53 protein-coding genes are annotated in these 55,932 nt (G+C 71.6%); 21 read left to right on the plus strand and 32 right to left on the minus strand.

Annotation, left to right across the window (positions count from 1 at the left end):
* Positions 1-358: 358 nt before the first annotated feature.
* On the minus strand, positions 359-2,752 hold the full coding sequence (locus tag Cco03nite_RS19035) for an ATP-binding protein (protein WP_203693482.1): 2,394 nt from the start codon (positions 2,750-2,752) through the stop codon (positions 359-361).
* Positions 2,749-3,768 (minus strand): cytochrome P450, encoded by a 1,020-nt coding sequence (locus Cco03nite_RS19040; protein ID WP_203693483.1) that lies wholly within the window; start codon positions 3,766-3,768, stop codon positions 2,749-2,751. Before Cco03nite_RS19040 ends, Cco03nite_RS19035 begins: the two co-directional genes overlap by 4 nt.
* Before the next feature lie 19 nt (positions 3,769-3,787).
* Between Cco03nite_RS19040 and Cco03nite_RS19045 the strand changes: the two genes are divergently transcribed.
* From Cco03nite_RS19045 to Cco03nite_RS19085, 9 genes are all read left to right on the plus strand, one after another.
* Positions 3,788-3,976, plus strand: coding sequence for a hypothetical protein (locus tag Cco03nite_RS19045; protein ID WP_203693484.1), 189 nt, complete (start codon positions 3,788-3,790; stop codon positions 3,974-3,976).
* 167 nt (positions 3,977-4,143) lie between these two features.
* A complete protein-coding gene (locus tag Cco03nite_RS19050; protein WP_203693485.1) occupies positions 4,144-4,473 on the plus strand; it encodes an acyl carrier protein in 330 nt (109 codons plus the stop codon).
* Between the two features lie 11 nt (positions 4,474-4,484).
* Complete coding sequence (locus Cco03nite_RS19055; protein ID WP_203693486.1) at positions 4,485-4,766, plus strand: acyl carrier protein; 282 nt, start codon at positions 4,485-4,487, stop codon at positions 4,764-4,766.
* Positions 4,763-6,016 (plus strand): hydroxymethylglutaryl-CoA synthase family protein, encoded by a 1,254-nt coding sequence (locus Cco03nite_RS19060; RefSeq protein ID WP_203693487.1) that lies wholly within the window; start codon positions 4,763-4,765, stop codon positions 6,014-6,016. Before Cco03nite_RS19055 ends, Cco03nite_RS19060 begins: the two co-directional genes overlap by 4 nt.
* On the plus strand, positions 5,992-6,750 hold the full coding sequence (locus Cco03nite_RS19065) for an enoyl-CoA hydratase/isomerase family protein (RefSeq protein ID WP_203693488.1): 759 nt from the start codon (positions 5,992-5,994) through the stop codon (positions 6,748-6,750). The genes Cco03nite_RS19060 and Cco03nite_RS19065 overlap by 25 nt, the downstream gene beginning before the upstream one ends.
* The gene (locus Cco03nite_RS19070; protein WP_203693489.1) at positions 6,747-7,676 is read left to right on the plus strand and encodes a polyketide synthase; all 930 of its coding nucleotides are present in this window, start codon (positions 6,747-6,749) and stop codon (positions 7,674-7,676) included. The genes Cco03nite_RS19065 and Cco03nite_RS19070 overlap by 4 nt, the downstream gene beginning before the upstream one ends.
* A 23-nt stretch (positions 7,677-7,699) precedes the next feature.
* Entirely contained in the window at positions 7,700-9,424 is a 1,725-nt protein-coding gene (locus Cco03nite_RS19075; RefSeq protein ID WP_203693490.1) for a polyketide synthase, read from the plus strand.
* 13 nt (positions 9,425-9,437) lie between these two features.
* Positions 9,438-10,685, plus strand: a complete 1,248-nt coding sequence (locus tag Cco03nite_RS19080; protein ID WP_203693491.1) for a beta-ketoacyl synthase N-terminal-like domain-containing protein — start codon at positions 9,438-9,440, stop codon at positions 10,683-10,685.
* 17 nt (positions 10,686-10,702) lie between these two features.
* Positions 10,703-11,566 carry an ACP S-malonyltransferase gene (locus tag Cco03nite_RS19085; protein ID WP_203693492.1) on the plus strand — a complete coding sequence of 288 codons (864 nt, stop codon included), beginning with the start codon at positions 10,703-10,705 and terminating at the stop codon, positions 11,564-11,566.
* Positions 11,567-11,637: 71 nt separating this feature from the next.
* On the opposite strand, the gene Cco03nite_RS19090 is transcribed toward Cco03nite_RS19085, so the two are convergent.
* A complete protein-coding gene (locus Cco03nite_RS19090; RefSeq protein WP_203693493.1) occupies positions 11,638-12,444 on the minus strand; it encodes an AfsR/SARP family transcriptional regulator in 807 nt (268 codons plus the stop codon).
* A 963-nt stretch (positions 12,445-13,407) separates the two neighbouring features.
* Positions 13,408-14,040, minus strand: coding sequence for a class I SAM-dependent methyltransferase (locus tag Cco03nite_RS19095; RefSeq protein ID WP_203693494.1), 633 nt, complete (start codon positions 14,038-14,040; stop codon positions 13,408-13,410).
* Positions 14,041-14,360: 320 nt separating this feature from the next.
* Between Cco03nite_RS19095 and Cco03nite_RS19100 the strand changes: the two genes are divergently transcribed.
* From Cco03nite_RS19100 to Cco03nite_RS19110, 3 genes are all read left to right on the plus strand, one after another.
* Positions 14,361-15,149, plus strand: coding sequence for an alpha/beta fold hydrolase (locus Cco03nite_RS19100; protein ID WP_203693495.1), 789 nt, complete (start codon positions 14,361-14,363; stop codon positions 15,147-15,149).
* Positions 15,150-15,295: 146 nt separating this feature from the next.
* Positions 15,296-16,918 (plus strand): FAD-dependent oxidoreductase, encoded by a 1,623-nt coding sequence (locus Cco03nite_RS19105; RefSeq protein WP_203693496.1) that lies wholly within the window; start codon positions 15,296-15,298, stop codon positions 16,916-16,918.
* A gap of 96 nt (positions 16,919-17,014) precedes the next feature.
* The gene (locus Cco03nite_RS19110; protein ID WP_203693497.1) at positions 17,015-17,929 is read left to right on the plus strand and encodes a bile acid:sodium symporter family protein; all 915 of its coding nucleotides are present in this window, start codon (positions 17,015-17,017) and stop codon (positions 17,927-17,929) included.
* On the opposite strand, the gene Cco03nite_RS19115 is transcribed toward Cco03nite_RS19110, so the two are convergent.
* Positions 17,888-21,127, minus strand: a complete 3,240-nt coding sequence (locus Cco03nite_RS19115) for an ATP-binding protein (protein ID WP_203693498.1) — start codon at positions 21,125-21,127, stop codon at positions 17,888-17,890. The two genes, Cco03nite_RS19110 and Cco03nite_RS19115, sit on opposite strands and share 42 nt — an antisense overlap.
* Before the next feature lie 269 nt (positions 21,128-21,396).
* On the opposite strand from Cco03nite_RS19115, the gene Cco03nite_RS19120 reads away from it, so the two are divergent.
* Together Cco03nite_RS19120 and Cco03nite_RS19125 are read left to right on the plus strand one after the other, a co-directional pair.
* Complete coding sequence (locus tag Cco03nite_RS19120) at positions 21,397-21,612, plus strand: 2TM domain-containing protein (RefSeq protein WP_203693499.1); 216 nt, start codon at positions 21,397-21,399, stop codon at positions 21,610-21,612.
* Positions 21,613-21,640: 28 nt separating this feature from the next.
* A complete protein-coding gene (locus tag Cco03nite_RS19125) occupies positions 21,641-22,150 on the plus strand; it encodes a monooxygenase family protein (protein WP_203693500.1) in 510 nt (169 codons plus the stop codon).
* A 143-nt stretch (positions 22,151-22,293) separates the two neighbouring features.
* Here Cco03nite_RS19125 and Cco03nite_RS19130 read toward each other — a convergent pair whose 3' ends face one another.
* The 6 genes from Cco03nite_RS19130 to Cco03nite_RS19155 all read right to left on the minus strand — a co-directional run bounded on the left by Cco03nite_RS19130 (position 22,294) and on the right by Cco03nite_RS19155 (position 32,131).
* Positions 22,294-25,887, minus strand: coding sequence for a fibronectin type III domain-containing protein (locus tag Cco03nite_RS19130; protein WP_203693501.1), 3,594 nt, complete (start codon positions 25,885-25,887; stop codon positions 22,294-22,296).
* Positions 25,888-25,912: 25 nt separating this feature from the next.
* Entirely contained in the window at positions 25,913-27,748 is a 1,836-nt protein-coding gene (locus tag Cco03nite_RS19135) for a spherulation-specific family 4 protein (RefSeq protein WP_203693502.1), read from the minus strand.
* 28 nt (positions 27,749-27,776) lie between these two features.
* On the minus strand, positions 27,777-28,604 hold the full coding sequence (locus Cco03nite_RS19140; protein ID WP_203693503.1) for a carbohydrate ABC transporter permease: 828 nt from the start codon (positions 28,602-28,604) through the stop codon (positions 27,777-27,779).
* The gene (locus Cco03nite_RS19145; RefSeq protein WP_203693504.1) at positions 28,597-29,574 is read right to left on the minus strand and encodes a carbohydrate ABC transporter permease; all 978 of its coding nucleotides are present in this window, start codon (positions 29,572-29,574) and stop codon (positions 28,597-28,599) included. Before Cco03nite_RS19145 ends, Cco03nite_RS19140 begins: the two co-directional genes overlap by 8 nt.
* Positions 29,575-29,580: 6 nt before the next feature.
* Entirely contained in the window at positions 29,581-30,843 is a 1,263-nt protein-coding gene (locus Cco03nite_RS19150) for an ABC transporter substrate-binding protein (protein WP_203693505.1), read from the minus strand.
* Between the two features lie 121 nt (positions 30,844-30,964).
* On the minus strand, positions 30,965-32,131 hold the full coding sequence (locus Cco03nite_RS19155) for an ROK family protein (RefSeq protein WP_203693506.1): 1,167 nt from the start codon (positions 32,129-32,131) through the stop codon (positions 30,965-30,967).
* Positions 32,132-32,214: 83 nt separating this feature from the next.
* Between Cco03nite_RS19155 and Cco03nite_RS19160 the strand changes: the two genes are divergently transcribed.
* A complete protein-coding gene (locus Cco03nite_RS19160; protein WP_203693507.1) occupies positions 32,215-33,486 on the plus strand; it encodes a Gfo/Idh/MocA family protein in 1,272 nt (423 codons plus the stop codon).
* Between the two features lie 39 nt (positions 33,487-33,525).
* On the opposite strand, the gene Cco03nite_RS19165 is transcribed toward Cco03nite_RS19160, so the two are convergent.
* Genes Cco03nite_RS19165 through Cco03nite_RS19175 form a run of 3 tightly spaced genes read right to left on the minus strand, consistent with a single transcriptional unit; the run spans position 33,526 to position 36,435 of the window.
* Complete coding sequence (locus Cco03nite_RS19165; RefSeq protein WP_203693508.1) at positions 33,526-34,419, minus strand: carbohydrate ABC transporter permease; 894 nt, start codon at positions 34,417-34,419, stop codon at positions 33,526-33,528.
* Positions 34,416-35,384 (minus strand): carbohydrate ABC transporter permease, encoded by a 969-nt coding sequence (locus Cco03nite_RS19170; RefSeq protein ID WP_239167488.1) that lies wholly within the window; start codon positions 35,382-35,384, stop codon positions 34,416-34,418. Before Cco03nite_RS19170 ends, Cco03nite_RS19165 begins: the two co-directional genes overlap by 4 nt.
* A 10-nt stretch (positions 35,385-35,394) precedes the next feature.
* Entirely contained in the window at positions 35,395-36,435 is a 1,041-nt protein-coding gene (locus Cco03nite_RS19175; RefSeq protein ID WP_203693509.1) for a substrate-binding domain-containing protein, read from the minus strand.
* A gap of 265 nt (positions 36,436-36,700) precedes the next feature.
* Here Cco03nite_RS19175 and Cco03nite_RS19180 point away from each other — a divergent pair, with 265 nt between their 5' ends.
* Positions 36,701-37,195, plus strand: a complete 495-nt coding sequence (locus Cco03nite_RS19180) for a hypothetical protein (RefSeq protein ID WP_203693510.1) — start codon at positions 36,701-36,703, stop codon at positions 37,193-37,195.
* Between the two features lie 12 nt (positions 37,196-37,207).
* Here Cco03nite_RS19180 and Cco03nite_RS19185 read toward each other — a convergent pair whose 3' ends face one another.
* Positions 37,208-37,702 (minus strand): NUDIX domain-containing protein, encoded by a 495-nt coding sequence (locus Cco03nite_RS19185; RefSeq protein WP_203693511.1) that lies wholly within the window; start codon positions 37,700-37,702, stop codon positions 37,208-37,210.
* A gap of 103 nt (positions 37,703-37,805) precedes the next feature.
* Here Cco03nite_RS19185 and Cco03nite_RS19190 point away from each other — a divergent pair, with 103 nt between their 5' ends.
* On the plus strand, positions 37,806-38,039 hold the full coding sequence (locus Cco03nite_RS19190) for a hypothetical protein (RefSeq protein WP_203693512.1): 234 nt from the start codon (positions 37,806-37,808) through the stop codon (positions 38,037-38,039).
* A complete protein-coding gene (locus tag Cco03nite_RS19195) occupies positions 38,036-38,446 on the plus strand; it encodes a hypothetical protein (RefSeq protein ID WP_203693513.1) in 411 nt (136 codons plus the stop codon). The genes Cco03nite_RS19190 and Cco03nite_RS19195 overlap by 4 nt, the downstream gene beginning before the upstream one ends.
* 50 nt (positions 38,447-38,496) lie before the next feature.
* On the opposite strand, the gene Cco03nite_RS19200 is transcribed toward Cco03nite_RS19195, so the two are convergent.
* Positions 38,497-40,962 carry a DUF7824 domain-containing protein gene (locus tag Cco03nite_RS19200; protein ID WP_203693514.1) on the minus strand — a complete coding sequence of 822 codons (2,466 nt, stop codon included), beginning with the start codon at positions 40,960-40,962 and terminating at the stop codon, positions 38,497-38,499.
* A gap of 205 nt (positions 40,963-41,167) precedes the next feature.
* On the opposite strand from Cco03nite_RS19200, the gene Cco03nite_RS19205 reads away from it, so the two are divergent.
* Positions 41,168-41,563: a hypothetical protein gene (locus Cco03nite_RS19205; RefSeq protein ID WP_203693515.1), complete on the plus strand. Its 396-nt coding sequence runs from the start codon at positions 41,168-41,170 to the stop codon at positions 41,561-41,563.
* A 110-nt stretch (positions 41,564-41,673) separates the two neighbouring features.
* Here Cco03nite_RS19205 and Cco03nite_RS19210 read toward each other — a convergent pair whose 3' ends face one another.
* The 12 genes from Cco03nite_RS19210 to Cco03nite_RS19265 form a co-directional block, all read right to left on the minus strand.
* Positions 41,674-42,294, minus strand: a complete 621-nt coding sequence (locus Cco03nite_RS19210; RefSeq protein WP_203693516.1) for an SRPBCC domain-containing protein — start codon at positions 42,292-42,294, stop codon at positions 41,674-41,676.
* A complete protein-coding gene (locus Cco03nite_RS19215) occupies positions 42,269-42,649 on the minus strand; it encodes an ArsR/SmtB family transcription factor (RefSeq protein ID WP_203693517.1) in 381 nt (126 codons plus the stop codon). The genes Cco03nite_RS19210 and Cco03nite_RS19215 overlap by 26 nt, the downstream gene beginning before the upstream one ends.
* Positions 42,650-42,680: 31 nt before the next feature.
* Positions 42,681-43,697: a serine hydrolase domain-containing protein gene (locus tag Cco03nite_RS19220; RefSeq protein ID WP_203693518.1), complete on the minus strand. Its 1,017-nt coding sequence runs from the start codon at positions 43,695-43,697 to the stop codon at positions 42,681-42,683.
* Complete coding sequence (locus Cco03nite_RS19225; RefSeq protein ID WP_203693519.1) at positions 43,697-44,038, minus strand: hypothetical protein; 342 nt, start codon at positions 44,036-44,038, stop codon at positions 43,697-43,699. Before Cco03nite_RS19225 ends, Cco03nite_RS19220 begins: the two co-directional genes overlap by 1 nt.
* An 81-nt stretch (positions 44,039-44,119) precedes the next feature.
* Entirely contained in the window at positions 44,120-44,521 is a 402-nt protein-coding gene (locus tag Cco03nite_RS19230) for a helix-turn-helix domain-containing protein (RefSeq protein ID WP_203693520.1), read from the minus strand.
* A 79-nt stretch (positions 44,522-44,600) separates the two neighbouring features.
* Positions 44,601-45,224 (minus strand): DivIVA domain-containing protein, encoded by a 624-nt coding sequence (locus Cco03nite_RS19235; protein ID WP_203693521.1) that lies wholly within the window; start codon positions 45,222-45,224, stop codon positions 44,601-44,603.
* Positions 45,225-45,238: 14 nt separating this feature from the next.
* Positions 45,239-46,399: a globin domain-containing protein gene (locus tag Cco03nite_RS19240; protein ID WP_203693522.1), complete on the minus strand. Its 1,161-nt coding sequence runs from the start codon at positions 46,397-46,399 to the stop codon at positions 45,239-45,241.
* 2 nt (positions 46,400-46,401) lie between these two features.
* Positions 46,402-46,800: a group I truncated hemoglobin gene (locus Cco03nite_RS19245; RefSeq protein WP_203693523.1), complete on the minus strand. Its 399-nt coding sequence runs from the start codon at positions 46,798-46,800 to the stop codon at positions 46,402-46,404.
* A 238-nt stretch (positions 46,801-47,038) separates the two neighbouring features.
* Positions 47,039-48,640 (minus strand): hypothetical protein, encoded by a 1,602-nt coding sequence (locus tag Cco03nite_RS19250; protein WP_203693524.1) that lies wholly within the window; start codon positions 48,638-48,640, stop codon positions 47,039-47,041.
* A 132-nt stretch (positions 48,641-48,772) separates the two neighbouring features.
* On the minus strand, positions 48,773-49,156 hold the full coding sequence (locus Cco03nite_RS19255; protein ID WP_203693525.1) for a VOC family protein: 384 nt from the start codon (positions 49,154-49,156) through the stop codon (positions 48,773-48,775).
* A 49-nt stretch (positions 49,157-49,205) separates the two neighbouring features.
* Positions 49,206-50,192 carry a serine/threonine-protein kinase gene (locus Cco03nite_RS19260; protein WP_203693526.1) on the minus strand — a complete coding sequence of 329 codons (987 nt, stop codon included), beginning with the start codon at positions 50,190-50,192 and terminating at the stop codon, positions 49,206-49,208.
* Between the two features lie 20 nt (positions 50,193-50,212).
* Complete coding sequence (locus tag Cco03nite_RS19265) at positions 50,213-52,060, minus strand: ABC transporter ATP-binding protein (RefSeq protein WP_373314275.1); 1,848 nt, start codon at positions 52,058-52,060, stop codon at positions 50,213-50,215.
* Positions 52,061-52,308: 248 nt separating this feature from the next.
* Between Cco03nite_RS19265 and Cco03nite_RS19270 the strand changes: the two genes are divergently transcribed.
* On the plus strand, positions 52,309-52,611 hold the full coding sequence (locus tag Cco03nite_RS19270) for an alpha/beta fold hydrolase (RefSeq protein WP_203693564.1): 303 nt from the start codon (positions 52,309-52,311) through the stop codon (positions 52,609-52,611).
* A 21-nt stretch (positions 52,612-52,632) separates the two neighbouring features.
* On the opposite strand, the gene Cco03nite_RS19275 is transcribed toward Cco03nite_RS19270, so the two are convergent.
* From Cco03nite_RS19275 to Cco03nite_RS19285, 3 genes are all read right to left on the minus strand, one after another.
* Complete coding sequence (locus tag Cco03nite_RS19275; RefSeq protein ID WP_203693527.1) at positions 52,633-53,091, minus strand: GNAT family N-acetyltransferase; 459 nt, start codon at positions 53,089-53,091, stop codon at positions 52,633-52,635.
* Positions 53,092-53,101: 10 nt separating this feature from the next.
* Entirely contained in the window at positions 53,102-53,635 is a 534-nt protein-coding gene (locus Cco03nite_RS19280) for a GNAT family N-acetyltransferase (RefSeq protein WP_203693528.1), read from the minus strand.
* Between the two features lie 87 nt (positions 53,636-53,722).
* On the minus strand, positions 53,723-54,439 hold the full coding sequence (locus tag Cco03nite_RS19285; RefSeq protein ID WP_203693529.1) for a GNAT family N-acetyltransferase: 717 nt from the start codon (positions 54,437-54,439) through the stop codon (positions 53,723-53,725).
* 110 nt (positions 54,440-54,549) lie between these two features.
* Here Cco03nite_RS19285 and Cco03nite_RS19290 point away from each other — a divergent pair, with 110 nt between their 5' ends.
* Positions 54,550-55,524 (plus strand): sigma-70 family RNA polymerase sigma factor, encoded by a 975-nt coding sequence (locus Cco03nite_RS19290; RefSeq protein WP_203693560.1) that lies wholly within the window; start codon positions 54,550-54,552, stop codon positions 55,522-55,524.
* Here Cco03nite_RS19290 and Cco03nite_RS19295 read toward each other — a convergent pair.
* The gene (locus tag Cco03nite_RS19295) at positions 55,411-55,836 is read right to left on the minus strand and encodes an STAS domain-containing protein (protein WP_203693530.1); all 426 of its coding nucleotides are present in this window, start codon (positions 55,834-55,836) and stop codon (positions 55,411-55,413) included. The genes Cco03nite_RS19290 and Cco03nite_RS19295 overlap by 114 nt on opposite strands.
* Between the last annotated feature and the right edge of the window lie 96 nt (positions 55,837-55,932).

The following is a 55,932-nucleotide window of genomic DNA, read 5'->3' on the forward strand; positions in this document are numbered from 1 at the left end:
GTATGCCTGCTGTCGGGGGCCGGCGTCCAGCTCGGCCTCACCGCGCCACAGCCGCAACGCTCCCAGGATCTGCAGACGCGGGGAGTGATGGCCCGGGAGGAAGGTGACAGGACCTTCACCTGTATGCGTCGCGCGGCGGCGTCCGTGCTCGGGGTGGATCCGGTCGACCGGGTCCGTCGTGGTCGGGGCTGTTCGGCTGGTCATGGGCACGCGTGCGCCGCACCGATCGGGAGCGTCCCGATCCGGCCCGACGCGGGGCCGCGGTGGAGGGGTGTCCTGGCGGCGTTCGGTGACGTGATCATGCCACCATGCAAACAAGCGGGCCCGGGCCGGACAACGAAGGAGAATACGCAGAACTTCAGGCAGGATCGGTGTCGTCCAGAACTGCCCGGGTCGCCTGGGCCTCGGTCTCGAGCCTGCTGTCGAGGCTGTCGGCGAGCAGCTCCAGGGCACGGGCCAGCTCAGCCTGGGCCTCTGCCGAACCTGTACCGTCCAGCGTGGGCAGCATCACCCGGGCCTCGTCCTCGAGGCGACTGGGCAGGCTGTCGGCGAGCATCTCCAGGGCACGGGTCAGGTCCGCCCGGGCCTCGGCGGGCCGGCCGAGCGCGGCCCGGGCCTTGCCCCGCAGCACGAGCGCGAAGGCCACCATGTCCTCGTCACGGTTCTCGATCAGCACCGGCAGCGCCCGTTCGACCGCGTGCAGCGACTCCTCGGCGCGCCCGGCGCGCTCGAAGCATGACGCCACGCCGTACAACGCGCCGGACCGGGTGGTGAGGGCCGGGCGGCCGGCCACCGGACGACGGTCGAGTTCGGTCAGGGCGCGCTGGAACTCGCCGACCGCCTCGTCGTAGCGGCCCAAGCCTTCCAGCGCATAGCCGCTGCCTGTCAGAAGATCCACGTACAGGGCGTGGTCGCCGGCCCGGTCGGCGAGCTCGGATGCGGTGCGGTGGGCCCACAGCGCATCGTCGTGCCGGCGGAGGCTCACCCGGGCGGCACCGGCCGAGCCGAGAGCACGGGCCTGCTCCTGGAGGTCGCCGATCGACTGCGCGAGCCGGTACGCCTCCATCGCCGCCTCCTCGGCCTCCTCGTACAGGGCCATCAGATACACCGCCGTCCAGGCATAGAGGCTGGTGTGGAAGGCCTGCTGCCGCCGGTCGGGCAGCGCGTTCGCGGCGGCGCGGGCCAGCCGGCGCACCTCCCACCAGACGCGCCACCGCAGCGTCTCCTCGGAGTACCAGCGGGTCGCCACGGCGACGTCGGCGACGAGTTGGTGCCGGCCTCGGGCGGCGGCGGTGCGCAACGCCGGCAACCAGTTGTCGGCCTCCGCCCGCAGCCAGGCGTCAGCCTCCTCCGCGGTGGCCAGGGGCACCAGACCGGCCCAGCCGTCGGGCAACCCGCCGTACTCGGGCTCGTACCACCGGCCGGCGACGACGACGGTGTCCAGCAGCCACGTGTTCATCCGTTCGGCGGTCTCCGCCCGGGTGTCGGGTGGTTCCTCGGCGTGCAGCCGCTCGTCGGCATAGAGCCGGATCAGGTCGTGGAAGCGATACCGGTCGACACCCTCCGCTTGCAGCAGCCCGACCTCCACCAGATCATCCAGGCGGTCCTGGGCGTCCGGCAGCTCGGCCTCGATGAGCGCCGCCGCGAGCGGTGCCGCGAAATCGGCCGCCGGCACGTGGGCGAGGCGGCGGAACAGCTGGGCGGTGGGAGCGGGCAGTTGCGCGTACGACAACGCGAACGCCGGCGCCACTCCGGTGTCGCCCGCGGACAGCGCGGCCAGCCGGTGACCGGCATCGGTGAGCCGGTCGACCAGCTGCCCGACCGTCCATTGCGGCCGGACGGCGAGACGGGTCCCGGCGATCCGCAGGGCCAGCGGCAGGTGCCCGCACAGGTCGGCGACCCTGTCGACGTGCTGCGCCATCTGCGGGTCGGCGGCCTGCACGGCGATGGAGCGGAGCAGGCCGGCGGATTCCTCCGGCGCGAGGGGCGACAGCGCGATCCGCAGCACCCCTTCGAGGCCACCGAGCGCGCGCCGGCTGGTCGCGATGACGAGGCACCTGCCGCCCGCGGGTAGCAGCGGCCGGACCTGCGCCTCCGAACCGGCGTTGTCGAGGACCAACACGCATCGCCGATCACGCAGAATCCCCCGTAGCTGGGCGCAGCGCTCATCGTCGCTGTCGGCGACCTGGTGAGGTCTGATGCCGAGCGCACGCAGCAGACGCAGCAGGGCGTCTCCGGCGGGAAGCGGCACGGCGTCGACCCCGCGCAGGTCGACGTACAGGCAGCCGTCGGGAAAGTCGTCGCGCAGCTCGTTCGCGGCCCAGAGCGCCAACGCGGTCTTGCCCAGTCCCGGCTGGCCGTGCACGACGAGCACCGGCGGCAGGTCGTCGCCCTCGACGGCGCGTATCGCGGCCTGCCGGACGATCTCGAACTCGGCCTGCCGCCCGACGAAGTCCGTGACGCCCCTTGGCGGCTCGCACAGCCGGGGACGGCCGGCTGCGCTCGGGGAGCGGGCCTCCTTCGCCGCGGCCGTGAGGCCGGCCCTGGCGTCACTGTCGAGGCCCAACCCGTCGGCGAGAGCGGCGAGGGTGCGAGCCTGCGGTGCGCGGCTGTGCCCGCGTTCCATGTCGGAGATGGCCCGGGTGCTGATGCCGGACCTCTCCGCCAACTGCTCGAGGGTCAGGCCGGCGGCACGCCGCAATGTCCGTAGGAGGTTGCCGAACGTGGATGCCTGGACCGGTGCCGTCGTCAACGCCCGGCGCCGGTCAGCGAGGCGATCCTGGTGGGGACGTGTGCGTAGCCCCACAAGGAATGCGAGTGTGTGCCGGTCGGCCGGCCCGCGGATGCGACCTCTCCTACGTGGCGGGCGAGGAAGCGGAGCAGGGCTGCGATCTCGATTCGGGCAAGCGCGGCCCCGAGGCAGTAGTGCGGGCCGTAGCCGAGGGTAACGTTCGCGCGCGACGGGCGCGCGATGTCGAAGGTGTCCGGTCGCTCGAACACGGCTGGATCACGGTTTCCCGCCGGCAACCAGGCGGTGACGACGTCTCCTGCGGCGATGGGCATGCCTGCCAGCACCGTGTCGCTCTCCGCGGTGCGGCAGTCGTTCAGCACCGGTGACGTCCAGCGCAGCACCTCCTCGACCGCCGGGCCGGTCAGGCTCGGCGATCGGCGCAGCAGTTCCAGTTGCTCAGGCTGCTCCGCCAGCGCGACCATCGCGCCGGACATCGCCAGCCGGGTCGTCTCGTTCGCGGCGACGAGCATGCTGAGCAGGTTGAGAAGAAGATCCTGATAGGGAAGCCGTCCCGCGTCATGCCGGCTCACCAGGCGTGCGGTGACGTTGTCTCCACGACGTACGGCGGGCGAGGCGGCGAGCTCGTCGAAGTAGCTCAGGATCTGAATGCGCGCCCCGCTGGCCCGGCTATTGTCCGCGATCGGGTCGCCGGTGGACTCCTGCATCGTCAGCACGCCGTTCGCGAGGTCGCGCAGCATGGGCGAGTCGCCCACCGGAACTCCCATGATGGCGCAGGTCACCATCAGCGGTGCGCGCCAGGCGATCTCGTCCGCGAAGTCGAACGCGTCCCCGTCGAGGTGGGGGGTCATGTGCTCCTCGAACAGTTCATCGAGTTCGGTGTCGAACCGGGCGATGTTCCTGGCTCCGAAGATCGAGCGTACCTCGTCGCGCAGCGCCTTGTGGGGCTCGCCGTCCATGACGCCCAGCATCCTCCCGCCGGCCGGGTCGGGATGGTGCGGGCCGAAGCCGAGGAACACGCCGTAGTGGGAGACGAACGTGCGATTGTCGCTGAGCAGCGCCCTGATCTCCTTCCAGCCGGTCAGTGACCAGAAGTCGCAGTCGAGCGCGGAGGACCGGGCGCGGGTGATCGGGGAGGTCTCGCGCAGTCGAGCCCAGTGGGCGTGGGGCGGAGCCGGGTCGAAGGTGCTGGGGTCGCCCAGGTCAACGCCCATGGACTCCGCGTGATTCATGTTCTGCAGGGTCGCATCCGGTGGTGACGGCCGGCTGACACGTCGTTGACACCGGGTGTAGCTGAGCTGTCCAGCGCCCGGCAAGCCGCGTCCAGCAGGGTTCCTCTCGTTCCGTTGACGGGGATCCGGATACGCCGATGGCGCGAGATTAAGGGGATGAAGATGGCAGTGGAGACGTCCGAGGCGTTCAGCGCCTCAGCCGCTGAGGAGCTGCTCGCGGCACGGTTCGCGGCGACACTTTACATCGATCGTGCGGACGTCGATCTGGATCAGCCGTTCTCGGAGGCGGGACTGGACTCCATCCTCGCCGTCGAGTACGTGACGGTGGTCCGCGACGAGTTCCAGATCGCCATGACCGTCGCGACGCTCTACCAGCAGCAGACGATCCGGCAGCTTGCCCGGCACATCGCCGCCCAGGCCGCGCCGGCGGAGGAGCTCGGCGCGCGCGGTGGCGACGACGGCGGCGACGCGAGAGTCGCGGATGTGGCATGACGGAGCATCCGATGACCGAGGATTCCGTGTTCCGCGTTGTCAGGACACAGATCTGTGAGGTCATGGACGGGCTGCGGCCCGACGACGTCACGCTGGACGACCGGTTGGCGGACCTCGGCGCGGACTCCATCGACCGCATGGACGTCGTCGCGGGCGCTCAGCGCCAGCTCGGCCTGGAGCTGGAGCCCCGGCGATTCGCCGGCGTCAGCGACATCCGCTCACTCGTAGCCACCCTGCACGCTGCGCTGTCGGAACAATCGCGCCATCCCGGCGGGCAAGCGGTCCCCCGATGAGGTCGGTCGGCATCGAGGCCATCCACGCGTACGGCTGCACCGCGTTCGTCGACGTCGCGGACATCTTCGCCGCACGCGGGCTCGACGGCACGCGTAGCGGGAATCTGATGATGCACCGCAAGGCGGTGCCGCTGCCGTGCGAGGATGTCGTCTCGCTCGCGGCCAGTGCGGCGTGGCCGATCGTCGCGGCCCTGTCCCCCGACGAGCTGAGCACGATCCGCACGCTCATCGTCGCCACCGAGTCCGGCGTGGACTTCTCGAAGTCGGCGAGCACCTACGTGCACCGGCTGCTGGGACTGTCCCGGAACTGCCGGCTGTTCGAGGTGAAGCAGGCCTGCCACGCGGGAGTCGCGGCGCTGAGGTCCGCCGCCGCGCTGGTGGGCCATGAAGGCGGCCGAGCGCTGGTGATCGCCGGAGACATCCCGACCGCGGCGCGTGGCACGTACGCCGAGCCCAGCCAGGGGGCCGGCGCGGTCGCCGTGCTGGTCGGCGAGCCGCGCGTCGCCGAGCTGGTCTTGGACAGGTCCGGCTGCCACAGCTACGAGACGGCGGACTTCAGCCGGCCGCGGGCCGACCTTGACCTGGTCGACATCGACCTTTCCCTGCTGACGTACATCGAATGCCTGGACGGCGCGTTCGCGGACTATGCGATGCGGGGCGACGGCGCGCACTTCGTGGACTCGTTCGACGCGCTCGCCATGCACACGCCGTTTCCGGGAATGGTCAAGGGCGCGCACCGCACCGTGGTGCGGCGGCGCGGCTGGCTGGCTCCGGCGGCGATCGAAGAGGACTTCGACCGGCGGGTCGCCGCGTCGCTGCGCTATCCGCGCATGGTGGGCAACATCTACTCGGGCTCGACCCTGCTGGCCGTGGCTAGCGCGATCGCCCACACCGCCCCGGAGCAGGAAAGACTCGGCGTGTTCTCCTACGGCGGCGGCTGCGCCTCGGAGTTCTTCGCACTGCGCGTCCAGCCGGGCGGCCACGCCGCTGTCGCACAGGCCGGGATCGACCAGGCCCTGGAACAGCGGCGAAGGCTGACGATCGCCGAGTACGACACCATTCTCGACGCGTTGCCGCAGGTCGCCTGCGGTGTGCAGGATGCCGCGCCGGACCTCGACCGGTTCCGCCATGCCATCGACGCGGCGAGCGCGACCCGGCCGATCGCACTGCTGTCGGCGATCAAGGGTTACCACCGCGGATACACCTGGATGAAGGGAGGCCAGCCGTGGATGCCGGAACCGGTCATGTGACGGTGCGCCGAGGACCCGCCCACGTGCGGGCGGTGCTGACGCGGCCCGCCGAGGGCAACACGCTGACGCCGGGCCTCATCGCGAGCCTGTCCGAGGCGCTGGACGAAGCGGAACGCACACCGGACTGCCGCCTGTTCGTCCTGACCGCCGAGGGCGGCTCCTTCTGCGAAGGGCTCGATCTCGCCGACGACGACCTGGTCCGGCGCTGGGATGACGCCGTGGCCGAGCAGTTCCACACCCTGATCACCAGGCTGCGCAACAGCCCGCTGGTGACCGTCGCGCTCGTCGGCGGGCCGGCGGCCGGCGGCGGCGTCGGCCTGGCGGTCTCCTGTGACCTGGTGTACGCGTCGCCGAAGGCGAGTTTCCGGCTGACCGAGGTCCTGCTCGGCCTGTCACCGGCGATGATCCTGCCGAACATTGCCCGGCGGGTCGGCGAGACACTCGCCTTCCGGCTCGCGCTGCTCGCCGAGGAGGTCCGGGCAGAAGACGCGGATCGCATTGGGCTGGTCGACGCTGTCACGGACGACCTGGACATCATGGTGCGCCGCACGCTGACGGCCCTCGGCCGGATGGATCCGGCCACGATCGCCCAGCTCAAGGCGACGCGGGGCCTGCTCTTCGCCGACGAGCCCCGCTACAGCGAGTACGCCAAGCAGCTGCTCGGCAGGCGGCTGGGTGATCCGTTCGTACGGAACCGCATCGATCGGCTGCGCGCGGAAGGGCTGCTGCGATGACCGGTGACGTGATCGACTACTCCCCGGTCGTGCTGCGGCTGGATCCGCCTGTCGCGACCATCGTGATGCGGGATCACGAGGGGCGCAACGCGATCCGCCCGCCGCTGCAGCGCGCCATGCGCCGGGCCCTGGCGACGGCGGCCGCGGAGGAGGACATCCGCGTCGTCGTCGTCACGGGCCTGCCGGAGGTGTTCTGTGCCGGCGCGGCGCGAGAAACGCTGCTGGGAGTCGAGGGCGGCCAGAAGCACGACGACTACGAGCCGTTCGCCCGCCTGTTTCCGCGCTGCCCGCTTCCGGTGATCACGGCCATGGACGGCCACGCGATCGGCGGCGGGTTGGTGGTCGGCCTGTACGCCGACATTCCGGTGCTCAGCGAAAGATCGCTGTATGCGGCCAACTTCCTCCAGTACGGTATGGCTCCCTACATCGGGACCACCCACGTGATCCCCTCACGGCTCGGCGAGGCGCTCGGCGCGGAGATGATCTTGACCGGGCGCAGCTACCGCGGTTCGGAACTCCGCGCGCGCGGCGCATCGGTCCTCGTGGTCCCGCACGACAAGGTGATGTCGACCGCGAAGGCGCTGGCCCATCAGGTCGCGAAGGCTCCGCGCCGCTCCCTGGAACTGGTGAAGGCACAGCTCTCGGCAAGGATCATGGCGGCGACCGACACCGCGATGGCCGCCGAGCTCGGGCCCCACCTCGACTCGGCCAAGCTTCCCGTCGTCCGGCAGCTCGCCGCGTCGGGATACGGACCGCCCACGCCTGCCAGCGCCATGACGACGCATGTCCCGGGCAACGGCAGCCGCGTCCTGCCGGCAGCCGGCCGGGCACCTTCGCTCGACGCGGGGGCAGCCAGAGAGATCGCGTCTGGTCATGCCGCCCACCCGGCAGACACCCGCGGTCCGTACATGATCGAAGGTCGCTGATGGGCCACCCGTCGGCGATTCCGGTGGCCATCGTCGGCATGGCCGCCCGTGTCCCCGGCGCGGAGGACTCTCGAGGCTACTGGGACCTGCTCAACTCCGGGCAGACGATGATCGCTCCGGTGCCCGACGGCCGGTTGCGAGGGTTCTCACCGGACATGGCCGGCGTGGACGTGCCCTGGGCGGCGTTGTGGGCTGACACGGACGACTTCGACCCGAGCGTCTTCGGGATCTCGCCACGGCTCGCCGCGTGGATCGATCCGCAGCAGCGCCTGCTGTTGGAGGCGAGCTGGCACGCGCTGGAAAGCGCCGGGATACCGCCCAGCAGCCTTGGCGGCAGTGACACCGCGGTGTACGTCTCGACCACGGCCAGCGACTGGCGGCAGGTGATGGCCGACGAGGGGCTGGTCGACCGGTACTCCGCGCTGGGGCTGCTGCTCACCTACCTGTCCAGCCGGATCTCCTACCAGTACGACCTGCGCGGACCGAGTCTGACGATCGACACTGCCTGCTCAGGCGGCCTGACCGCCGTCGCGCTGGCGGTGTCGGGGTTGCGGTCCGGGGACTACCGCACCGCGATCGCGGCCTCCGCCAACCTGTATCTGCACGGCTTCATGCATGCGGTGATGATGCGCTTCGGCGCGCTCTCCCCGACCGGTCAGGCGCGCAGTTTCGACGACGCCGCGAACGGCTACGTCCGCGGCGAGGGCGTGTTCTGCTTCGTGCTCAAGCGGCTCAGCGACGCCTTATCCGACGGCGACCCCGTGCTCGCGGTGATACGCGGCTGCAGCCTGAACCACGACGGGCGAGCCGGCGGGATGACCTTGACCGATCCCGCCTCCCTGGCACGCCTCATGCAGACGGCCCTGGCGCAGGCCGGTGTGGACGTCGCGGATCTCGGGTACGTGGAGGCGCACGCCGCCGGCACTCCCCTGGGCGACGCGCAGGAGGTACACGGTCTCCTCCACGCGCTCCGCGACCGGCCGGGCGGGATGCCGAACCAGGGCAGCGGGCCTGAGCAGCGGCTGTGGGTCGGCTCGGTCAAGTCCAGCATCGGCCACCTGGAAGGGTCCGCCGGTGCGGCCAGCCTCGCCAAGGCCGTTCACGTGCTGCGCCACCGTTCCATCCCGCCGACGCCGGGATTCGCGGACCTCAACCATCGGATCGACCTCGCCGGAACACCGGTGGCCATCGCCCAGGAGGCGGTCCCGTGGCCGGACGGATCCCACGGACCACGGCTCGTCGGCGTCAACTCCTTCGGCGTCGGCGGCGCCAACGCACACGTCGTCCTCGAAGAACCGCCGCGACAGCCGCACACGGAAACCGGCCACGGTGATCAGGCGATGCCGGTGCCGCTCAGCGCGGCCACCGACGCGGCCCTGATGCAGCTGGCGGGCGCCCTCGCGGCGGTGTCGGCGGAGGGCCCGAGTTTTGACGCCGTCACCTGGACCCTGCAGACCGGCCGCGAAAGCATGCGTTCTCGCCAGATCGTCGTCGCCCAAGACATCGACGAGCTGCGGGAAGCGTTGACCGCGCTCGCCGAAGGCACCGCCGACTCTGACGCGCTCGCCGCGCAAACCGCCCGGCTGTCCGCAGAAGGTGCTCGGCTGGCGTCGGTCTGGCTCGCGGGCGATGAGGTCGACTGGTCAGCGCTGTGGCAGCACCGCATCCCGCCGCGTCGCGTCGAGTTGGCGAGCTACCCGTTCCAGCGGCGGCGGTTCCCGTTCCCGCCGGCCGCGCGCGAACGCTAGCGAAGGAGACGCCGTGACTGATGTCGTGATCTCCGCGGCCGCGGTCCTGAACGCGCTCGCCGGCGGCCTGGCCGGGTTCGCGGACGGACTGCGCGCCGGGCGCACCGCTGTGACCGGCGTGGACGGACGGTTGCCGGCCTCGGCCCGCACCGCCGCAGGCGCATGGTTGGAGGACTTCTCGGTACGCGGGTGGATGGACCGGCAGGGGTGGCAGCCCGAGGCCGGTGGCGGACTGATCCGCGCGACCCGCAGATCGGCGATGCCGGCCCAGACGGCTGCCTGCGTGGCGGTTCGCGCCGTGTTGGACGCCGGGCTCACCCCGGGCGACCTCGACGGGACCGCCCTGATCGTGGCAGGCGGCAATCTGGCCATGGGCTACCAGGCACAGGCCCTGGAAGCGTTCGCCGCCGGTTCGCTTCGGCCGTCCCACGCCCTGACCTGCCTCGACTCCGATGTGATCGGCGTGGTGAGCGAGGCGACCGGCATTCGCGGCGAGGCGAGCGTGATCGGGGCGGCCTCGGCGAGCGCGGCGGTGGCCCTGATCGCCGCCGCGCGCCTGCTGTCCGCAGGCGCCGCGGACCACTGCGTGGTCGTCGCGCCGCTGGCCGAGTTGTCGGCGGCGGAGTTCCGTGCGCTGCACGACAGCGGAGCCATGGCCGGTCCCCACGCCGCGACGGCGCCCCATCAGCTCTGCCGACCGTTCGACCAGGACAGGCGTGGTTTCGTCTACGGTCAGGGCGCCGCCGCGGTGGTCCTGGAGAACGGGCGACGGGCACTGGCCAGAGGCGTGCGGCCGCTCGGGCGCATCCTCGGGCACGGCCAGCGGCTCGACGGCCGGCGTGGCACCGAACCGGACCCGCACGGCCAGGTCGCCGCGATGCGGGCCGCGCTGGCGGCGGCCGACGTCACGCCGGCGGACGTCGACTACGTCAACGCCCACGCGACAGGCTCCGTGGCCGGTGACGCCGCGGAGGCCCGGTCGCTGCACGAACTTTTCCAGGGTGGCCGTACTCCCCTGGTCAACTCGACCAAGGCGCTGATCGGCCACTGCATGTCCGGGGCGGGACTGCAGGAACTCATCGCCGTCATCGTGCAGATGGAGCACGGATTCGTCCACGGCAACCCGAACCTCCGGCAGCCGTTGACGCCGGCGCTCGCACTGGTCGGCCCCGCCGCAGTGCCGGCGCAGATCGGCCTGGCGATGACCAACAGCTTCGGATTCAGCGGAATCAACGCGTCACTGATCGTCGCACGCGGCTGAGGGCAGGGAGTCAGAAGATGACGGTGGTGGTGATGTTCCCGGGGCAGGGTGTGCAGCGCCTGGGCATGGGCCAGGACCTGTTCGACGAGTTCCCCGACATCGAGGCCGCCGCCAGCGATGTGCTGGGCTACTCCCTGCGGCAGTTGTGCACTCACGACGCCCACCACCAACTCGACGACACGCGGTACACCCAGCCGGCCGTGTACATGGTCAACGCCTTGGCCTACCGCCGCTGGCTGGCCAACGCAGAGGAACCCGACCTGGCGATCGGCCACAGTCTCGGCGAGCTCAACGCGCTCGAGGCGGCGGGCGTGTTCGACCTGCTGGACGGACTGCGGCTGGTGGTGGCGCGCGCGCAGTGCACCGCAGGCGTACCCGGTGGAATGACCGCCGTTCTCGGGCTGCCCGAGGACGAAGTCCGTAGCGCGCTCGCGTCCGGCGGCTGCCACGATGTCGAGATCGCCAACTTCAACGGGCCGACGCAGCTCATCCTGGCCGGGCCCGTGGCCTCCCTCATCGCCGCCGAGTCGGCGTTGAACACAGCGGGCGCGGCAGACATCCGCAGGCTCGCCGTGGACGGCCCCTTCCACTCCTCCCACATGTCCGCCGCGGCAGCCGGATTCGCGACCGCGACCCATGCCGTGACCATGCGCGAACCGTCGTTTCCGGTGATCGCCAACCGGACGGCGAAACCACACCAGATCGGCGAACTGCCACGCATGCTCGCTGAGCACCTCGACCATCCCGTGCTCTGGCACAGAACGCTCATGACGATTCTGGATCAGGACAGCTACTGCAGTCTGATCGAAATCGGCGGCCCGGGAATTCTCACCAGAATGGCGGCACGACTTCGCCCGCAGCCCCTCAGAAGTCCGTCCTGACCACGCGGAAGGCACTCTCATGCGACTCAGCCGTGTTCCTCCGGCCTGGGGACCCGCATCGCGGGACTCGCCTACGCCGGCCAGGTCGTCATCATATGAACCGGAGCACTTGTCGCAGGCGCCCGAAGCACCGGATCCTGGCGCAGCACCCGCGTCGCCGTCTCGCGGAGCTGAGGGGACGGCTCGACACCCAGCTCGCTCTGCAGAAGGCGACGCACCGAATGATAGGCGTCCAGCGCCTCGCTTTGGCGCTGACACCGATACAGCGCGATCATCAACTGGACGTGGAAGCGCTCATAGAACGGGTGGGCCAGCACGAGTTCTCTCAGCTCGCCGATCAGCTGTCGATGCAGCCCGAGTTCCAGCTTGGCATCCATCACCGTCTCGAGCGTGGCCAGGTGTGTCTCCTCGAGCCGGGCGCGGGTGATGCGGCCCAGCGTTCCGAGTTCATGTCCCGCGAACGGGATTCCGCGCCAGAGGGCCAACGCCTGCCTGCCCGATTCGATCGCGCGCAGCGGGTTGCGCGGCCACGCTTCTGCGCAATCGCCGGCCAAGTCCGAGAACACGCAGATGTCCACCTCCGCGCGATCCGTGTGCAGCACATACCCGGGATGGCGCCAGTCGATGCGCGCCTCGACGCCGCTCAGATGCGATGCAAGATCCTTGCGCAGGCGCGCGACGTGCGCATGGACTGTCTGCGCCGCGCCTGCCGGCGCATCCTGCTCCCAGATCTCGCCGATGACCTGATCGATGCTCAGCACCGTATTGACATGCGCCACGAGTGCGGCCAGCAGGCGCGACCTGCGTCCGGGTGTGACGGAACGTGATTGTCCCGGTGAGCCGGTCAGGAACGGCCCTAAACATTGAAAGCTTGCCACATGTCCTCCCGCCGCAGGAGCAGGCCCTCACCCGCCGACCACGACGCCCCGTGACGCGGCGTCACCGGGACGAGCTAGGCCTTCAGATATGCGGCTAGGTTCGTCTGGCGACTACAGGCGACACGTGACGATAAATGGTAATATTTGGATTGGTGAGACCGTGCTGCCTTCAACCGCTTGAGCCACAGCGTAGCTCGGACGGTTGAACACAGAACTACATCCTGTTATGGCTCTAGAAGCTAGTGCGTGGCACGACGGGAGTCCATGCCCAATATCACTCAGTGATTTCTCGACCCACCGTTGTCGGCCGTCGCGCCTCGGCCACGACTCCGTCCGGTGTGTCACCTCGAGGTAGGGCTTCAGGTGCAGGTTCTCGGCCCGGTGTCGACTCCGAGCCGGCCTGGTCAGTTGCGTCTCGGCAGCAATCCAGGGCTGACTTTCCTAGCCGTCCGGCTAGCTGACCTTGGCGCTTCGGCCGATGGGAGCGCACCCAGACCTGCTCCACTCATCTCACCACCTGAGATGCCGGATAGGGAAGGGGCGAGTGCCGCCCGGTGCGCGGGTGAACGGATCGGGAGTTCGGCAGCAGCGTGATGCACCGGCGCCGGAAACCTGGTGCCACGTGGACCGGGTGGTCTGCGTCCCGCTCGCTCACCCGGTCCACGCCCATCGCAGCCGCCTTGAGCGGGCATTGTCATCCCGCAGAGGTCCGTCCTGCCATGCGGGCACTTGATCGCACGGGGCGGGGTCAGCCGCGCGTCCTGTCAGGCAGGTTGACGAGCCATTGCGGGGCCTGGGTCAAGCTGCTCGCGAACGTGCGCGGGGCACGCGTCATCGGACTTGCCGCAGGGCCATCGGCGAGGTCAGGGTGCGAGTCCGTTTCCGGGCGGCCGACCCAGCGCCACCTGTCCACCGCGCAAGGACGCGCCGCCCACGATCCGGCAGGGTACCAGCCGCATTCCGTCATCTGATCTGGACCATGTCGCCGCGCTCCCGCGCGGACATCAGTCCCGGCGACATGTCTGCCATCGGTCGGCGGCAGTGGTACACCAGGGCGGGCGGAAGGTTGGCCCACACCGTGCGGCCGGTGAGAACCTCGTCGAAACGGGACTGCAGCGAACGCAGCAGCCGTCGGGCAGGTGGGGCCCAGCGCGTGTGCACGTAGGCGAACGTGGCGAAGGCGCCGTGCGGCGGCAGGACGTCGAGCACCGCCGAGAGCAGGTTCCGCTGATGGCTCGCGGTGAACGCCGCCCACGGCAGCCCGCTCACCACGACGTCGGCCTGGCTGAGCCCGCGCTGCGCGAGCACGCCGGGCAGGTCGGTCGCGTCGGCATGGACGACCTCGACGGCCGGATGCCGTGCGGCCAGCTGGTGGGCGAACCGCGGGTTGATCTCGACGGCGATGTGCCGGCCCTGCCCGCGGAGTCGCCGCTGGATGGCCGCCGTGATGGCGCCGGTGCCGGGACCGAGTTCCACGACGACGGGCGAACCGGTCCGTGGCACCACCGCTGCCGCCACGTCGGACAGTGCGGGGCTGCTGGGCGCGACCGCGGAGACGGTCCGGGGGTCGCGTACGAACTCTGTGAAGAACGACATGGCTAGCGCCCGCCTTTCGAGCCGGACCGGGCTCGCATGCGCAGCGCCAGTCCTCTGCTCAACCTACGCATTGACCACAGCGGCAAGCTGAAGTGTTGCGGCGTCAGATCCATCCACGACAGGACCGCCATACCGATTACCGCACAGCTCTGAATGTGCCTCCTCAGGCCCCGCCTACGTGCGGCTTCGCTGCTTGTCGATGTCATGGCCGCACGTTATGCCGGCGCACTTTATGGCCGCTGAACTCGGCCGTTCACTGATTATCCACTGGGCCGCTCATACGCTGATCCGCGTCCACTCCGACCGAAAAGGATGACTCAATGAACACCACCCGCCGAACACTTCTGGCCGGTTCCGCCGCGGTCGCCACCGGAGCGCTTCTCGGCGTGCCCCCCGCGCAGGCCGGCGCCCGTCACGACGCCAGGCCGACCGTGGTGCTCGTGCACGGCGCGTTCGCCGACGCCTCCGGCTGGGACGGCGTCGCCAGCCGGCTCATCCGCGACGGCTACCCGGTCATCGCTCCGCCGAACCCGCTGCGTGGTGTGGCCGCCGACTCCGCCTACCTGGCGAGCTTCCTCGCCACCTTGAGTGGCCCGGTCGTGCTGGCCGCGCACTCCTACGGCGGGATCGTCGTCACCAACGCCGCGACCGGAAACCCGAACGTGAAGGCGCTGGTCTATGTCGCCGCGTTCGCGCCCGATCAGGGCGAGACGCTGCTGGGCATGCAGTCGCAGTACCCGGGAAGCAAGCTCAACGAGACCGCGCTGGACATCCGCCCCTACGCCGGCGGCGTCGACGGCTACATCAAGAAGGAGGTCTTCCGGGAGGTGTTCGCCGGCGACCTGCCGCGGTCGAGCACCGCCCTCATGCACGCCGGCCAGCGGCCTGCCGACCTGCGCACGCTGCAGGAGCCGTCCGGCGCGCCGGCTTGGGCGGCGATTCCCTCCTGGTACGTCGTGGCGCGCAACGACAACGTCCTGCCGGCCGCGGCGCAGCGGTTCATGGCGCAGCGCGCCGGCGCGCGGGTGACCGAGGTCAGCGCCTCGCACGTGGCGATGGTCTCGCAGCCGGGTTCGGTGGCGGACGTCATCAAGCGGGCCACCCGCTGATGTTCGAGCGATTCGGGCCGACGATGCCCCGAATCCGGTAGCGGGACGATCCCGTGAACCTGTCGAGGGCTGGACGCCGAGCCGCGCCCAGCCCTCGCTGACCAAGGTCACGCCGGCTGAGCGGCGTGTGGCGACGGAGGAACCAGATGGACGAGGGTATGGCGCCACCGGGTGCGGTCCTCAACGACGAGCAGTTCGACCGGCTCGCCCGATACGGCGCTGTCGAGCCCGTCGAAGCCGGCCAGGACCTGTACCGGCCCGGAGACGACTCATACGACTTCTTCCTGCTCCGGACGGCCGCGGTGGACATCGTCCACGACGCCACGGCGATCGAGCCGCAACGCACCGTCTACCGGTGCCGCCCGGGCGACTTCCTCGGCGAGCTGAGCCTGCTGACCGGCCAGCACGTCTACCTGACGGCCCAGGTGGTGTCGGCCGGGACTGTCGTACGGATCGGGGCGGCCGGATTGCGCCGGGTCCTTGCCGAACAGGACGACCTCGCCGACCTGCTGATCGCGGCGTTCCAGGAACGGCGTGACGTCATCCGGGCGGCGGCCGGAGGTGCCCTGGACATCGTCGGCCGGTCGGACGCGTCGGACACCCTCGACCTGCGCAGTTACGCCGCGCAGATGCTCCTGCCGCACTCCTGGCACCCGGCCACCTCACCGCACGGCCGCGCGCTGATGACCTCGGCCGGGCTCGGCCCCGACGACCTGCCCGCGGCCGTCTTCCGCGGATCGGTGCTGCGGCGCGCGAGGCCCGCGACGGTCGCGAAAGCGCTCGGGCTGACGTACCGGGCCGACGGCCGTCCGGTCGACCTCGTCGTCGTGGGCGCCGGACCGGCTGGTCTGGCCGCCGCCGTGTACGCGGCGTCCGAGGGCCTGACCACCGTCGTGCTGGACCGCAGCGGGCTCGGCGGTCAGGCCGCGAAGACCTCCCGCATCGAGAACTACCTGGGCTTTCCGCGCGGCGTCAGCGGCGCGGACCTGACCCGGATGGCGATGGTCCAGGCGCTCAAGTTCGGGGTGCGGATCGCCTCCCCCAGCGCGGTCGAGGGCCTGGACCTGTCCGACGACCGGCAACCGGCCATCCTGCTGGAGCACGGCGTACGCATCGACTGCCGCGCGGTGATCGCCGCGACCGGGGCGCGCTACCGCAGCCTCGACCTCGCGCGATGGGTGGCGTACGAGAAGTCCGGCTGCATCCGGTACGCGGCGACCGACCTGGACGTACGGGGTTACGAAGATCAGACGGTGGTGGTCGTCGGGGGCGCCAACTCGGCGGGGCAGGCAGCCCTGTCCCTCTGCGCCCGCGGCGCGACGGTCGATCTGATCGTGCGCGGCGCAGACCTCAACGCCCGGCTCTCCTCCTATCTGGCCGAACGAATCCAGGCGCATCCGCGGATCCGGCTCCACACGGCCACCACGGTCCGCGAGCTGTGCGGCGGCAGAATGCTCACCTCCATCGTCGTCGAGCGGTCCGACGGGCAGCGCCGCCGGCTGGCCTGCAGTGCCCTGTTCTGCTTCATCGGCGCCGATCCGGCCTCGGACTGGCTGCCCGGGGTGGCCAAGGACGACGACGGCTTCATCCTCACCGGCGACCGGCTTCCGGTCGGCGCATCCGGCCCGTCACTGCCGTACCAGACGAGCGCGCCACGGATCTTCGCGGTCGGCGACCTGCGCTCCGGCTCCAGCAAGCGGGTGGCCGCCGCGATCGGCGAGGGGGCCGGTGCCGTCTCCTCCGTCCACGCGGCGCTCAGCATGGCCTGAATCCGGCCGACAACGGCCTGGTTCACGAGACATGACTCTCACTATCGCGTCCGGAAGGCCGATCGATCCGGACGCGGCATGCCAGAGAATGTCGGCATGGATTCCCCCTTGATCCTTTCCAGCCTGCCTTTCGCTCTGGGCGTCGTCATGCTGGGGCTGGGCCTCAGCCTGACCGTGGAGGACTTCCGGCGGGTGGGCCAGCATCCCCGGGCGGTGGCGGTCGCGTTGCTGTGCCAGATCGTGCTGCTGCCCGCGGTCTGCTTCGGCCTGGTGCTCGCCTTCGGGCTCCCGCCGGCGCTGGCGCTGGGGTTGATACTGGTCGCGGCGTCGCCGGGCGGCCCCACCGCCAACCTGTACAGCCACCTGTTCGGTGGCCGCGTCGCGCTCAGCATCACCCTGACCGCGACCAACTCGGTCCTGGTGGTGGTCACCCTGCCGATCGTGGTGAACCTCTCGGCCGGGTACTTCCTGGCCGACGGGGCCACGCTGGGGCTCCAGTTCGGCAAGATCCTTCAGGTCTTCCTGATCGTGCTGTTCCCGGTCCTGATCGGGATGCTCGTACGGGCGTGGGCACCGCGGTTGGCACGGCACCTCGACCGCCCGGTCAAGGTGCTGTCGGTCCTGGTCCTCGTCACTGTCATCAGCGCCGTGCTGTACGGGGAGCGGGAGAACCTCGCCGACTACTTCGTCGCGGTCGGGCTGGCCGTGCTGGCCTTCAACCTGGTGAGCCTGGCGGTCGGCTACGGCGTGCCGCGCCTGGCGGGCGTCGAGCATCGCTCGGCCATCGCGGCCGGGTTCGAGATCGGCATCCACAACACCGCCTTCGCCATCACGGTCGCGCTGAGCCCGGCATTGCTGAACAACGCCGAGATGGCCATCCCCGGCGCGGTGTACGGCATCGTCATGTTCTTCACGGCGGCCGGGTTCGGCTGGTTGATCACCCGCCGAGCTCAGCCCGGCTCGACCCGGTCAGAGCCCGCCGAGGAACTTGTCGGCTCGGCCGGCGAATAGGAAGGACTCGCGTTCGGCGGACAGCCGGCGGGCCTTCTCGGCGGCTGCCCGTACGACCTCGACGGGTTCGCCGCGAGCGTGCAGCAGGCGCGCCCGCAGCAGCAGGACGAGCCCTTCGGCATACCGCTGGCCGTAGGCGTCGAGCGCGTGGTCCGCGTGGTCGAGGGCGGCTGCCGCCTTGTCCGGCATCCCGGCGGCCAGCCACATGTCCGCTATCAACGCGTAGTGGTACGCGACGCCCCACCGCGGCGGGTCCACCAGTGACCCGGCGAGGAGCTGTTCGGCCTCCGTCGTGACGCCGACCGGCTCCTCGCCGGTCAGGGCACGGGCCCAGTACCAGTTCAGCCGTACGTAGATCTCCTGCTGGACGGCGGCGCGGCCGGTGCCCACGGCCATCCACCGCTCGATCGTGCGCATCACCCAGCCCGCGTCACCGGCCATCGAGGCGATGATGGTGATGTAGTAGGCCCAGGTCGCCACCGCGTAGGGGTCGTCGGGCCCGTTCCATTCGTCGATCATGGACCCGGCTGTCTCGGCGTCACCGTGCATTGCGGTCAGCACGGCGTGCCAGCCGGGCCACTCGCCGGAGACGTCGCGCCGGATCGGGGTCTCGCTGTGCGAGGAGACGACGCCCTCGAGAAGGGCGCGGTTGTTGGCGTTGAAGCACCGGTACGCCTCGCCGATGTTGCCGATGTCCCACTGGTGCAGGCCCCAGGCCTGCCTGCCGTACACCTGGACGACCGGGTCCGGGGACGCCTCGCCCTGGTCGCGCAGGCGGCGGACCAGCCGTTCGCGGTCCCACTCCAGGAAGGTGTAGGCCCCGAACAGGCGGGCGAACAGCAGGCCGGCGGCGTCGACGTCCCGGCCGAGCTGGCGGGCCAGGAGTTCGGCACGCTCCAGCAGGTCGAACGTCGTCCCGCCGAACCCGGCCTGCCGGCGCGGAGCGATCGCCAGCAGCGACAGGGCGGACAGTTCGAGCTCCGGAAGCCCGGCCGTCCGCGCGATCTGGGCGGCCGCTTCCAGGTGGCGATCGGCGGCGGCGAACGCGAGCTTGGTCGCGGCGCGACGGCCGGCCCGCTTGAGCGCCTCCACCGTGCGGACCGGATCGGCCAGCGGGCCGGCCGCCCACAGGTGGAAGGCGAGGCGTTCGGTGATCGACTCGTCGTCCGCCGGGCTCTGCTCCAGCGCGTCCGCGATGCGCAGGTGCTGCCGGACGGACTGCTGACGCGCCGCGGTCTCGGTGACCGACTCGCGGACGATGTCGTGCGCGAAGCGCCACGAGAACGGATCCTCCGGCCGCGTTTCGAGCAGGCCGAGGGCATGCAGCGGCTGGAGGCGTTCGAGGCAGTCGGCGACGGCGACGCCGGCGGCGCGGGCGAGCAGGCCGAGGTCGACGTCGCGTCCGATGAGCGCGGCCAACCGCAGCAGGTCGCGAACGCTGTCGTCGAGGCCCGCCATCCGGTCCCGTACGACGTCACGCACCGTGGACGGCACCCCGGCGCGGGCCGAGGTGTCGCCGTCACCGAACGCGCCACGGTCGCTCAGCAGCCGCGACAGCTCACGGACGAAGAACGGATTGCCGGCCGTACGGGCGTGGATGCCGCGGGCTGTCTCCACGCCCGGCGCCTGCCCGGTCTCGCGGCGGATCAGTTCGGCCACGTCGGTGAGGCTGAGCGGGCCGAGCTGGATCCTGCGGTGGCTGGGCAGGCGGCTGGCGGCGGCCAATACCCGGGAGAGGTCGGAGCCGGGTGTGGGCGCACGGTCGCGCAGCGCGCCTATGATCGCGGTCCCGTTCGGCAGCCGGGCAGCCAGGTGGCCGAAAAGCTGAAGCGAGGCGGCATCTGCCCACTGAAGATCGTCTATGACGAGCAGCAGCGGCCGTTCCGTCGCCGCCTGACCGATGACGGTGACGATCTGCTCGAACAGCCGGAACTGGGCGCGCCCGCCGGCGGCGGGCGGCGCGCCGTCGTCGCCCCGGGACTCCAGCAGGCCACCGACCTCGCCGGCGAGCCACTTCTCGCGGGCAGGCGCGGGCAGGCTGTCGATGACGACGGTGAGCGCCTGCTCCCACGGCCACATCGACGGCGTTCCGTCGCCTTCCAGGCAGGAGGCCCAGACGGCCAGCACACCGCGCTGGTCCGCCGCGGCGGCGGCCTCCTGCAGCAGGCGCGTCTTGCCCGCACCCGGTTCGCCTTCGACGATGCCGAGCCCGGTCCGGCCGGCGAGCGCCTCCTCGACGGCCTGCCGGAGCACGCCGAGTTCCTCACTTCGGCCGACAAGTCCGGCCGCCTGCGTGGCCCGCACCCGGTCGCCGTCGTCGCCCGTACCCGGTCCGCGCGCACCGCCGCCCAACGCACCGGCCGATGCGGGCGGCATCGAGCTCTGCGTCAACGCTCGCAGGTGCGCGGCCTGCAGCGCCGGGCCGGGGTCGATGCCCAGCTCCTCGGCGAGGCGGTCACGGACCGTGTGAAACGCCGACAGCCCCTCCGCCTGCCGCCCGGCGGCGCTGAGGGCGGTGATGAGGTTGGCCTGCAATGGTTCGTGGAAACTCGCCGTCGACGCGGCCAGCTGCAACGCTGGGATCACCCGGTCCGGCCGGCCGAACGCCACGGCGAGTTCGGCCGCCGCCGCACAGGCGGCATAGAACTCGTCGTCGAGGGCGGCCAGGACCGAGGCCGGGGCCGGCCCGGAGAACAGGCCGTCCCCGGCACGGCCCTGCCAGAGGCTGAGCGCTTCGACGTAGTGATCGAGCGCCGCTGCGCGGTCCTGCCCGGCCAGCGCGCCGCGAGCGGCTTCCAGGCGCTTGCGGAACGTGACCAGGTCGAGGTCGAGGGTGCCGGGGCCGACGCTGAACACGTACGCGTTGCCGCGCCGGTGCAGGTATGTCCCGGCTTCCCGGGCGGGCAGCGCGGGTTCGAGCAGCCGCCGCAACGCCCCGATGTACTTCTGGATGACGTTGAGCGCGCTGGCGGGCACGTCCGCTTCCCAGATCAGGTCGATCAGCTCCGTGGTGCTGACGGGACGGCCCACGCGAGCCAGCAGCAGCGTCAACAGCTGCGCCTGCTGCCGGGGACCGGGGTCCAGCTCGACGCCGTCACACCACACCCGCAACGGCCCGAGGATCTGCAGGCGCAGCGAACCGGCGCCAGCCGGCCGATCATCGCCGCTGCGCCGAACAGGACGGGCTGGCCCAGCCATGTCTGTCGACTCCCCGGGTGGACATAACACATGGAGCCGCTGGCGATCTTGCCGGACCGCAGCGTGCGCAAAGTTTAACCGCGCGTGTCTGTCGCGCAGGAGGTGGGCCATATCGCGTCGACGCCCCGCGGCCGATCCTCGCGGCCGGCGCCTTCGCCACTGCCTGTAGCCGCTTGCTGTACGGCTACTGAACGACGCGGCGCGCCGGTTCGGAAGCGGCTTCAGAAACGATTCCGTAGGCGTCAAGTACGCCGAATTAGCCTGTGCCAATGACATTGAAGAATGGCCATGCCGCTAGCAAGCTGGGCCTACGGATCCACCTTCTCTCCTTCGTGGTCGGCATCCTTATCCAGGTGGTGTTGTGGGGGCTGCTCACGCCGAACCTGTTCTTCTGGCCCCTGTGGTCGGTGCTGGCCTGGGGCATCGGGCTGGTGTTCCACGTCCGCGCCGTACGTAAATCCGCCGCCCAGCCCCCCTGGCACTGAGCCTTTGCGCGAAGGGAGGGGCTTGGCCATGCCAACCCGCGTCAACCCGCAGAGCGCCGACCTGTCGTCGTATTCCGACCTCGTAGTGGTCTACCTGGGAATGCGCGTCAACCGGCGGTACGGCCTCCGCACACTGCTGGGCCACGGTCCCCGCATCGGCAGATCCGCGACCGATCAGCCGGATGGGCTGCTGGCGCACGAGTCGATGGTGTGGTCGCTGTCCCCCATGCACGTCGGCATGTGCCAGTACTGGCGTGACCTGCCCTCGCTGCTGGCCTGGACCCGCTCCAGACCGCACCGTTCGTGGTGGCGCAACTTCCTGCGCGACAGCGGCGGCACGGACTTCTGGCACGAGACCTACCGCATGGGGGGCGGCATGGAGGCGATGTTCGACGACGTCGCCAAACCTCGGGGCTTCGCGCGGTTCGCTCCGGTGCATCCGGCGCAAGGTCCCATGTTCGGCTCGGCCACGCGGGCCGGCCGACCCGAGAACGTGGCACCTGTCCTCAGCGTGGAGGAGCTGTACGCCACGGCATAGGTGACTGACGCGACGAATGCACGATCTCAGTCCTGTTGCGGGCTCACCTGGTGCCGGCGCCCGGCCGGGTGGCGTCGCGAGTCGCCAGGTGGGCGGGGGGAGGTCGAGCGGGTGCCGGCGATCCGGCACCCGCTCGACCGGTGTCAGTTGAGCAGTGTCACGACGGGGAAGGCGCCGCTCGACCCCGGCAGGCGGTCGGTGGTGTTGTTCTTGATGTAGCCGAGGCGGAACTGGGCTCCAGGGGCGAGGCCCACGCTCGCCAGGGGCACGGCGGCTTCGATGACGGTGTCGTTGCGGACGAACGTCATCGCGCCCAGCGGGGTCCAGGACCAGCCGCTGCCGCCGTGGTCGTACAGGTTGGCGTTCTCCAGCATGTAGTCCCCGCCGGACGGGTTGGTCCAGCCGGCGGCGTTGTATCCGGTGCCGGTGTTGTTGTCGGTGTTCAGGAAGAACTGGCCGAGCACGTTCAGGCCGGTGCCCTTGACGCACAGGTAGAGCGTGGTGCCGTTGTTGGTCACCGACACCGACTGCACGCCGGTGCCGCCGGACAGCACCGGCGTCACGCTCGCCCAGTCCCCGGCCGACCCGTCCACGGTGATCGCCGGGTAGCCGCCGCCGGACGACGCCGTGGTGAACGTGCCGTTGGGGCTGTTGGCGGTGCCACCGGAGGACACGGAACGAACCCGGAACTGGTACGCCGTACCCGGCGCCAGCCCCGACAACGTCACCGAGTGGCTGGTCGCATTGCTCGCCCCGGTCGCGGTCGAGCCGTAGGCCGTCGACGTGCCGTACTCGACGACCGACGACGACGCCACGTCCGTCGCCCACGTGACCGTCGCACCGGTGCTGGTCACGTTCGCGTACTGGACGTTGCTGATCACCGGCGCGCCGCCCCCGCCGCCGGAACCGTTGAGCAGGGTCACCACGGGGAACGTGCCGCTCGCGGCCGGGAGCCGGTCGGTGGCGGAGTTGTTCTTCAGGTAGCCCAGCCGCAGTGGCGACCCCGGGCTCAGGCCCAGTGTCGACAGCGGGATCGCCGCCTCGACCACGGTGTCGTTGCGGACGAACGTGACCGCGCCCAGCGACGTCCAGGCCCAGCCGCCGCCCGCGTGGCGGTACAGGTTGCCGTTCTCCAGCATGTAGTCCGCGCCCGACGGGTTGTTCCAGCCGGTGGCGGTGTACCCGGTGCCGGTGTTGTTGTCGGTGTTCAGGAAGAACTGGCCGAACACGTTGAGCCCGGTCCCCCTGGTGAGCAGGTAGAGGTTGGTGGCGTTGTTGGCCACCGACACCGACTGCACGGTCGTGCTGCCGGTCATCGCGGGCGTGACGCTCCCCCAGTCGCCGGCCGACCCGTCCACGGTGATCGCCGGATACGAGCCGCCGGACGGGGCCGTGGTGAAGGTGCCGTTGGGGCTGTTCGTCGTGCCACCGGCCGAGACCGACCGCACCCGGAACTGGTACGCCGTACCCGGCGCCAGCCCCGACAACGTCACCGAGTGACCGGTCACGTTGCTCGCCCCGGTCGCGGTCGAGCCGTAGGCCGTCGACGTGCCGTATTCGACCACCGACGACGAAGCCACGTCAGTGGTCCAGGTGACCGTCGCACCGGTGCTGGTCACGTTCGCGTACTGCACGTTCGAGATCACCGGCGGCTGGGCCGGCGGTGGGGAGGACGGCGGCGGCGAAGAAGGCGACGGCTGGGGGCCGGAGCCCGGCACGGTGAACTTCACCGACGAGCCGCCGAAGTTGGCGACCCGCAGCCAGGTCCACACCTCGGTGCCCGCCATCGAGGCCGGGAACACGTAGTCGCGGTCGAACTCGAACTCGGCCCGGGTGCCGGACTGCACCACCCGCACCGGCCAGCCGCGGTTGGTCGGCGCGCTGGGGCTGCTGAACTTGAACACGTCGCCCTGCCCCGCCCCGGCGTGTGGCAGCAGGTACGCCTGGTTCAGGTTCTCCAGGTAGAGCCGCGAGTCCGGCGAGGTCGGCCAGGACGGCTGCCACCCGCTCGGCCCGTCCTTGTCGTAGTCGAAATAGATCATCTCCTGGGCGAGGCTGATCGTCTGCTTCGCCTCGACCATCATGAAGAACCGGTTGCCGACGAACTTCACGTACACCTTGGTGATGCCCTTGGCGTTCGCGCCCGCCGGATCACTGAAGATCGGCGTCTCGGCCGACCACTCCCCCACGGTCCCGTCGGCCACGAAACCGCCGTAGAGATCCGTCGGGTGCGCCCCGGCCTGGCTGGGCGCGGCCCGCCCCTGCGCGTCGAGCCAGTTCTTCGCGTCGTCGTACACGGCGGAGTTGAAGTGGTTCGCGCCGGAGACGTCGTAGCCGAGGTAGCCGGAGTTGACGACGACCTCGTTCATCCACTTCTGGGTGCTCGCGGCGGGCACCCGGAAGTCGATGATCGCGACGTTGAAGCCGTCGGCCTGATCGGCCTGCGCGTTGACGTACTCCTTCCAGAACCCGCCGAAGTTGTCGCGACTTCGGTAGGCCGGCGAGGCCGGGTTCGTGTTCCAGTTGGCCTCGAAGCCGGGGCTGGTGTCGTAGAAGCCCGGGATGTACGTGTTGTAGTACCAGGACTCGGTCACGAAGATGTTGATCGCGTGCCGGTAGCGGGCGGCGAACTGCGAGGTGCCCTCGTCGGGGTTGAAGTACCAGTAGCCCCGGTTCGAGGCGACGACCTTGCTCGGGTCCACCGCCTTGATCTTCTCCACCAGGTCGACCATGCCGCCCGCGGTGAAGCCGAAGTTGCCGCGCGGCCCCCACGAGATGCCCGGCCCCGCGCCGCCGACCGGGTCCGGGGTGTCCACGGTGTCGAGGAAGACCCCGTCGTAGTCGCCGTCGTGCACGATCTTGTCGACCTGGTACGTGACGAACTTCTGCCATGCCGGGTCGCCGCCGTTGATGTAGCCGCCGCCGTAGGTCGGGTTGACGTCTACGGTGCCGTCGCCGTCCTTCCAGTAGCCGCCGTACAGGTAGCGGCTGTCGTTGACCCAGGTGCCCTGCTGGTCGAGATACCAGGGCATGACGCCGCTGTTGCGCCAGGTCAGCCGGTTGCCCCAGGAGGAGTAGTTCGCGCCGATCGAGGTGCCGGCGTAGTTGGCGTAGCCGTCGGCGTAGGTGCCGTCCGGGGCCGCGCCGCCCTCGACGTTGAGGTAGGAGCCGGCCGAGCTGTAGTTCCACGGGTTCGGGCCGTGCAGCGGACCCGACGGGCCGCCGTAGCCCGCCGGGAGCAGGCCCAGGTCGATGCCCTTCTGGACGGTCATGTGGCCGCTGTGCCCGGGGATGATCGTCGGCAGCATCTCACCGACCGACAGGTAGCCGAGCACGATCGCGTCGTCGGCGCTGCCGAGCACCCCGTCGACGCCGCGTTTGATCTCCTGGACCTGCGCGGAGGTGACCGACTCGAAGTAGAAGTGGTCGGCGGTCACGTTCAGCACGCGCAGGGTCGGCTCCAGGACGACCAGGTCGTACGCCTTGAGCTGGTTGACTTTCGCCTGGTCGAGCGCGCCGTACCAGAACGCGGTGCGGCTGTTCGCGCCCAGCGTGGGAACCTTGCCGTAGAACGGGGTCCGGCCGATCTCGAAGCCGGCCGCGGCCGCCGGGGCCGCCGTGAGGGCGACGATCCCGGCGGTCAGCGCGGTGGCGGCGGCCAGCGCCCCGGCCAGCAGCCTGGCCCGGACTCGGCGGGCCGGTGTTGCGGTGCGGTGCGGATGAGCTTTGTCGTTCATGGCACCTCGCCTCTGTTGAAGTGGATCAGCTGACGGTGATCACTGCGGTGTAGATCTCCGGCGAGCTGCCGGAGCCGTGGAACACGACCCGGTGCGGTCCGACCGGCACGCCACCGAGCACGTCGGCGGGCACCCGCCAGACGTAGCGGTCGTCGTCGCTGGAGATCAGCGGGCTCGGCCCGTCGACCGGGGCCCAGCTCCAGCCGGTGCCGGTGTGGCGGTAGAACCAGGCGTTCTCGATGAGCAGGTCCGCCCCGATGCCCGCGGTCGCGAAACCGGTGGACGCGTCGTTGTCGACGTCGATGAACAGGTGGTGGAAGTCGAACGGCAGGTTGTACTGCGCCTGGTAGGTCACGTCGGCGGTGCCGATGGTCCCGGACATCTCCGTGATCGGATCGCCCGAAGGCGCCGTCGTGCTCACGGCGAGCGGCCCGGCTGCGGCCGAGCGGTTCCCGCTGCTGTCACGAGCGAAGACCGTGAAGGTGTACGCCGTGCCCGGCTCCAGCCCGCTGACCGGCACCGTGACCGCCGTGCCCTGGGTGACCAGCCACGACGGCAGCGAGAGCAGCGGCTGCCCGTCAACCTCGACGTCGTAGCTCGCGAGGTCCGGCTCGGCCGACGCGGTCCAGCCCAGCCGCACGCTGGCGACCTTGGTCTCGGCGGCGTGCAGCCCGGCGGGCGCGGCGGGAGCAGCCGCGTCGGCGCGGCCCGTGGTCAGCGTCAGCGCACGGCTCGGCGCGGAGGCGTTGCCGGCCGCGTCGTACGCGGTGACCGTGACCCGGTAGGTCGTCGCCGGGTCGAGGCCGTGCAGCGTCGCGACCGGCAGCGCGCTCGTCGAACCGGTCACCCGCACCCCGTCGACGTGCACGTCGTAGCCGGTGACCCGGCCGTGCGGGTCGGCGGCGGGCAGCCACGCGACGACCGCTTCAGTGGATCCGGTCCGGACCGGGAACGGCGTGCCGACGGTACGCGGCGCGGCAGTGTCACCGCCGCCCGCCGACGCCGACGACAACTGCTGCGTCCAGTAGTCCTGCGGCGGCAGCGAGTCCCACGGGTTGGCCAGCACGTCCGGGGTGACGTACAGGTAGCCGGCGTTGCGCTGCTTGCTCAGCGCTACCGCGTTCGCGAGCTGCGTCGTGGTGTCGGTGGCGTGCACCAGGTGCCACAGCTTGCGCGGGTCGAGCGCCCGGTGCCAGGCGGGGGCCTGCCAGCCGAGGTAGGTCTGGTAGGTGCCCTCGAAGGTGAGGATCACGTCGGCGGCGTCGGCGTAGCAGGGCTCGGTGTCGATCCCCGGGTTGATCACGGTGAACGCGCCGGTGTGCGCCTTCTTGGTGTGCCGGTCGAGCATCCGGTACGTGTCGATGTAGGCGTCCTGCGGGCCGCAGACGTTCTGCACCTCGTCGAAGAAGATCCCGCCGAGGCCGTCCGCGCCGTAGAGGCGGTACCAGGTGGCCACGTCCTGCTGGACCTGTGCCGCCCAGGCGGCCGGGGTGGTCTCGTTGAGCCTGGTGGCGCGGCCGGTGCTGCCGAGGTAGCCGGTGGCGACGTAGCCGAGCACCCGTACCCCCCCGGCTTTGGCGGCGGTGATGGCGGCGGCGTAGTTGGGGTCGCGGGTCTTGCCGGGCCCGGAGAACGGGTTCGCGACCGCGATCCCGACGCCGGGGGCGTTCAGCTGCTGCCAGAGGGCGGCCCCGTCGCCGCCCGGGTAGAAGTAGGCGGGCACCGCGAGTTGCTGGGCGATGCCGGCGGGCGGGTTGCCGGTGGCCTGCGCGGGGGTCGCGGCGGAGGCGGCGGTGAGCAGTGTGACGAGTACGGCCGCCGCCCGAAGGTGCAGGCGTCCGCGGCCATGCCGGTGCAGCATGGTCGTGTCTCCGATCTGGGGTATGGGTTCAGCCCTTGTTGCCGCTGAAGGCGATGCCTTGGATGAAGTGGCGCTGCATCACGGTGAACAGCACGATGACGGGCAGCGAGGCGAGCAGGGACCCGGCCATGAGCACCGGGTAGTCGGTCTGGAACTGGCCCTGCAGCGAGGCCAGGCCCGCCGACAGGGTCATCTTCTCCGGGTCGGTGTTGACGATCAGGGGCCAGAACAGGTCGTTCCAGGACCACAGCACGGTCAGGATGCCCAGGGCGAGCAGGCCGGGTTTGGCCAGCGGGAGCATGACCGACCAGTAGATGCGCAGCGGGCCGGCGCCGTCGAGGCGGGCGGCCTCGTCGAGTTCCTTGGGCAGGCCGAGGAAGAACTGCCGGAGCAGGAACACGCCGAACGCGGAGAACAGGCCGGGCACGATGAGCGCGGTGAGGCTGTTGAGCCAGCCCAGGTCGGCCATGATCTCGTACTGGGGGATGACGAACAGGGGCGGCGGCACCATCAGCACCGACAGGAAGACGCCGAACAGCAGGCCGCGGCCGGGGAAGCGCAGCCGTGCGAACGCGTACGCGGCCATGGAGCAGAACAGCAGCTGCCCGGCGGTGCGGGCGGCGGTCATCAGCACCGTGTTGACGATCTGGTCGCCGAAGGGCAGCAGCCCGAACACGTCGCCGTAGTTGGACCAGCGCCAGTCGGGCGCGATGGTGGGCGGCACCTTCGTGGCGTTGGTGAGGGTCTTCAGCGAGGTCAGGAACTGCCACAGGAACGGGCCGACCATGACCGCCGCGCCGATGAGCAGCGTGACGTGGGTGGCCGTGCGGCCGGCGCGCCGCGGGGACTCAGCCATAGTGCACCCACCGTTTCTGCAGCCGGAACTGGATCGCCGTGAGGATCACGATGAGCACCAGCAGCGCCATCACGATCGCGGCGGCGTAGCCCCGGTCGTTGGTGTAGAACGCCTTGTCGTAGAACAGGTGCACGACGGTCTGGATGCGCGGGAAGGCCGGGTTGGCGCGGGCCGCCTGGCCGCTGCCGCCCATCACGTACACCAGGTCGAACAGTTGCAGGGAGCCGATGACCGACAGCACCGACACGAAGAACAGCGACGGCGACAGCAGCGGCAGCGTGATCCGGCGGAACTGAGCCAGCGCCCCGGCCCCGTCGATCGAGGCGGCCTCGTAGTACTCGCGCGGGATCGACTGCATGCCGGCCAGGAAGATGACGATGTTGTAGCCGAGGCTGGTCCAGATCCCGACGGCGACCATCGCGTACAGCGCGGTGGCCGGGTCGGCGATCCAGTGCGGGCCCTCGACGCCGACCAGCGACAGCAGGTAGTTGATCAGGCCGAAGTCGCCGTTGTAGAGCCAGCGCCAGACCATCGCCACGGCCACCGGCATGGTGACCACGGGCAGGAAGAACAGCGCCCGGTACGCCGACACCCCGCGCAGTCTCGGCCGGTTGAGCAGCGCCGCGAACAGCACCGCGAGCGGGATGCCGAGCAGGCCGAGCACGGTGTACGTCACCGTGTTGCGCAGCGCGGTCAGCACCTCGTCGTCGGCGGCCAGGGTGCGGTAGTTGTCCAGCCCGACCCACTCGTGCCCGCCGAACGGGCCCCACTCGGTGAAGGAGAAGTACCCGGTCTGCACCACCGGCCACAGGTAGAACACGGCCAGGCCCAGCCCGGTCGGCGCGATGAGCAGGTACGCCCAGGCGGCTTCGGCTCCCCGGTGCCGCCACCGGCGTCGCCGCCGGGCGGGCACCGGGGCGGGCACCGCGGTGCGGACGTCGTCCGCGGTGCCCGTCACGGTTGCTGTCATGTGCTGCTACTCCTTGGCCAGCAGGGCGTTCATCTGCGTGGCGAGTTCCTTGGCGGCCGCCTCGACCGCGACCTCACCGGTGTAGGCCTTGGTGAGCTGCTTGAACTCCTCGTCGTTCCAGGCCGCGGTGTTGCGCGACACCGGGTAGGGCACCGCGTAGGCGACCGCGTCGAGGAAGACCTTGCCCTTGAACTGGGAGTTGGCGGCCAGCCAGGCGTCCTGGGTGCCGGTGTACGCCGGGATCGGGCCCTTCTTGCCGAGGATCTCGGCGGCGGGCTTGGAGCCGAGGAACTTCACGAACTCCCAGGCCTGCGCCGGGGCCTTCGTCTTCGCCGACACCACGTTGGCCAGGCCGTGGATGATGGTGGCCTGCTTGACGCCGGCCGGCAGCGGGGCCGCGTCGACGCGGGTCTTGGTGTACTCGTTCTTGCCGAACTCGGCGACGTTCCAGGAGCCGCCCCAGTACATGGCGAGCTTGCCCGACTCGAACAGCTGGAGCGGGGCGGTGTCGGTCATCGTCTTGAGGTCCGGCGACTGCTTGTTCTTGATCAGGTCGGTCCAGAAGCGCAGGCCCTCGATGGTGGCCGGGTCGTCGAAGCCGGACTTCTTGCCGTCGGCGGAGATGACGTTGCCGCCGGCCTGGTAGATGGTGTTGTAGTAGTACTCCTGGCCGGCGAGGTTCGCGCCGACGGCGTACACGCCCTTGGCCGGGTCGGTCAGCTTCGCGGCGGCGGCCTTGAAGTCGGCCCAGGTCCAGCCGTCGGCCGGGTACTTCACCCCGGCGGCGTCGAAGAGCTCCTTGTTGTACCAGACGCCGACGGTGTCGAAGTCCTTCGGCAGGCCGTAGACCTTGCCCTCGAAGGTGTAGAGGTCGACCAGGGCCTTCGGGTAGACGCCCAGGTCGAGCTTCGCCTCGGCGACCTTGTCGGCCAGCGGCATGATCACACCGTTGTCGGCGTACAGCTGGATGTTGGGTCCGTTCATCCAGAACACGTCCGGGGCGGCTCCGCCGGTGACGGCGGCGCGCAGCTTGGTCCAGTAGTCGGCCCACGGCGTGAGCTGGACGTTGATCGTGATGTTCGGGTGGTCCTTGGTGAAGGCGGCGGCGAGCTCCTCCATCACCGGGACCTGGTTCTTGTCCCACACCGCGTAGGACAGGGTGACCTTCTCGTCACCGGCAGCGGGCTCTTCGCTGCCACAACCCGCGGCGGTCACGGCGAGGGCGGCGGCCAGAACCGCGGCCGCGCCGACCCGCACTGCTTTCCACATCTGAGGAACCCTTCTCGCAAGGAAGTCATCGGGGATCTGGGTCACATGTGCTAGCCCAGTATTAATGGAGTCCTTAATAAGTTTGTCAAGACCCGTCCCCGGGCTCCGCTGTGCCGAGGCCTCAACGTGCTGGTCGGACGGGTGCGGCCACTCCGGTGCGCACGTCGAACAGGTGCTCCTGCAGGTGTTCCAGCGAGAGTTTCACCGCGCCGAGCGCCACCGACTCGTCGCCGAGCGTCGAGGTGACGATCTCCGGGATGCGCACGCAGCGCTTCTCGATCTCGCGGCGCAGCGGTTCGAGCAGCACGTCGGCCGAGCGGGAGAAGCCGCCGCCGAGCACCACCAGCTGCGGGTCCAGCGCCAGGACCAGCGCCGACGCGCCCAGCGCCAGCTCCTTGGCGTACCGGCGCACCACGGCCACCGCCTTGCGGTCGCCCTCGCGGGCGCTGGCGAACACGTACCCGGCCAGGTCGTCGGGGTCGGTGCCGGCGGGCGCGCCGGTCCACGAGCGCAGATGCTCCTGCGCCCGGATCCAGCCCAGCTCGGGCAGCGCCCCGATCTCGCCCGCGGCCTGCGCGAAGCCCCGGTGCAGCTTGCCGTCGATGATCAGGCCGGTGCCCGTACGCAGGCCCGCCAGCAGGTAGACCACGTGCTGGGCGTACCGGGCGACCCCGCGCCAGGTCTCGGCCAGCGCGGCCAGCCGGCTGTCGTTCTCGACCAGCACCGTGCCGCCGACCAGCCGCCCCACGTGCTGGGCCAGCTGCACCCCGGTCCACTCCGGGAACGCCACCGAGAGCACGACCCGGCCCGCGGCGTCGACCAGGCCGCTGGTGCCGACCGTGGTCGCCCAGATGTCCGCGCCGGTCAGCCCCGCCACGGACAGGCACTGCGCGATGGCCGCGTCGACAGCGCGCAGGCGCTCGGCCCGGCCCGCGGTGATCGCCACGGGCACGCGGACCGTGTGCCCGACCTCGCCGTCCAGGTCGGCGGCGAGCACCCGGATGGTGTGCCCGCCGATGTCCACGCCGAGCACCCGGCCGGCGTCGGAGCGGAACCGGTAGCGGCGGGCCGGGCGGCCCATCACCCCGGGCGCGGGCTGCACCTCCTCCAGCCAGCCCTGGCTCTGCAACTGCAGCACCACGTCCTCGGTGGAGGGCCGGGACAGGCCCGTGTCGCGCGACAGCTCGGTCAGCGTCAGCGCCGGGCGGCCACGCAACACGTGCACCACCGCAAGGGCGTTGAGCTGCCGCAACCGGGATAGATCCCCACCTGCGAGCTGTTCGGTCACCACCGGCCCCCTTTTGCGCACCGCGTTGCCATGTTACTAATTATGGAGACCTTCAAAAGTAACTCCTCCACGGGATGGCTGAGATGACTGTAGACGGGGTGCGGCTGGTCGTGGCAGGTGCCGGACTGCGCGGCATCGGATACGCCCGCCGCGCGGCCGCCACGGGGGCGGCCCGCGTGGTGGCCGTCGCCGAACCCGACCCCGCCCGGCGTGCGGCCTTCGCCGCCGAGTTCGGGGTGCCCGCCGACCAGGTCTTCACCGACTGGGCCGAGCTCGCCGCGGCCGGGCCGCTGGGCGACGCCGCGGTGATCGCCACCCAGGACCGCATGCACGCCGACGCGGCCGTGGCCTTCGCCGCGCTGGGATATCACATACTCCTGGAAAAGCCGATGGCCACCACCGAGCCCGACGCGCTGCGCATCGCCGCCGCCGTCGAGCAGGCCGGGGTCATGCTCGCCGTCTGCCACGTGCTGCGCTACACGCCCTACACCCGGGCGCTGAAGGGGCTGCTCGACAGCGGGGCGATCGGCAAGCTGGTCAACGTGCAGCACCTGGAGCCGATCGGGTGGTGGCACTTCGCGCACTCGTTCGTGCGCGGGCACTGGAACAACTCCGAGACATCCGCGCCGCTGCTGCTGACCAAGTCGTGCCATGACATCGACTGGCTGCTGTACCTGATCGGCACGGCCCCGAGCCGGGTCAGCTCGTTCGGCGGGCTCGCCCACTTCCGCCCTGAGCAGCGCCCGGCCGAAGCCGCCGACAACTGTCTGGACTGCCCGCTCGAACGGAGCTGCCCCTACTCCGCGCCCCGGCTCTACCGGTCCTGTCTGGGCGATCCGGCCCGGGAGTTCTGGCCGCTGTCGGCGGTCACCACCGACCACACCGAGGCCGGCATCGACGCCGCGCTGCGCACCGGCCCGTACGGGCGCTGCGTCTACGGCAGCGACAACAACGTCGTCGACCACCAGGTCGTCGCGATGGAGTTCCCCGACGGCACGACCTGCACCTTCACCATGACCGCGTTCACCCCGATGGAGCACCGCCGCACCCGGCTGTTCGGCACCCACGGCTACGTCGACGGCGACGGCCGCCTGCTGCACGTCACCGACTTCCGCACCGGCGAGCAGCACACCGTCGACACCGGGACCCTCGACGGAGCCAGCGCGGGCGACGGCCACGGCGGCGGCGACGAGGGCATCATGGACGCCTTCCTCAAGGCCGTGGCCAGCGGCGACGCGTCGGCCCTGCACTCCGACGCGGCCGCGAGCCTGGCCAGCCACCGCGTCGTCTGGGCCGCCGAACAGGCCCGCACCTCCGGCACAGTCCTCCCGTTCCAGGCCGACGCGAGCAGCTGACAGCGGTCGGGTTCCGCCTCGCGCGGAACCCGACCGGCCCTACCGGCGGGCGCGGGGGCGTGGCAGGTGGGCCGCCATCCGGCCGGACGTGGTCGAGGTGCTGGTGAGCAGGCGCTGGAAGGCGACGAAGAACAGCAGCACGGGCAGCAGGGACAGCACGCACATCGCGAACATCGGGCCCGGGGCGCTGAGCCCGCCCGCGATCGCGTACTGGTGCAGCCCGGACGGCGCTGTCGAATCCTCCACCATGGGCAGGTAGACCAGCTGCGGGAAGAAGTCGTTCCAGGTCCAGATGAACGTCAGGATCGCGGTGGCGGTGATCGCGGGGCGGCTCAGCGGCAGGATCACGTGGCGGAACAGCTGCAGCGGGCTCGCGCCGTCGGTGCGCGCGTACTCGTCGTAGTTCTCCGGCAGCGACCGCAGGAACTGCACGATGAGGAAGATGAAGAACGAGTCCGTGGCGAGCAGCTTCGGCACGATCAGCGGCAGCGCGGTGTTCAGCCAGCCGAGCTCCCGGAACAGCATGTACTGCGGCACCATCAGGACGTGCTGCGGCAGCAGCAGCGTGCCGATGACGACGGCGTACCAGAACCGGCGCAGCGGGAACCGCAGCCTGGCGAAGGCGAACGCGGCCAGCAGGCAGGTGACGACGTTGCCGACCACCGCCCCGGCCGCGACCACGGTGCTGTTGCGGAAGAACGCGCCGAAACCGACCCCGTTCACCCCGGACCAGCCGGCGGTGTAGTTCGACCAGGTGAACTCCCGCGGCCACAGGCTCAGGCCGGTCGCCGCCTCACCCGCCGAGCGCAATGACGACGCCAGGATCCACAGCAGCGGGTAGAGCAGGACCAGCACCACCGCGACCGTGGCGACGGCGGCGGCGGCGCGGGCGAGACGGCCGGGGCCCGGTGCGGCGACGGCGGGCGCGGTCACGGCCGGCCTCCCGGGTAGTGGACCCACCAGCGGCTGGTCCAGAAGATCAGCCCGGTCAGCGCCCCCACGGCGACCAGGAACACCCAGGCCATCGCCGAGGCGTAGCCCATCTCCAGGCCGGCGAACCCGCGCAGGTACAGGTACAGCGTGTACGTCAGCGTCGCGTCCTCGGGACCGCCGCCGCCGTCGCCGAACACGAACGCGGCGGTGAAGCCCTGGAACGCCGCGATCGTCTCCATGACCACGGTGAGCAGGATGACCGGGGACAGCGTGGGCAGCGTGACGCTGCGCAGGATCCGCCACCGGCTCGCGCCGTCGATACGGGCCGACTCGGCGTAGTCGGCGGGGACCTGCCGCATCGCGGCCAGGTAGATCACCATGGGTCCGCCGAACTGCCAGGCGGCGAGCAGGATCAGCGTGAACAGCGCCGTGTCCGGCTCGGTGGCCCAGGACCGGTCCGGCACGCCGAACATGCCGAGGACCTGGTTGACCGCGCCGCCGCTGCCGAACATGGTGCGCCACGTGATCGCCAGCGCGACGCTGACGCCCAGCAGGGACGGCAGGTAGACCAGCGCCCGCAGCGTGCCCGCGCCACGGCGGCGGCCGTTGAGCAGCGCCGCGACCGCGAACGCGACGACCAGCTTCAGTGGCACCGATACGGCGACGAACACGACCGTGACCTGGACCGAGCGCCAGTACCGGGGGTCGGCGGTGAACATCCGCTCGTAGTTGGCCAGGCCGATCCAGTCGAGCTCGCCGGTGATGACGTTGTAGTCGGTGAAGCTCAGGGCCAGGGAGTACAGGACCGGCGCGACGATGATCGCGGCAAGTCCCGTCAGCCACGGGGTGAGCAGGAGGTAGCCGGCGACGCTCTCCCGGTGCAGGAGGCTGCGCCGGGGCCTGCGGTGCGGCAGGGGCAGCGGTTTGGTCCAGAGCCGGGCGACGGGCTGTTCAGCGACGGGCACTGCCTGCTCCTCAGAATCCGAAGTGGAGGTAGGCGTCGGCGTTGGCCCTGGTGACCGTCTCCGAACTCAGCACGATCTCCTTGGGCACCTCGAACTCGGCCAGATCGGCCAGGCCGCGCCCCTGCGCGATCAGCCTGGCCAGCAGGATCGCCGACGACGCCATGGACGGGCTGTAGGTGACCGTGGCCTCCAGCACCGTGCCACCGGCCTTGATCGTCTGCATCGCCTGCCGCGATCCGGCCCCGCCCACCATGAAGAACTCGCCCCGCTTGGCGGTCTCGACGGCGGCCAGCACGCCGACACCCTGATCGTCGTCGTGGTTCCACAGGGCATGGATGTGCGGCAGGGCCTGCAGCAGGTGGGCGGCCTCGCGCTGGCCGGTGTCGGCCGTGAACCCGGCCGCACGCCGGTTGGCCACCGACAGCCCGGCCGCGGCCAGCGTGTCCTTGAACCCGCGGGACCGCTCCTGCGTCAGTTCGAGGAAGTCCAGCCCGGCGATCTCCCCGATGACCGGCCGGTCCACCTTCCGCGTCGCCAGCCGCGCGATGATGTACCGGGCGGCGGCCACCCCCATGCCGTAGTTGTCGCCCTTGATCTGCAGCCGGAACGCCGCGGGGTTCGGGAAGGCCCGGTCGAGGTTGACCACCGGCACGCCGGCGCGCATGGCCTCGACCCCGAACCCGTTGAGCTCCTTGCCGTCGTACGGCAGCACGACGATCACGTCCGGCCGCTCGGCGATCAGGGTGGACAGCGCCGCGCGCTGGGCTGCGGCGTTCGCGCCCGCGGCGACCATCTTGAACTCGACGTCCGAGAACGTCCGGGCCTGCCGCCTGGCGTTGTTCGTGATCGCGGCCAGCCAGCCGTGGTCGGCCGCCGGCGCGGAGAAGCCGATCACGACCCGTTTTCCGGGCGCGCCGTTCAGGCCGACGGCGTCGCCGACGAGTGTCTGCGCCGCCGGTGGACCGTCCCCTCCGGAGCAGCCGGCCAGCAGCGCGGTCGCCCCGAGGGCGACCGTGCCGGCAAGGACCGTACGACGCGAATGGCCTGCCATGACGGGCTCCGATTCATCAGGATCGAGGCGCCATCGCGGCTGCGCCGACGGCCACGGGGCACCGGGCCGACCGACCTTGATCAGGTCAGACTCGGCTGGGTGTCGCACACGTTACGAGCTTCCCCACACCGTGTCCATATCTTCTACTGGAAATGTTCGAACTTTTATATTGATCGACAAAAGTGGGAGCCGGCCTGGGCTGATCTGCCAAGGTCGAATCCCGGGCACGACCGCATTACGCTCTCTCCACCACGAAGGAGGCACCATGGAGATGAGTCCGCAGCTGCCCCGACCGCAGCCCCGTCACCCGGTCGCCCCGTACGAGGTTGAGGTGCGGGTCTTGCCGGTGCTGGCCGTCGTGGAGACACTCCACAGCCTCGACCAAGCCGAGGGCGAGGCGTGTCTGGCGTGCGGCGCCCGTGGCGTGGATTCCGCCCGACCCCACTACTTGGACACTCTTGTGCCGGTCGGCCGGGAGCGACGCCGAGGCACCGTGTTCACCGCTCATCGGGAGTGCCTACCATCGTGGCTGGCCCGGTGGTTCCGCGAGGGCGACGAGCTCAAGATGGCGCATCTCAACTTCTACCACCTGCGGCAGCAGGTGGCCGACGAACTGCTCGGCGGGCTGGAGCAGCGACTTCGGGAGTACGGCGAACAGCCCGCCGGGAAACGTCCCAGCCGAGAAGTAGTCGAATGGGAGTGCGCCGTCATCCGTGAAGCCGCGCTGTCCGTGCGGTTCGGCGACCCGGACGAACGCTGACGGCGCTCGCACTCAGGCGTCGCGGGCGGCGAAGAAGCGGGCCGCGACGGCGGTGTGCAGGCTGAAAGCCAGCGGGGTGGCGGCCGTGACCAGTTCCCAGCCCGCCGATTCCGCATTGGCGACCGGCGCGGGCAGGTCGGCGACGTCACGGTGCGGCAGCAGGCCGAACACGAGCAGGGTGCCGTCCGGAGCGCTGAGGGTGTCGTACAGGCTCACGTCAGCCTCGTCGGCACGGATGCCCGTCTCCTCCCACAGCTCCCGGACCACCGCCGCCTGCCACGACTCGCCCAGATCGATGAACCCGCCCGGCAGCGCCACCCGGCCCGCCCCGGGCGGGATGATGCGCCGCACGCCGAGCAGCCCGTCGCCGACCGGCAGCACGGCGACGGCGACCGGCACCGGATTCACGTAACTGATCTGCTCGCATGCCGCACACCGGCGCGGCCAGGCCAGGTCGGGCACGTAAGCGGTGCCGCAGTAGGAGCAGTGCGAGTGACGTTCCGGCATGCGCGCAACGCTAGTACGGCCACGCTCGCCGCCACTTGCCGGCTCGACACGCCCATTTGTTGATCTTAGGCGACAAAACATGGCGCAGGTGTAGCATATGAACATGACGACGCCCGGCCGCAAGATGAGCATCTACATCCCTGGTGACGTCCTACCCGATGTCGAGGCCGCCGAGAACGCCAGCGCGCTGATCGCCGAGGCGCTGCGCATGGCCAAACGCCGCAAGCAGCTGCACGAGACCATGCGCCGGGCCGGCTATCTCGTGACCCCCGAAGGCGTGACGAGAATGCGTGACCGGGTCGCCGCGCTGGACGCCCGGCGGGCGGCCGAGCGGTGACGGACGAGCTGTCGGAGCCGTCGATCCGGGTGGTCCTCGACGTCACCGCGCTGACCGCGTACGCGCGACTGACCGGCATGGCGGTCAGCGAACTGCTCGCCATGGTCGAGGAGGAGTCCGCCACCAGCCTGGTGGGGGTGCCCGCGGCGCATTTCATGGAGGCGCACCGGCGGCTCGACCAGGACGAGCGCGAGCGGCTGGTGGACCTGCTCACCCGTGCCGATGCCGTCGTGGTCCTGCTTCCGCTGCTCGGCGTCGACGCGGTCGAGGCGGCCGGGCTGGGGCACGGGATGGGCCACGCCGTGCTGCTGGCCCGCCGCACCGGGGCTTACCTGGCCACGTACGACGGGGACGAGGCCCGGCGTCACCTTCCGGACGACGGCGTGCTCGATCTGATGGACAAGTAGTCAGCCCGTCTCCCCCAGGGAGACGGGCTGTATCACGGTGTGCGCCGAAGTCACCCGGCCAGTACCGCCGCGAGTCCGCGTGCCTCGGTGACCAGCCTGCTAGCACCGCCGCGAGCCGCGACCGCGTCGACCTCCGCGATCGGACCGCGTACGCCCAGGGCACGCGCGCAGCGGGCGGCGACCTCGACCACGTCGGCGACGCCCTGCTGCGGCTCGGCGCGCAGCAGGGCGGGCAACGCGGCGCGGCACAGTTCCCACACGCCGGCCACCGCACCGGCACGCGCGGCGTCGTCGAGGGTCACCGCCGCCCGTTTGACCTTCACCAGTCCGTTCGAGCCGAGCCAGCCGAACTCCCCGCCGACCGCGGCACGGTCCAGAGCCGCGTCGAAGCCGACGAGGGCGTCGACGGCCGCGACCCGGTCGGACGTGTGTGCGGCCGCCAGCGCGTACGCGACGGCCAGCGTCACCGCGGGTCCGACCGGTCCGCTCGTCTCGGCGAGCATCGGCAGCAGCATCGCCCCGCCGCGACCCGAACCGCCGTCGGCGCTCGCCGCGATGCTCGGCAGCAGCCAGGCGGCGGCCGCCTCACGATGCGAAGGCAGCATCGCCGCCCACGTGGCCGGGTCGCCCGGTGACCGGTAGCCCGCACGCTGGGGCGGGGTGAGCGTGAACAGCTTGCGTTCGATCGGGCCGGCGTCGTCCGGCGGGGTCAGCGACACCACGGCACGGGCGGCCGGGCCGGTCCCCCACACACTCACGGTCTGCACCTGGCGGCGGGTGACCGGGTCGGGTTGGCCGCGGCGCAGGCGCCGCGCGAAGGCGAGCCCGGCCGGTGAGCGCAGCCGCTCGGCCGCGGCGATCGTGGCCGGGTCGATGTCGCGGGGCAGTCGCAGCAGCGCCTGGGCCAGGTCGGCAGGCCACGGCTCGTGACCCGTCTGCTCGTAGCGGGCCAGCCGGTCGGCCAGCGCGGCCGGGTCGAGGTGCCCGTTGGCCTCGGTCGGTGTGGCCAGCAGGACGGGCACCGGTGCGGCCGGGCCGTGTACGGCGATCTCGGCGAGCCGGTGCTGCAGCAGCCAGGTCGGGTCGAAGTCGCCGTGCGGGTGCAGCGGTGCCAGCGGGCCGCCGGTCTGCATACGGCGCTGCACGTCGGCGACCGCGGGCCGGGCCTCGTCGACGAGGTCGGGCGAACCGGCGAGCATGGCCAGCGCGCACCAGGTCAGGGCCTGTTCCACGGGCGGGTCGAAGCGCGTCTGGTCGCGGTGGCGCGCGACGACCGGGCTGAGCGCCGCCGCGGCGGCCGAGCGGTCCGCGGCCGCCAGTGTCACCAGGCCTGCGAGCACTCGTTCCAGGGTCGCCGGGGATCGGTCGCCGTGCAGCAGCGCGGCGGTCTCCTCGGCGAGTTCGGCGATCGTGTCGATCCGGTGCAGCGCGGCGACCTGCGGGGTGGGTGCCGGGTGCGGCTGTAACGGCTGCTCGGTGGTCGCCGGCGCTTCGAGCAGCGCCAGCAGTTGGGCGCGGTCGGCCGGGCGGCGGCGGGCGGCGGCTCGCAGCCATACCTGCTGGGCTTGTCGCAGTTTCTTCTCGTCCCGGGCGAGCATGGTCGCGGAGACCTCGCGCAGGGTGTCCAGGTCGAGCAGACCGGCCTCGTCGGCTGTGGACAGGGCGCGCTGGGCCAGGCCCGCGACGGTGCCGTGCGGCGAGTGCAGCAGCGAGAGGTAGTCGGTGAGCCCGGCGGCGAGATCGCCGGGCTCCGCAGGGACCGAATCATGCAGGCGTACAAAGGGACGGACCGCGCCCGCCGAGCCGCCGAGCAGCAGCCGGGTCCGGCAGCCCGACCGCACGACGACGGCAGCCGCCGGATCGGCGGTGGCGAGACGGCTCAGCGCGTTCTCGGTCCGGTCGCGGCCACGGGGCCTGGCCAGCGATTCGCCGAACGCGTCGTGCTGGAGCACCAGCGGCAGCAACACCGCCCGGTGCGGGCCGTCCACCAGTGCCTGCTCCCAGTCCTTGTCGCGCAGCACGTCCCACCACCAGCCCATCGCGAACGACGGGTCGGCCGGTGTCGGCAGCCCGGCCTCCCGCACGAGCGTGTCGGCCAACCGCCACTCGCCCCAGGGCCGCACGTCCAGCCCGGCCACCACACCGGCGGCGAGTTCGGGCAGCCAGGACAGCGCGCGCGGGCGCAGGACCGCGACGGCGTGCTCCGGCGACAGCATGTACGAACTGTCCCGCCACGCCTTGTGGGCGAAGACCGCGGCCGTGGCACGACGCGCGTCGGGCGCGCAGCCGAGCCCGGCCAGCGACAGGACCGCCGGTTTGCGGGGATGCCACCACGACGGCTGCCCCTCGTTGCGGCGCAGGTATGCGCCGAGGTGGCCGAACGCCGCCAGCCGCTGCGCCTCGGTGGCTTCGACCAGCCAGCCGATCACGTCGTCGGGCGAGTTGCGCTCCAATGCGGACTCCAGCGCCGCCCAGTCGCCAGGTTCCGGCGCGGCGGCAGGCGTGGTGATCGACATGGCGGGCAAGGTACACCAGCGGCCGGACATCGATGTCCACACCGGCAAACTCGGCGGTGGCTGCGGTGGGTCGGGTTTCCGCATCGCCGAGCCACCTGCGGGTCACCGAGGTCCGCCGACTCGAAGCCGCTCCAGCCAGGCCCGGCCGAGGGCGGCCCGGCCGAGCAGGCGCACGACGATCTGGCCGAGGTGTCAGCATGACGTGGTGACGATCTGGGACGAACTCACCGTGGAACAGCTCGCCGTCGTCCACACCACGATCGACGAGGCCGAACTGTGCCACGTGATCGGCGAGTGGGATCTGCGCGCCAACCGGCTGCCGTCCGGCGCGGGCCACCACCCGTCCACGCTGACCCACGAGGAGCGCTGCGCGTTGATCCCACGCTTCGCGTCGGTCGTCGCCGACATGGTCGAACGCGGACTGGTCGAGGTCCGCGAGCCCTACTACGACCAGGGCTGGCACGACGGCGACCCGATGACCCCGGCGGCGATCAGCGCCCTGCACGACCCGCACGCCTGGACCCGACACGAAGACGGCACCCACCGCACCATCTGGCTCACCGTCACCGACCACTGGCTCACCCTCGCCCACCCCGCCTGACCCACCCCTCCCCCTCGGCGATCTTGCGCGAACTGTTGCCCTTATGCCGGTTATAGGCGTGTCGTACCCACACTTGACGCAAGATCGCCGCGGCGAGGGTGGGGGGTGGGTCAGAGGTCGGGGGCGAAGTGGGTGGCGGCGGCGGTTACCGAGGCGGTGATCTCGTCTTCGGTGGCGGTGCCGGACGTGCGGACGGCGTCGGCCCAGGCCTGGATGGAGCCGCGGGAGAACTCCTGGCCGGGCACGGAGTTCTGGTCGGCCAGCGGGTCGGCGATGTGCTCGCCGCCGAGGTGGCGGGCCAGCATGAGCAGGCCCTGGTCCCAGCCGGGGCCGACGTAGAGGGCGCCTGCGCCGCTGCCGGCCATCGCGATGGGGACGGTGTGTTCGACTTCGAGGTCGGTGACGTCGGTGCCGGCTGCGGTCAGGCGGACCTCGACGATGCTGGTCGGGCCGCCGTACGTCATACGCAGCAACTGGGGCGGGCGGCACTGGAGGATGTCGCCGGAGGCCATGTTCTCGACCTGGAAACTGCCGCCCTCGTGGAAGTCGCCGGTGACGGGGGCGAACCAGCGCGGCAGGCGCTCCTTGCTGGTGATGGCGTCCCAGACGTCCTCGACGTCGGCCTGGTAGGTGCGCTTGACCAGCACGGCGGCCAGGTCGCCGAGGTCGCCGCCGTCGCGCCGGGCGACCTCGCGCCGGATCGCCTCAAGCTGCTCGGTGATGTCCTTCATCAGGTTTCTCCTTGTCTTCTGATTCGCGCAGGCGGCGTTCGCGGCGGCCCCGGGCGAGTTCGGTGCCCAGCGCGTCCAGGCGCTGGCTCCAGAACCCGCGGAAGTGGTCCAGCCAGCTGTCCACTTCCCGCAGCGGGGCCGCGTCAACCGCGTACAGCCGGCGGGTTCCCTCGGCGCGCACGGTCGCGAAGCCGTTGTCGCGCAGCACCTTGAGGTGTTGGGACACGGCGGGCTGCGAGATGCCGAACTCCGCCTGGACGACCTCGGTCAGCGCGCCGGAGGTCCGCTCGCCGCCGGCCAGCAGTTCGAGGATCCGCCGCCGGACCGGGTCACCGAGTACGTCGAAGGCGTGCACAGCCCGAAGTTACAGCCATGACTTATATAAGTCAAACCCGGTATTCGTTGAGCAGCAGGTCGAGCAGGCTGTCGGTGAGTTTCACCGTGCGGTCGGTGTCGTCGTCCAGGGCGATGACGACCACGCTCAGGCCTCGATCGGGCACCCGGGCCAGCACGTTGCGCACGCCGGGCCAGCCGCCGCCGTGCCGGTACACGGTCAAGCCGTGGCGCTGCCGCACGCCCATGCCCCACGCGTAGTCCAGCACCGTGCCGTCGTCGAGGCGGCCCGGCGCCTGCAGCAGCCCGCTGACGCCGAGCCGGCTGTCGTTCAGCGCGTCGGACCAGCTCAGCAGGTCGGCGGCGGTGCTCCAGAGTCCGCCGTCGCCCAGTGACAGCGGCGCGGGAGGGACCGGCGACAGCGGCTCCGCGCCGGGCGGAGCGGGCTCGGGGCCGTCCCAGAACCGGGTGGCCGCCAGGCCCAGCGGCTTGAGGAGCAGGTCGTCGGCGAGCGCGGGCAGGTCGACACCGGCGGCCCGGCGCACCGCCTCGGCGAGGCAGACGTAGCCGGCATTGGAGTACGTGTACGCGGTGCCGGGCGGGCGTGCGGGTTCGGGCAGGGACCGCAGGGCGGCCAGCACCCCGGCCGTGGTGCGGTCACCGGTCAGGGCGCGGTCGACCAGCTCGTCCGCGGGCAGGCCGCCGACGTGGTGCAGCAGGTGGCGCAGGCGCACCGAGTCCGCCCACGCGGGCAGTTCGGGCAGCCGCCGTGACAGCGGCTCGTCCACGGCCAGCCCTCCCTGGCGCATGACCAGTGCCACCAGTGCCGCGGTGACCTGTTTGGACAGCGAGGCGGCGTAGACGGGGGTGTGCTCGCCGAACGGCCGTCCCGCCGGGGTGCGGCCCGCGCGCGCGTAAACCGGCGGCGCGTTCCTGCGCGAGATTCCCGCGACCAGCGGCTCCGCCGGCGGGTAACCCGCGTGCCGGGCCAGCCGCCGGACCTCCTGCGCCGAGACCGGACGCAACTGCCGCGCAGGTGGGAACGAGCGACGGGACTGCTGCGGCGCCATCAGGCGCAGCCGCTGGGCAGATTCGCGATGTAGAGCATGACGATGCGCACCAGCACCCCGAACGGCACCAGCGTCAGCGCCCAGCCGGCCAGCACCGCCCATCGGTTGCCGTTGGTGCGGCGCAGCGCGCCCGCCAGGAGCACGCCGCCCAGCAGCAGGTCGAGCAGGACGGCGAGGGCCCAGCCGGCGGCCAGCCCGTCCGCTCTGTCGCAGCCCTCCAGCCGCAGCAGCGACAGCCCGCCGTAGACGAGGGCGGCGAGCACGTGCACGAGCGCGCCGATCGTCAGGCTGGCCGTCAGCCCCTGCGGTCTGGGGAGCCGGTGCACCGTGTGATCCGACACGTGTCCGCCTCATCACTGCCGTCGCGCCGGCTCCGCCGGCCTGGCCGCGTGGCAGTGTCCCACCGGCAGGTTACCGTTCCTTTACTTGTCGTCGTACAGGCCTTCCAGCAGGCGAAGGCGTTCCACGACCTCGGCGGCGAGGTCGAGGCTGGCCGGGGACAGGCCGCTCAGGCGCTGCAGGAGGCGGCGCACCTTGGTGTCGCGCAGCGCGCCGAGCAGCTCCAGTTCCCGGTCGACGGCCGCGGCCCGCTCCGGGTCGAGGAAGTACGCCACGTCGACGCCGAAGTGCGCGGCGATCCGCCCGACGAGCTCATGCCCGGGGTTGGTGCGTTTGCCGGTGCGCAGCATGCCGATGTACTGCGCGGACACGTCGACGGCGCGGGCGACCATCTCGTCGGTCTGGCGTACGCCGCCGGGTTGGATCGCGTCCAGCAGCCGGTTGTAACGCAAAGCGAACATCGGCAACACGGGGCGTGATGGCATCTGGACATCATCTGACGGGCAGGCCGGGCCGGTCATGTTCACTCCATTTAGGACACGACGCCGTCGGCGGTCCTGGTGGTCAGTCGGGCGACGGGCTCAGGTGCTGCAGCTGGTGCGCGAACGCCAGGATCACGGCGTCGAACTGCGCCTCGATGGCGGGCAGGTTGGACCGGGCCGCCTCCAGCGAGCGCAGGCAGGTCGCCAGCATGGCCACGTCGCGGGCCTCGCGCTCGCGGTCGGGGCTGTACGCGCCCCCGGCGCTGGCGCGGTAGCTGGCCGCGGCCCGGTCGGCGTCGCGGCGGGCGGCGTCGAGGATGTGCGCGGCCTGCTTCTCGGCGCTCTCCACGATGAGGCGGCTCTGCTGCTGGGCGGCGGCGATCACGGTGTCGGCCTGGGCCTGCGCGCGGGCGGTGAGGGTGACCGCCTCGGCGGCGACCTGCCGGGCCCGCACGGCCGGGTCGACGGGCTGCAGCCGGTCGCCGAGCCGCTTGACCCGGTCGAGTTCGGCCTGCTGGGCGGCGATGTAGGCGTTGAGCGCGTCGACGTCCTCGGCGAGGGTACGCCGCAGCCGGTCGACGGCCTCCTTGTCGTACCCGCGCCGCCGGCCGGTGGCGTCGGGCAGGTGGTGGCGGACGATCGACTCCGGCGTGTGCGGCACCCGCTTGCGCAGGTCCGGCTGCTCGTACGCGCTGACTGTGGTCACTGCTCCCCCTGTGCTCATCGGACCGCGGCGGTGCTCGCCGCGGGTGCCTGGGACGGCTGGTAGCGCGCGCCGTCGTAGTCCTCGAGGTGGATCTGCGCGGCGGGCACGCCCGCGGCGGCGAGCGCCTCGCGCGCGTTTCCGGCCAGCGCGGGCGGGCCGCACACGTACACCTCGCGCTCGGGCAGCCGGGTGGTGCGCAGGGCCGCGCCGAGCACGTCGTCGCCGCCGCGCTCCTCCGGGGTCACCGGCAGCACGCTCAGCCAGCGGTGCGCTGCCTCCAGGCCGCGCAGGGTCGGCAGGTCGTAGAGGTCGCCGACGCCGCGGGCGCCCGCGAACAGCTGCACGGACCGGGCGGGCACCCCGGCGGCGGTCTCGACCTCGACCTGCTCGACCAGGGCGCGCATCGGGGCCAGGCCGGTGCCCGCGGCGATCAGCAGCAGGTCGCGGCCGCCGCCCGGGGTGAGGGTGAGCCGCCGGCCGATCGGCGCGCCGAGCCGCACCTGGTCGCCTTCGCGCAACTGGTGGACCAGTGCCGGGCTGAGTTCGCCGCCGGGCTGCGCGCGGACGTGGAATTCGATGGTGCCGTCGGCCCGCGGGGTGTTGGCGGGTGACAGGAAGCGCCAGACCCGGGGCCGCAGCGGGCATTCCAGGGCCACCGACTGGCCGGGCCGGTAGGTCAGCGGCATGGTCGGGCGCACGGTGAACACGGCCAGGTCGGGGCCGCGGTGTTCGTGTTCGAGCACGTCGGCGGTCCACCAGGCGGGCTGGCTGCGGGCGGCGTGCTCGGCCGCCCGCAGCATGGTGCCCGACACCTGGTCGTACGCCGCCGACCACTGTGCGGCCAGGTCGGCGGTCCACCGATCGCCCAGGAAGTGCTCCAGGGTGGCCAGCAGCGCCTGCCCGACCTGCGCGTAGTGCGCCGCGACCACCGAGAACCTGCGGTGGTCGCGGCCCAGTCCCTCCAGGTACGGCACGGCCTGGTCGAACCGGTCGACGTGGGACACGACGTGTCCCAGCGCCTGCAGCAGCCGGTCCCGCTGGCCGGCCATGGACACCGGGAACAGGTCGCGCAGCTCCGGATACGCCACGAAGAGGAAGGCGTAGAAGTGGTGCGCGGCCCGGTCGCCGTGGGCTTGCACGGCGGCGAAGCTGGCCTGCAGGCGCTGCGCGTCCATCCTCAGACCGCCGCCGGCTCGGCGACGATCAGGGGCTGGACGCTGGCCAGCACCTGTCCGACCTGGAGGATGATGTCCATCGGGACGTGCAGTTCGAACAGCACTCCGGCGGCGTACTGCGCGACCCGCTGGTAGTGGGCCGTGCTGATGTTCAGCCGGGCGTGCGCGGGGCCGAGGTTCTCCACCGGGTATGCAGTGGGGCCGCCGAGCACGTGGGTGAGCAGCATGACCATGTGACCCTTGAGCCGGGGCAGGTCGATGCCGTCGAAGTAGTCGGCGAGCTGCTCGTCGGCGAGCAGGTAGGTGTAGAGCCGGTCCACCGCCTCCCGCACCGACGGCGCGCCGCCGATGAGGTCGTATGCGCTGGTGGCCGTGGTGGTAGCTCCTGGACTGTCTGACATCGTTCCGCCTCCGTCATCGCAGTGGTGAGCTGCGCGGAGCCGGCTTTCGCCCGGTCCGGGCCCGCACCCGGTTCGGACGTGGTGGAGCACACCGGCACAACCAGCGGTTTGCCCGAAGGCCGCCCATCAAACCACTGGTTATCCGCGCACCATCAGGATATATAGATGCGTCACTTTGGTGTCAACCAGTAGTCGGTTAATATACGGCGTGTGTTTTAGAACACATGTTCGATAATCGTCAGCCGGCGCTGGTGGCCTCGAATCGGGCGGTGAGAGTGCCGGTGATCCCGTCGGCGGCACGGGCGCCGCGCACCGTCAGCGACAGGTCACCGGTCAGCGTCGAGCAGTCCCCGGCACGCGGCGTGAACCGCCCCTGGGCCGCCAGCTTCACCGCGGGAACCTCCTGGTCGCCGACGGTTCGTTCCAGCGTGCTCGTGGTGTACGCGAAGGTCGCCGCGCCGGCCGCACCGGCCGGTGGGCCCACCCCGTCGAGGATCGCGACGATATGCCGGCCTCCCACCGTGCCGGTCAGGTCGACCACCTGCTCGACCTCGCCGCCGACGACGTTGCCACCCGCCACGACCAGCCGGAACCTGACCTGCCCGCCGTTGGGCCGCAACGTCGCCCCGGCCACCTGGACCGTGCCCGACACCGTCGCGGTGCCGGACCACTCGCCGTCGGTGAACGTGGCGCAGTCCTCCGCGCCGTGCCAGGTGGCGGTCACCGGCAGCGCCGCCACCGGCCGCGGCATCGGTGCCAGGAACGCGGCCAGGCCCTCGGGCGCACCGGCGAACACGGCCCGGAACAGCCGCAGGTCGTCCACCGCCGTGGCCTGCACCAGCCCGGTCACGGTCCGCTCGGGATCGGACGGAGCACCCGGATCCGCGACGGCCCGCATGCGCAGGGTCGCCCGCCCCGCGGTGTCGGTGACGGCGCGCTGCGGCCCGCCCCCGCCCAGCTCGACATGCCCGGCCAGCTGCGCGGGCGACGAGAACGCCAGCTCGACCGCGCCCGGCACGGAGGCGCTCGCCACCAGCAGCGGCGCGGGCCCGAAGCCCGTCGCGGCGGCCTGCGCGGTGTCCACGGTCGCGACGACGTCGAGCACGTCACCAGGACCACCGGCGCCCTGGGCCAGGCGCGCGGCCTGCGGCGACATCCGGATCCGCACGCCCTGCCAGCGCAACACCGCCTGGACGTACGCCGTCGCGGGCGCGCCGCCCAACGACAGCTCCCGCCCGCCCGCCGCGTACACCACGCCCCAGCCGGCCGCCTCCGGCGCGGGCCGCTCACCGGCCCGCTCGGGCACCCGGCTCGCCGCCACCGGGGCCACGAACCCGTCCAGCAGCATCAGCCACTCCGACAGCGCGTCGACCGAGGGCCCCAGCTCGCCGTCGCCGGAGAAGTCCACCTTGCGGGCCTGCAGCAGCCGCACCAGCCACCTGTCCCGCGCCTGCCAGTACGCCGACCGGTACAGCTCCAGCAACTCCGCCGGGGCACGCCGCACGCCCAGCGCGGACAGCCGCCGTACGAAGTCCAGCATCGGCTCCTGGGCCGTGCCCGCCATCTCGGCGAGGGTGTCCACCTGCGATTCGAGCACGTGCAACCCGTCCGGACCCGGGCTCACCCCGGCCAGCACCGGCTCGCCCGCCGGGGTGTACACGGCGACGCCCAGGTTGGCCAGCACCGACCAGGCCCCGCGGCGGCGCTCGGCCGGATCCGGCGACGCCAGCGCGGCAGCGGTCTGCTCCGGCGACAGCGCCACCCGCCCGTCGTCGCGGCGCGGAGCACCGCCGGTGCACGCGAGCAGCGGCAGCAGCAGCGCGACCGCGAGCCCGCTCACGATCGCACGCCGAGCCACGCCCGGTCCCGCCCCGGCCATGCGCCACTCCCCGTCTGGCACCCGGCCGCCGGTGGACATCCTGGGCCGTCACCGTAGTGGCCCGGAGGCCGGCCACGCCAGAGGACGCGGCGTTCAGTCTTCTTCCAGCACGGACAGGATGTTGCCCGCCGGATCCTTGAACCAGGCGATCCGCGGCCCCGGGTCGGTGTCGGACACCCCGGTGGCGTCGGTCGTCAGGTCGTCGGTGTCGTAGCGCTCGAACTCGACCCCCCGTTCCCGCAGCTCGCCCATCGCGGCCTCCAGGTGGGTGACCGGGAAGTTCAGGATGGTGTACGTCGCCGGCTCGTGATCGGGCTTCGGGTAGATCAGCACCTGACCGCCGCCGGCCAGCTCCAGCCGAAGCATTCCGCCGCCGAGGTCGGTGACCTCCAGACCCAGCGTCTCGCCGTAGAACCGCCTGGCCCGCTCGGTGTCGTCGACCGAGAACCCCGAGAACGCCCGCGTCCTGCCGAACATCGTCTGCTCCTCCTGCTGTGTGCCGATCCGACCCCGGCCGGGGCCGCCGTCATGCCGTCACGGCGTCGATCGCCGCCTGCGCCTTCGCGGTGCGGCGCACCGCCGCGGCCAGCGCCCGCTCCGCCGCCGTACGGGCCGCCCGCCGCCTGTTCGCCTCCTGCTGCGCCCGGGAACGCCGCTCCTCCAGCGCCGCCAGCGCGTCCCTGATCTCCGCCAACTCGTCGGCCCCCGCCGTCTCGGCCGCTCGCGCCCGGTCCACCTCGCCGCGCGCCCGCTGTTCGGCCTCACGCGCGGACTCCAGTTCCCGCCGCAACCCGACCGGCACCCGGGGCGGCTCGGGCGCGCGAGCTTCCCGCACCGGCCGGGCATCGTCGGCTGACCGGTCGCCCTGTGCCGCTGCTCGGCGGCCGGCGCGACCTCCGGCGGACGCGGCTGCTCCATCGTGCGCGGGCGCGGTGCGGGCTCGTGCCGTACGGGCCGGCCGACGGGGCAGCACCACCACGTCCGCGTCGTCGCCCTCGTCCTCGGTGTCAGCGCCGCCGAATGCCGAAGCCGCGCCGAATCCGGTGTACGACACCGCTTTGACGACCGTGCCCGCACGGACCTGGGCCGCGATCTCGTCATCGGCCAGCGCGGCGGCCAGCGTCTGTTCGACCTCGGCCAGCGGGAGCTTCGCCGGGCTCAACGCGGGCTGAGCACGCACCGCCAGGCCCGCCGCCTGCTCGGCCAGCGCCGACAGCAGCTCGCGGCGCCGCACGGTCAGCGCGCGCAGATCCGCGCCGCGCAGTTGCCGCTGGGCGTCGCGCAGCTCGGCGGCCAGCGCGGTCAGCTCGGCGATGCGCTCGGGCGCGCGGTGGGCCAGCAGGTTCACCAGCCACGCGGCGACGGTGGGCCGGCGCAGCCGCTTGATCGCCGTGGCCTGCGCGCCGTGCCCGGCCGCCTTGACCGCGGCCGCCGCCGCGTCACGGGCGGAGGTGAACTCCTCGGGCAGCGCCGTGTACAGCTCACGCACGGTCTCTTCCGGCACCTCGCCCACCTTGCCATGATATGAGCAGATCAGCCGGCATCCAGGTAACCGTGGGCCTGGAGCGTGAACAGCTCCGCGTACCGGCCGCCGGCCGCCATCAGCTCGTCGTGGCGGCCGGACTGGATCAGCCGGCCCTCGTGCAGCACGTAGATGACGTCGGCGTGGCGTACGTTGGCCAGCCGGTGCGTGATCAGGATGGTGGTCCGCCGGCCCTGCCGGTCCCGGATCGCCTGGAACAGGGCGTCCTCGGCGCGCGGGTCCAGCGCCGACGACGGCTCGTCCATGATGAGCAGGTCCGCGTCGCGCAGGAAGCCGCGCGCGGCGGTGATGCGCTGCCACTGCCCGCCGGACAGGTCCTGCCCGTCGGCGAAGGTGCGGTCCAGCAGCGTGTCGTACCCGTACGGCAACTGCATGATCATGTCGTGGGCGACCGCGCGCCGCGCCGCCGCCTCGACGCGCTCGCGCTGCACCGGCGCGCCCGCCTCGCCGAGGCGGATGTTCACCTCCGCGGTGAACGGCCACTTCCAGTAGTCCTGCGACACCACCACGATCCGGGCCCGCAGCCCGTCGGCATCCAGCTGCGTGAACGGCACACCGTTCCAGCTGACCGTGCCCGCCGACGGGGCGCGCAGCGCGGCGATCACCGCGGCGAGGGTGGTCTTGCCCGAGCCGTTCTCCCCCACGAACGCCACGGTCTGCCCGGCGCGCACCACCATCGACACCGCGTCGACGGCCGGGGTGTCCCGGTCCGGATAGCTCAGGCTGACCGCGTCGACCCGCAGCGTCTCCAGCTCGCCCGCGGGCAGCGAGCCGTCCGCGTCGGGCACGTGCGCCTTCGCCCGCTGCATGAACCCGGTGTAGTCGTCGAAGTGCCGGCCCTCCATGTACAGCGAGTCCACCTGGTAGGTCACCGTGGACAGCGAATGGCGGGCGGCCTGCAGCGCGATCACGGCGGTGGCCGCCGCCGACAGCGGGATCGCCCCGTCCAGCAGCAGCCAGCCGAGCAGGCCGTACACGGCCCCGGTCGCGACGCCGCCCGCCATCGCGCCGAGCGCGTTGGTGGTGGTGACCCGGCGCGCCAGGTCGAGCTGAATCCGGGTCTCGGTGTCCATGACCGTGTCGTACTGGCCGAGCAGGAACCCGCGCAGCCCGTACGCGCGCAGCTCCGCCGCGGTCATCCGGTCGGCCATCAGCCGGTTCAGGATCCACATCCGCCGCCTGCGCACCGACCCGGCCAGGTACGTCTGGTACTCCAGGTGCCCGGCCCGCAGCGCCGCCCACGCGTTCGGCACCGTGGCCAGCAGCATCGCGCCCAGCAGCAGCGGGTGCACCACGACCAGCGCCACCGCCACCGCGAGCACCCCGATCGCCCCCGCGGCCAGCGCCATCATCGCGTTGACCAGGCCGATCACCGACTCCATGCCGCGCGCGGCGCGTTCCATGTCGTCAGCGAACGCGTCCTCGTCGAACGCGTCGAGCCGCACCGCGGTCGTCGCCTCGAACAGCTGCCGCTGCACCGCCCGGTCCACCCGCGGCGTCAACCCGTTGAGGGCGTACCCGGTGGCGATGCCCATGCCCGCCCGCAGCGCCGCCGCCCCGGCCAGCACGACCAGCGCGGGCAGCGCCGTCGCCACCCGGTCCGGCGTCGGCGCGGCGGAGAACAGCCCGACGAGGACCTGCTGGGTGGCGAGCAGCCCGGCGGTCGACATGACCCCGGCCAGCACGGTGCAGGACAGCACGATCGCGGTGCGGGCCCGGTCGGCGCGCCAGGCGATGCGCAGCGCGGTGCCGACCAGCCGGGGCAGGGCCTGGGCGAGGGTGCGCAGCCCGGCGTCGGCGCGGGCACGTACCCCCTCCTCCCACCACATGGTGCGCATCTTCGGCAGGACGGAATCGGTGGCGGCCGCGCTCTCGGCGACTGTTTCGGACGGTGCGGACACAGCAGCCTCCCCTTGAGCCGCAACCCCACCGGCGGCCCGAGAAGAGCGTATGCCCGATGAGGAGTGAGCAGCCGATTCGTTCCTGTCGGAGAGGCGATGCACCGCTCGCCGCCGCCAGGCCCCATCACGGATCTTGTGCAGTTGGTGTCGCTGGAACAGCCCTGACTGCACAAGATTCACTCCCGATGGGTTTCACGGTGCCGGACCACGAGATCGGCCGCCACATCGTGGGCCAGCTCAACGCGCCCGACCCGGCCTGGTGGGACGCGGTTGCCGCGATCACCTGCCCGGTGCTGACGCTGCGCGGCGGCCCGGACAGCTTCCTGCCCCAGGACGGCATCGCCGCGATGGCGGCCCGCTTCCCGCACGGCCGCCTGGTGACCATCCCGGCCGGCCACTGCATCCACCGCGACGCGCCGGACGCGTTCCTGGAGGCCGTCCGCACACATCTGGACCACGCCGGTCGATCGGCCGCCCCGATCCGCTGACTCCGGACCGACGTCAGATGGTCACTCGGCGGGCGAGGCGGGAGCCGGCTCGCGTTTCATGAACACGTCCACCGGGTCCTCGGACTCGACCGTGAAACCGTGCCGCTCGTACAGCCGCCGGGCCGCGCTGCCCTGCAGCACCTGCAGCCGGACCACGATGCCGTCGCGATCGCACTGCTCCAGCAGCCCAGACAGCACGGCCGTGCCGGTGCCGCCGCCGTGCAGGTGCGGCGCGAGGAGGAAGTTCTCCAGCCAGTGGGCGTCCTCGGCCGGGCGCAGTGTCACGCAGCCCGCGAACGCGCCACCGACCTCGATCACCCGGGTGTGCTCCGGCGCGAACTTGTCCCGCAGCCGCTGCCGCACCCGGTGCTCGTCGTAGCGCCCGAGCCGTTCCAGGTCCGCTCGCAGCACCACTGCCCGCAACTCCGCCACCGTCTCGACATCGGCCGGTGAAGCCGGTCGGGTAGCCCAATCTCCCATGATCGCCACCCTAGCGGGCCGTGGTCAGGCGGAATCTCTCGTAGCCCAGGATCGTGATCTTCCTGGATGGATCGAGGCGACAGGGCACGACCTTGCCGGTGTCGGTGAACCCGATCCGCCGGTAGAAGGCCTGCGCGCGCCCGTTGTCCTCGTGCACCCCCAGGGTGAGCCACGACGCGTCGGTGTTGTCGCGGGCCCGCGCGATCGCGGCATCGACCAGCCGGGCCGCCAGTCCGGCCGCCCGACCTCGGTGTGCAGGCGTCACGTAGACGCCCTGGATGCAGAAAGTCTCGGGGACGACCTCCACCGGAGCGGAGCCGGCCATGCCCACCCAGCGGCCGTCGGGGGTGGCGGCGATGAACGTCGCCGTGGACGGCGAGCTCGCGCCCTGTTCCGCCTGCTGCTGCCAGGCCTCGTCGGCGAGCGCGGCGGCGTCGGCGTACGTCGTGCCGAAGGCGGTCGGTGAGTCCCGCAGGGCTTCCAGCCGCAGGGCGCGCAGCTGCTGCCATTCGCCCGGCTCGGTCCTGCGTACGACATAGGTCATGGGTCTGCTCCTGCGGGTCGGCGCTCGAATGATTCCACGCGCCGTCCGGCCCGGCAGGACTCCCCGTGCATCGTGTGCCGAACGGCACTACTCGGACGTCGGCTGCTCCGAGCGCGGGTCGCCGATCGGACGGCCGCCGACGCCGATGATGTGCCAGCCCAGGTCCGGGAAACCGGCGCTGCGCGCGGTGCGGTCCGATGCCGTGTTCGCCGGGTCGTGCAGGTAGATCGGCACCGCGCCCTGCGCGACGATCCAGCGCGCTGCCTGCGCGACGAGCGCCGTGGCCAGCCCGCGGCCGCGATGCGCCTCCTCGGTGCCGACGGAGATCTCCATGCCCGCGCCGTTGTGCCGCTTGACCCCCACGCCCGCCGCGTACCGGCCCGCGTCGTCGAACCTGATCAGCACGCGGCCGCCGAACGGGTGCAGCCACTCCGGCACCCGCGGGTCGAGCGCCGGCACCCACTCGCCGGCGTCCGGCAACTCCGCGGGCGCGTTCGTCCACCGGAACACCCCGCGGTACGCGGTCGCGTCGGGCCGCCCGATCGCGGCGGGCAGCCGGTCGGAAACGTCGTCCCAGGTCGGCACCGCGTCGCGTACCGAGTCGACGGCATCCGGCGCGACGGACAGCACGCCGCCGCGCGGCGTCGACACCCCGACCACGTCGCGGACCTGGCCGTCCCACCCCGGCCGGGTCCGCACGGGGCTGCCGACCACGGTCAGGCCTTCCGCCTCGGTCCACCCTCCCAGGTATTCGGCCAGGAACTCGGTGAGACGTCGGTCCGTGCAGATCTCGCGGCTGTCCATCGCCCGAAGAATACGTCGCGCGACTCGCCGCCACCCGCAACCGTCCCGGTACGCCGTCGCGGTGACGGGTGTTGTCGGGCGTCGGGTGTAGGTTCGCGAACGTGGAGGAGATGTTCGAGGCGCACCGGCGGGAGCTGACCGCCTACTGCTACCGGATGCTCAGCTCGGCGTTCGAGGCCGAGGACGCGGTGCAGGAGACCATGATCCGCGCCTGGAAGGGCTACGAGCAGTTCGAGAACCGCTCGTCGGTGCGCTCGTGGCTGTACCGCATCGCCACCAACGTGTGCCTGGACATGCTCGGCAGCGCCCAGCGCCGGGCCCGCCCGATGGACCTGGCCTCGGCCGGCGCGCCCGAGCGGGTCACCAGCGCGCCCGTGCCGCTGGCCGAGTCGGTGTGGGTCGGCCCCGCGCCCGACGACCGGCTGCTGCCCGACACCGCCGACCCGGCGGACCTGGCCGTGGCCCGCGAGTCGGTCCGGCTAGCGTTCGTCGCCGCGCTGCAGCACCTGGCCCCCAAGCAGCGCGCGGTGCTGATCCTGCGCGAGGTGCTCGCGTGGAGCGCCGCGGAGACCGCCGAGCTGCTCGGCCTGACCGTCGCGTCGGTCAACAGCGCACTGCAGCGGGCCCGCGCGAGCCTGAGCGCCGCCCACGCGAGCGACGCCGACGTGCTGGCCCCGACCGACGCCGAGCAGGCCGCCCTGCTCACCCGGTACGTCGAGGCGTTCGAGCGCTACGACCTGGACGCGCTCGCCGCGTTGCTGCACGAGGACGCGACGCTGTCCATGCCGCCGCTGGACCTGTGGTTCCGCGGGGTCGACGACATCCGCGCCTGGATGCTCGGCCTCGGCTGCGGCTGCCGGGGCTCCCGGCTGGTGCCCGTCGCCGCGAACGGCCTGCCCGCCTTCGGGCAGTACCGGCCGACCGAGGACCCGGACCGGCACGAGCCGTGGGCGCTCATCGTCCTGGAGATCTCAGCCGGACGGATCGCCGGGGTCAACAACTTCCTCGACACCGAGCGGCTGTTCCCGCTGTTCGGCCTGCCGCCCGTGCTCGTGCGCGGCAAGGAGGCCGAGCTCGTCGGCTGAGCCCGGATGCGACGGCAGCACGCTGCGCAGCCCGGTCAGTTCCAGCAGCAGCCGCAGGTGCGGACCGGCCCGCCACAGCCGCAGCGTGCCCCCGGCGCGGGCCGTGTGCAGGCGCAGCCGGGCGAGCACGTCGAGCCCGGCCAGGTCCGGCCTGGTCAGGGTGCCGACGTCGCAGAGCACCACCAGGTCGCCGCCTGCCGGCAATGCCGAGTGGGCGTCGTCGACCCGGGCGCACAGCGGGGCCAGGTCCTCCGCGCCCAGTGAAGGGCCGATGACCAGCACCGTGTACGCCTCCCGCGCGTGCTCGCGCACCGCTGCCTCCTCCGCGGCGCGCCCGCCCGCCGCCCGGTCGGTTGTACGCCTTGTCAGATAGGACGGTCAACGGCGGCCGAACTCATCGACGCGGCG

The organism is Catellatospora coxensis, assembly GCF_016862635.1.
GTDB classification, from domain to species: domain Bacteria; phylum Actinomycetota; class Actinomycetes; order Mycobacteriales; family Micromonosporaceae; genus Catellatospora; species Catellatospora coxensis.

Coding starts and splice junctions, on each gene's coding strand:
- Cco03nite_RS19290 (WP_203693560.1), top strand. CDS start 54,550: ATGTTCGAGGCGCACCGGCGGGAGCTGACCGCCTACTGCTACCGGATG.
- Cco03nite_RS19240 (WP_203693522.1), bottom strand. CDS start 46,399: ATGGACGCGCAGCGCCTGCAGGCCAGCTTCGCCGCCGTGCAAGCCCAC.
- Cco03nite_RS19100 (WP_203693495.1), top strand. CDS start 14,361: ATGAACACCACCCGCCGAACACTTCTGGCCGGTTCCGCCGCGGTCGCC.
- Cco03nite_RS19060 (WP_203693487.1), top strand. CDS start 4,763: ATGAGGTCGGTCGGCATCGAGGCCATCCACGCGTACGGCTGCACCGCG.
- Cco03nite_RS19150 (WP_203693505.1), bottom strand. CDS start 30,843: ATGTGGAAAGCAGTGCGGGTCGGCGCGGCCGCGGTTCTGGCCGCCGCC.
- Cco03nite_RS19190 (WP_203693512.1), top strand. CDS start 37,806: ATGACGACGCCCGGCCGCAAGATGAGCATCTACATCCCTGGTGACGTC.
- Cco03nite_RS19220 (WP_203693518.1), bottom strand. CDS start 43,697: ATGGCGCCGCAGCAGTCCCGTCGCTCGTTCCCACCTGCGCGGCAGTTG.
- Cco03nite_RS19255 (WP_203693525.1), bottom strand. CDS start 49,156: ATGTTCGGCAGGACGCGGGCGTTCTCGGGGTTCTCGGTCGACGACACC.
- Cco03nite_RS19105 (WP_203693496.1), top strand. CDS start 15,296: ATGGACGAGGGTATGGCGCCACCGGGTGCGGTCCTCAACGACGAGCAG.
- Cco03nite_RS19130 (WP_203693501.1), bottom strand. CDS start 25,887: ATGAACGACAAAGCTCATCCGCACCGCACCGCAACACCGGCCCGCCGA.
- Cco03nite_RS19135 (WP_203693502.1), bottom strand. CDS start 27,748: ATGCTGCACCGGCATGGCCGCGGACGCCTGCACCTTCGGGCGGCGGCC.
- Cco03nite_RS19070 (WP_203693489.1), top strand. CDS start 6,747: ATGACCGGTGACGTGATCGACTACTCCCCGGTCGTGCTGCGGCTGGAT.
- Cco03nite_RS19280 (WP_203693528.1), bottom strand. CDS start 53,635: ATGACCTATGTCGTACGCAGGACCGAGCCGGGCGAATGGCAGCAGCTG.
- Cco03nite_RS19270 (WP_203693564.1), top strand. CDS start 52,309: ATGGGTTTCACGGTGCCGGACCACGAGATCGGCCGCCACATCGTGGGC.
- Cco03nite_RS19160 (WP_203693507.1), top strand. CDS start 32,215: ATGACTGTAGACGGGGTGCGGCTGGTCGTGGCAGGTGCCGGACTGCGC.
- Cco03nite_RS19275 (WP_203693527.1), bottom strand. CDS start 53,091: ATGGGAGATTGGGCTACCCGACCGGCTTCACCGGCCGATGTCGAGACG.
- Cco03nite_RS19265 (WP_373314275.1), bottom strand. CDS start 52,060: ATGCGCACCATGTGGTGGGAGGAGGGGGTACGTGCCCGCGCCGACGCC.
- Cco03nite_RS19175 (WP_203693509.1), bottom strand. CDS start 36,435: ATGGCAGGCCATTCGCGTCGTACGGTCCTTGCCGGCACGGTCGCCCTC.
- Cco03nite_RS19110 (WP_203693497.1), top strand. CDS start 17,015: ATGGATTCCCCCTTGATCCTTTCCAGCCTGCCTTTCGCTCTGGGCGTC.
- Cco03nite_RS19210 (WP_203693516.1), bottom strand. CDS start 42,294: ATGAAGGACATCACCGAGCAGCTTGAGGCGATCCGGCGCGAGGTCGCC.
- Cco03nite_RS19140 (WP_203693503.1), bottom strand. CDS start 28,604: ATGGCTGAGTCCCCGCGGCGCGCCGGCCGCACGGCCACCCACGTCACG.
- Cco03nite_RS19120 (WP_203693499.1), top strand. CDS start 21,397: ATGACATTGAAGAATGGCCATGCCGCTAGCAAGCTGGGCCTACGGATC.
- Cco03nite_RS19185 (WP_203693511.1), bottom strand. CDS start 37,702: ATGCCGGAACGTCACTCGCACTGCTCCTACTGCGGCACCGCTTACGTG.
- Cco03nite_RS19115 (WP_203693498.1), bottom strand. CDS start 21,127: ATGGCTGGGCCAGCCCGTCCTGTTCGGCGCAGCGGCGATGATCGGCCG.
- Cco03nite_RS19200 (WP_203693514.1), bottom strand. CDS start 40,962: ATGTCGATCACCACGCCTGCCGCCGCGCCGGAACCTGGCGACTGGGCG.
- Cco03nite_RS19050 (WP_203693485.1), top strand. CDS start 4,144: ATGGCAGTGGAGACGTCCGAGGCGTTCAGCGCCTCAGCCGCTGAGGAG.
- Cco03nite_RS19055 (WP_203693486.1), top strand. CDS start 4,485: ATGACCGAGGATTCCGTGTTCCGCGTTGTCAGGACACAGATCTGTGAG.
- Cco03nite_RS19095 (WP_203693494.1), bottom strand. CDS start 14,040: ATGTCGTTCTTCACAGAGTTCGTACGCGACCCCCGGACCGTCTCCGCG.
- Cco03nite_RS19285 (WP_203693529.1), bottom strand. CDS start 54,439: ATGGACAGCCGCGAGATCTGCACGGACCGACGTCTCACCGAGTTCCTG.
- Cco03nite_RS19145 (WP_203693504.1), bottom strand. CDS start 29,574: ATGACAGCAACCGTGACGGGCACCGCGGACGACGTCCGCACCGCGGTG.
- Cco03nite_RS19180 (WP_203693510.1), top strand. CDS start 36,701: ATGGAGATGAGTCCGCAGCTGCCCCGACCGCAGCCCCGTCACCCGGTC.
- Cco03nite_RS19085 (WP_203693492.1), top strand. CDS start 10,703: ATGACGGTGGTGGTGATGTTCCCGGGGCAGGGTGTGCAGCGCCTGGGC.
- Cco03nite_RS19125 (WP_203693500.1), top strand. CDS start 21,641: ATGCCAACCCGCGTCAACCCGCAGAGCGCCGACCTGTCGTCGTATTCC.
- Cco03nite_RS19230 (WP_203693520.1), bottom strand. CDS start 44,521: ATGCCATCACGCCCCGTGTTGCCGATGTTCGCTTTGCGTTACAACCGG.
- Cco03nite_RS19245 (WP_203693523.1), bottom strand. CDS start 46,800: ATGTCAGACAGTCCAGGAGCTACCACCACGGCCACCAGCGCATACGAC.